Below are 57,671 nucleotides of genomic sequence, written 5' to 3'. Positions count from 1 at the left end.
GCTTTTTGCCCCAGGCTTGCAAAAATGCGTTTTCCAAGGGATTGGGCAAGGTAGGGGCTATCCACAACAAAGGCTCGCTGGCCTGAGCGGCAATTTGCAGCAACTGGGCATAGCGTTTTACTTGCGGATCATTGCCATCGAGCTGGCTTTGCCAGACTGACCATACCAGCTGCGTTTCTTCTGACAATAAGGCTTGTGCAGGCGCGGGCAGTTGCGCCAGCGCCGCTTGCCAGTCTTTTTCCAGCTTGCCCTTATCCTTGCCTACGGTGGGCAATAAGACCGCAGTCAGCTCATCGGACAGCGTCAATAGCGTTTGCGCCAGTGGCAATAAATCAGTATTGCGACGCGCACCGAATAATTTCTTTAACCAGGGATGCTGGCGTAATTCAGCATACAGGCCCATCAATCTTTCACTGGCATCGCCTCCCGTATTACCTTGCAGTGCAGCATCCGGTGCCTGCATTTCCAGCAAGGCAAACAGGGTTTGTATGCGCGGCGGGATGAAATTGCCTTGCAAGACTGTGCCCATAGCCCTTAACAAGAGATGGGCATGCTGATAAGTAGGTACGATAACTCGCACCGCAGAAAAATCCCGTTCTTGCTGACGTCCCCAGCCCTGCTCCCTGGCTGCACGCAAAAAAGTCTGTGCAGCCTGTTGCCAGAAGAGTGGGCCAGGGGGTATCAATAGGGGAACAGGGGGATTATGTAGCATGGAGAAAGTGGTGGTTTTACCTGAAGTGCAAGTATACTATGCGACTGCCCAGGCATTTTGGCGGCAAGCATGACACTTTTCTAAAAAATAGGTTATTATCTACCGCATAGCTAACCACGCCTGACTCATTTTGCTTTAGTCACGGTGCAGCACTATTCAACACCATTGAATTCGTGACTATCACCCCCAGATTCAAATCAGAATGCGGCGCTGTCCAAAATACCGACATTCAGTGGCGCTGTTACCCCTTAATTTTTCCCTCTCGTTGAGGATTCCATGAGCGAAAACATCAAATATGTAAGCGATGCTTCATTCGAAGCAGACGTATTGAAATCTGACGTACCAGTATTGGTCGATTTTTGGGCTGAATGGTGTGGCCCTTGCAAAATGATTGCCCCCATACTGGAAGAAGTTGCTAAAGAATACAATGGCAAGATCCTCGTCGCCAAAATGGACGTCGATGCCAACCAGGCAATTCCAGCCAAATTTGGTATCCGCGGCATTCCTACCTTGATCCTGTTCAAAAATGGTAATGTAGCCGCACAAAAAGTAGGTGCATTGGCAAAAGGCCAATTAACCTCTTTCATTGACAGTAATATTTAAGGTATTATTGCGGTCTGAAGCTTTAAAGCTGCAAACAACAACATTGTTTGCAGCTTTAAATCAAGAGACAGGCTGCCTGAAGTGACGGTATATTGATCCCGTCAAGCAAGGCAGGCATTCAGACCAGTATTGAATAATATTAATTAAAACGAAAACCAAGACAGAAATTCTTTCTATCCTGTTTAATCCGTAGTTCCTCTGCTCACTCCCCCACCCCATAATCCCATCCCGGGACACCCACCATGCATCTATCTGAACTAAAGGCCTTACACGTATCCGCATTATTGGAAATGGCCATAGGACTCGATATCGATAACGCTGCGCGTATGCGCAAGCAGGAATTGATGTTCGCGATCCTCAAAAAACGTGCAAAATCAGGCGAACAAATTTTTGGCGATGGCGCCCTTGAAGTCTTGCCTGACGGCTTTGGCTTCCTGCGCTCGCCAGATGCCAGTTACATGGCCTCGACTGATGATATCTATATTTCTCCTTCGCAAATCCGCCGTTTCAATCTGCATACTGGCGATTCCATCGAAGGCGAAGTGCGCACACCAAAAGACGGTGAGCGCTATTTTGCATTGGTGAAGGTGGACAAGGTCAATGGCGAATCGCCAGAAGCCTCCAAGCACCGCATCCTGTTTGAAAATCTGACGCCGCTGCACCCGAACAAGGTATTGACCCTGGAACGTGAGATGCGCGGCGAAGAAAATACCACGGGCCGCATCATCGACATGATCGCGCCTATCGGTCGTGGCCAGCGTGGTTTGCTGGTAGCATCCCCAAAATCCGGTAAATCCGTCATGCTGCAACATGTGGCACACGCGATTACGACCAATCACCCTGACGTGACCCTCATCGTTTTGCTGATCGACGAACGTCCGGAAGAAGTGACCGAGATGCAGCGCTCGGTACGCGGTGAAGTGGTGGCATCGACTTTCGATGAACCAGCTACCCGTCACGTACAAGTTGCTGAAATGGTGCTGGAAAAAGCCAAGCGCCTGGTCGAAATGAAAAAAGACGTGGTCATCCTGCTGGATTCCATCACCCGTCTGGCACGCGCTTACAATACCGTCATCCCTGCTTCTGGCAAGGTCTTGACTGGTGGTGTGGATGCAAATGCCCTGCAACGTCCAAAACGCTTCTTCGGTGCAGCACGTAATGTAGAAGAAGGCGGTTCCCTGACCATCATCGCGACAGCCCTGATCGAAACCGGCAGCCGCATGGATGATGTGATCTATGAAGAATTCAAAGGCACAGGCAATATGGAAGTTCATCTCGAACGCCGCCTTGCTGAAAAACGCGTCTACCCAGCCATCAATCTCAACAAATCCGGCACCCGTCGTGAAGAATTGCTGATCAAGCCGGATCAGTTGCAGAAGATCTGGATCTTGCGCAAATTGCTGTATAGTATGGACGAAATCGAAGCGATGGAGTTCATCCTCGACAAGATGAAAGCCACGAAAAACAACGCAGAGTTCTTTGAAATGATGCGCAGAGGCGGATAAGTTTTCCGACCTGTTTTCAGGCTTGAGAGCCGTCACTTTTGTGGCGGCTTTTTTATTGCCTCAGGCCTCGGCAGGGACAAGAAAAAACTGGCCTTCCTAAGAAGACCAGCTGTTTTACACTGCCCGTTTTACAAATTACCCGCGCACTTGATCATCCGTTTTTTCTTTGTGGATTTTCTTGGACTGATGGTTTTCTGCATGCTGGATATTGTGCTGCTCAGCTGCGCCTATATGGCCATTTTTGGCAGCATTCGCTTCTTTATGATCGACTTTTGCCTGACCTTTTTCCAGCTTTGCCACTTCATGATTGGTCAGCTCACCTGACTTGACACCATTTTCTATACGCTGTTGCTGGTTCACGTTTCTTTGTACGTCGGCCTGCATGCGCTTATTGGACACTGAATTGGGATTGCCTAATTGCGCATCATGCTTTTCAGCATAGATATCCGCACTGGCTTTATTCTGCATACTATTGATTTTGTTTTTTTCTTGCTGGTTCAGCTTACCATCTTTCAAGGCCTTGTGTTCTTCATGCGCTATGGCCGCTTGCTCACGCTCCAGTTTGCCTGCTTCCTTAGTCGTCAACTGCCCTGATTTCAAACCATTTTCTATACGTGTCTGCTGATTGACGTCACGCTGTACATCGCTGCTGACACTTTGTGCAAATACGGAACCTGTCAGCAAACCTGCCAATAACAAAGGGATAAATTTCGTTTTCATGATGATGTCCTTATAAAGTGTTGAGGTAATTTTCATGTCAGTCACGAGCCTATAACGAAGCAATGAAAACGTAGGATGACAGGAAAGCTGTAAGTGAGCGTAACAAGCGTAAGTAGCAAAATGTAACGCCTTGAAAAATCGCAAATAAAAAAAGCAGCGGGCCAGTCTTGCGACTGGCCCGCTGCTTTACTTCTTTTACGTTACTGCATCATGCCTTACTTGTTGGCCAAAACCTCAGGCTTGTTCCAGCCACCGCCTACGGCCTTGTAGATACTGACCACGGCAGACAATTGCGCGCGCTTGCTGTCTATCAGGCTGGCTTGTGCCTGGAACAGGTCACGTTGTGCATTCAAGACTTCCAGATAGCTGCTGTAGCCATTCTTGTAGCGCAAATCTGCCAGACGCAAGGAGTCTTTCAAGGCAGTTACCCTGCGCTCGGAAGCTGCATTGACTTGCTCATTGGCAGCCGTATTGTTCAAGGCATCATGCACATCGCGGAAAGCGCCCTGCACTGCCTGCACATATTGCGCCAAAGCCTGGTTCTTGCGCGCTTCAGCACCTTGTACTACGGCCGCAATTGCACCGGCGCGGAATACTGGTTGCGCCAGGCTGCTGCCCAGGCTCCACAATAAGGAAGCCGGATTCAGCAAATCCTGGAATACACGGGATTCATAACCAGCCGTCGTCGTCAATTTAACACTGGGAAAATATTGCGACTTGGCCTGGCCAATATCAGCATTGGCAGCGACCAGTGCCTGCTCGGCCGACAAGATATCCGGGCGGCGATTCAGCAAATCAGACGGCAAATCTGCTGGCATGCTCAGTTGCTGATGCAGGCTGTCTATCTCATTGCCACGCGCAATTACAGGTTGCGCAATGGCACTTGCTGAACGGCCCAGCAAGACTGCCAGTGTCGATTCTATATTCGACAAAGCCTGTTTGGCCTGGGCATAGCTGATTTCAGAAGCTGCAGCTTCAGATTCAGCCACGTGGAAATCAAGCTCGCTGGTTGCACCTGCGGTAAACCGGCGCTTTTGCAGGCGCAGGTTTTCCTGGCGGGTTTTCAGTGTCGAATCTGCCAGAGCCAATTGGGCATCGGCAGCACGCATGGCGAAATAAGTTTGTGCAACATTCGCATACAGGCTGCTTTGCACCAGACCACGGCTGGCTTCCTGCGCCAGCAGACGGGCGCGGGCTGCTTCATCCGCACGCGCCAGCTTGCCCCAGAAATCAACTTCATAGGAAGCTGTCAGGCTCAGTTGAAAGTCTTTGCCATAAGGACTGGCCCCAGTCCCCAGCTTGCCAGCATTTTCGCTGGTGCGGGTGCGGGTTGCTCCCAGGTTAGCGTCGACACTGGGGAAGCGATTTGAATTGGCACCAACTGCAACAGCACGTGCTTCTTCTATACGGGCAGCAGCCAGGACCAGGTCCTGATTATTTTTTGCTGCTTCATCCAGCAAACCATCCAGCACCGGGTCTTGAAAGCTTTTCCACCAGGCAGCATAGTCAACCGCGACCTGCTTGTTTTGTGTGGCGATAATACCCAGGCTGACCGGCGTTTCCAGCGCAGGGCGCTGGTAATCAGGCCCCACCGAAGCGCAGCCTGCCAGCACCATGCTGGCGACCAGCGTTGTTAATATAAATTTTGTTCCAGACATTATTTTTCCTTCACATCTGTATGGGCTGCATTGTTCAAGACGTGGACAGGGTGCTCAAAATCTTGCTCTGTGGTTTTCAAGCGTTTGTCATTGATCAGCTTGAAGAACAAAGGCACGAAGAAGATCGCCAGGAAAGTCGCTGCCAGCATACCGCCCAATACACCCGTACCCAGGGATTGACGTGCCGCAGCACCTGCACCGTGCGAGAAAGCCAGTGGTACCACACCGAGGATAAAGGCCAGCGATGTCATCAGAATAGGACGGAAACGCAAGCGTGCTGCTTCCAGCGCCGCAGCCACTGGAGCATAACCTTCATGCACTTTCATGACCGCGAATTCCACAATCAAAATCGCATTTTTCGCCGACAGCCCCAACAAGGTCACCAGACCGATCTGGAAGTAGACGTCATTATTGAAATGACGCAAATAAACCGCCAGCAAGGCACCAAAGATACCGAAAGGCATGGCCAGCAAGACCGAGAATGGCAGAGACCATTTTTCATACTGGGCAGCCAGGATCAGGAAAATCATCAAGACACCAGCACCCAGGGCCAGACCAGCCGCGTTGCTGCTACGTTTTTCCTGGAAGGATGCACCACCCCAGTCATAGACTACATCAGCAGGCAAGACTTTTTTCGCGGCTCTTTCCATCGCTGCAATTGCCTGACCAGAACTGAAGCCTGGCTTGGCATCACCCAGCAATTTGATCGAAGGCAAGGCATTGAAACGTTGTACAGAATCAGGACCAGTAATGAACTTGATGGTCGTGAAAGCACGCACAGGTATCATCTGACCCGTGGCAGAACGCACATACATGCTGCCTATGTCATCTGGCTTGGCGCGGTACTGGCCTTCTGCCTGCAACTGCACGGTATAGATACGGCCATTCTTGTTGAAGTCATTGACGTAGTAACTACCCATGGTCGCAGCCAGAGTGTTATACACGTCAGACAAGGCCACACCCATGGAGCGTGCTTTTTCATTGTCCACATCGACATACAATTGTGGTGAATTGGCTTGCCACAAGGTTTTAACACCTGCCAGTTCAGGCTGTTTGTTGGCTTCAGCAATCAGCAATGGCAACAGTTGCGCCAGACGCTTGACGCCGCCTTCACCCGCATTTTGCAAATAGAACTCAAAACCACCTGTCTGACCCAGACCCTGAATTGCAGGCGGGGCAAAGAACAAAGGCAGACCTTCCTTGATACGGCCGGTTTTCATATAGCTTTCGCCCACCATCTGCTGAGCAGACTGGGTGCGTTCTTCCCAAGGTTTCAAAGGGAAGAACATGGTTGCGGCAGAAGATTTCAAACCGCCACCACCGAGAAAATCCAGACCAACCAAGGCAAAGGTAGTATCGATATTCTTGTTGGTTTTCATGATGGATTCAACTTCACGCACCATCGCATCAGTACGGTCCAGTGAAGCACCATCCGGCATGATCGCCGCACCAATGAAATAACCCTGATCTTCATCCGGCACCAAACCACCAGGCACGTTTTTCCACAACAAGCCAGTCAGGGCAACCATACCCAGCACCAGTGCAATACCCAGTACCGCACGCTTCATGAAGAAGGTCACGCCATTGGTGTAACGCTTGGTCAAACGCAGGAAAGCTGCATTAAACCAGGTGAAAAAACGGTTATGATTTTCTGAACCCGGCTTGAGCAGGATGGCGCACAAAGCTGGTGTCAAAGTCAGAGCAACGATACCGGACAAGACCACAGCGATAGAAATCGTGACTGAGAACTGACGATACAATTCACCCGCCAGACCACCGAGGAAAGCGATAGGGCCAAAGGCAGCAACCAATACCAGCACAATCGCGATAACCGGGCCAGTCACTTCATGCATGGCTTCAATCGCCGCATCTTTTGGTGTCATGCCTTCTTCGTTGATCAGACGCTCAACGTTTTCCAGCACCACGATCGCATCATCCACCACGATACCAATCGCCAGCACCATACCGAACAAGGTCAGCGTGTTGATGCTGTAACCCAGCAAATGCAGACCAGCCATGGTACCAATCAGAGATACCGGTACAGCCAGTGTAGGGATGATAGTCGCGCGCCAGCTTTGCAGGAACAGATACACCACGATGAACACCAGCACCATCGCTTCGCCCAGGGTTTTCAACACTTCGGCAATCGACTCGGTGACGAAAGGTGTCGTGTCATACGGCGTGGCGTATTCCATACCTTCAGGGAACTTGGCTTTCAAGTCCTTCAGGGTTTGTTCTACTGCCTTACGGGTTTCCAGCGCATTTGCACCAGTCTGCAAGAACACACCGATGTTGGCAGATGGGTGACCATTGACGCGACCATACAGGTTGTAATCCTTGGAACCCAGCTCTACCCTTGCCACATCACTGATACGAACGGCAGAACCACCCTTGGCAGACTTGATGATGATATTGGCAAACTCAGACGGTTCCAGCAAGCGGCCCTTGGCCGTGACTGTCATCGTCAACTCTTCGGTGTTGTTTGGCGGCGCACCCACTTTACCTGCTGCGTACTGCGCATTCTGTTCAGTAATCGCGGTCGAGATATCGGCAACCGTCACACCCAGTTGTGCCATGCGGTCAGGACGCATCCAGATACGCATTGCATAATCCTTGGCACCGAAAATCTGGATATTGGTGGTACCTGGTACGCGCTTCAATGCATCCAGCACATTCTGGGTTGCATAGTTGGACAAATACAGCGCGTCATAGCGATTGTCAGGCGAAAACAGCGCAGCAACGACCAGGAAGTTGGACGAGCTTTTTGAAACTGTCACACCCTGACGGCGTACTTCCTGAGGCAACTTGGCATCTGCCTGACGCACACGGTTATTGACGTTCACCGCCGCGATATCAAGATTGGTACCAACCTCAAAAGTGACGTTGATCGATACACGACCGTCAGCAGAAGAAACAGAATCCATATACAGCATGTGTTCCACGCCATTGATCTGTTCTTCGATAGGGCCGGCAACTGTACGCTCAACCACCTCGGCAGACGCACCTGGGTAGACCGCAGTCACATTCACTACCGGCGGAGAAATCTCCGGGTAGCGCGAAATCGGCAGGACGCGCAATGCGGCCAGACCGGCCAGCACGATGATCAGCGACAAGACAGTCGCGAAGATCGGCCGGTTAATAAAGAATTTTGAGAACATGAATTATTCCTTGTAGCCTTTAGCTTTGTTATGCAGCAAATTTTCAGCTTGATACTTTGGCTTAAATATAGGGCTTAGTGTTTTGCTTCGGCGCTGGCTGAACTGGCAGCACTTGCTGCTGGTGCTGCATGCGGTGCAGATGCAGACGCACTGGATGCTGCTGGTTTGCCTTCTGCGCCATGACCGCCGCCCGGTGCGCCTGCTGGCGCTGGCACGGCAGCGGCCTTGGCGGTAATCGCCACTGGAGTGACCGTCATGCCTGGGTCATGCGCCTTGATGAAACCATCCACCAATACACGGTCACCACCTTGCAAACCCTTGGTCACTATCCATTCGCCATGGGACCAGCCATCGAGCTCAATCGGCTTGGGTACCAGCTTGTTATCAGGCGACACCGTGAACACGATCTTGCCCATGGGGCTGTCTATCACAGCACGTTGCGGCACTGCAATGGCGGCACTGCGAGTAGCACCACTGAGTATCACACGCACGAACTGGCCAGGGCGCAAAGTACCGTCAGGATTAGGCACCTGGGCACGAGCATCAAAACCACCGGTGTTAGGGTTGATTTTTTCGCTGACAAAATTCATCTTGCCTGTGAGTGGAGACGTGCTGCCATCAGCCAGTTTCAACTGCACATCAAAAGCCAGGCTACCGTTATTGGTTTTCTTGCCAGGCAAGGCAATCTTGCCTGCGCCTACATCCTTGCTCAGTTTCAGGTAATCCGCTTCTGGTACGCTGAAGTTGACATATACAGGATCAGTCTGCACGATAGTCGTCAGCAGGCTATCAGCCGCTGTCACCAGGCTGCCGTTGGATTTGGCAGCAACACCAGTCACACCATCGATAGGCGCTACTACGCGGGTGTAGCCAAGATTCAACTTGGCTTCATTGACCTGGGCCTGCACTTGCTTGTAACTGGCTTCTGCAGTTTCCAGCCCGGATTTGGCATCGTCAAATTCTTTCTGGCTGATGGCTTTTTCTGCGACCAGCGGTGTCAGGCGGGCAAATTCGCGCTTGGCCTGGTTCAGCTTGGCTTCAGCCACGCCAGCAGCAGCTTCGGCAGATGCCAGTTGCGTGCGGTAGGCACCCTGGTCAATCTGGAACAAAACCGTGCCAGCCTTGACGCGGGAACCCTCTTCATACAGACGGTTTTCCAGAATACCGGCAACGCGCGCTCGTACTTCGGTTTCGCGTGAGCCTGCAGTTTGCGCCGCATATTCAAAATCCATACCCAGGTTGCGTGGCTGTACGGTGACGACATTCACTTCTGGTGGCGGCATCTTGCCCGGGCCACCGGCGTTTGCGGCACCTTTATCGCCACAGGCGGCCAGCACCAGCAAAGGCAGGCTGATGGCAGCAATGCGCAAGGCAGGCAAAGCCTGCGTCATCTGCGCGGTAATTGAAGATAGCTTAAATACATTTGTTATTGGTTTTGCAGGGGAGCGCATAGGAGATTCTTTCTTCTAAAAGGAAAGGCGGTATGCTATTATATACATTCACGAATGTTTGTAAATAAGGTTTTTATACAGCCCTACCGTATTACAGGGATTTTTGGTGATATCCAGATACTTGCCAGCCAATGAAAAACCGCCGTCATATGAATAGAACAGGGCTGATATTTTCACAAAGCTTATTGATAAGACTTTTTACAAAACTCTTCGTGAGTTGCTTATTAATTAATAGAAGGGCCGCTGGAAATGCTTAACTTCTGGCCACACATGGCCATGTATCACTTGCGCGGCATGTAAATACTTTATAAAGCAGCCTAATGAAAGCTTCATGACATCCCAATTTCGTGGATGGATAAGGACTAGCAAGACAGGCAAGTAAACAAGTATAAAGCAGACAAGAAATTCCTGCTGCGCGGCAACAAATTTGATCTACAACAGCTCGTTTTTTAAAATATATAGCAGTATCAATGCGTAACAATGCAGGTTTTAAAAACATAAAAACGGTATAAACCGAAATACATGTCTTGCTTATGCAGGGTGACTAGTAGTAAGCCTCGGGCTTTCAGGCACCTCCCCCTGCAACGTTCACTTACAATACGAAGAGACAGCAAAAATTTTGTACGCAGCAATCACTTGCTACGTGCACGAAGGAAACAAAATGGTCAGAAAGACGAAAGAAGAAGCGCAGGAAACCTATAATACCCTGCTCGACGCGGCTGAAAAAGTATTCGCCGCAAAAGGTGTCACCAGTACCACACTCAATGAAGTTGCCACGGCGGCTGGCATGACGCGTGGCGCAATTTACTGGCACTTCAAAGACAAGAATGCCCTCTTTCAAGCCATGTGTGACCGCGCCTTCCTGCCTATGGAAGCCTTGCTCAATGAAATTGTTTCCACACCGCATATAGATCCACTGGCGGGCATCAAACAATTAAACGTGCACTTCCTCAAACTCGTGACTGGCAATGACAGGCAGCGCAATGTTTTCGACATCATCTTTCACCGTTGTGAAAAATCCAACGAGCTGATCTTTTTCCGCGCTGAAAGCGAGAAGCGCAATGAATGCCTGGCCAAAGTCCAGGCACTGATACAGCAGGCAGTTGACCAGGGCAGCCTGCATGCCAATACCGACACCTGGATAGCCATGCAAGCCATCCATGCCTATGTCATCGGCATAGTCCATGAATGGCTGGAAGACACCTCAGCCTATTGCCTGATCCAGCATGCTGAAGACATGGTGGACATGTTCATTGCTGGCATGGTGGCCCGCCCGCCGCTCAAAAAATCAAAGCCACCACAACAAGAGTGCCGCATGCATCTGGCAGAACAGCATGACTAAACCGGCAGCTTCCAGTCAAAGCGCACCGCCATCATGCGTAAAACAAAGCATATGCCCACGCCAAAACCGAGTGCCGCCACTTCGCTGACCTGCAACCAGTTCAGGATCAGGTAAATCCAGCAACCGACGAAGGCGCAAGTCGCATATAAGTGACTGCGCCTGAATACCAGCGGTATTTCATTACAGATAATATCTCGCAAGACTCCGCCAAAGATGCCGGTGATGACCCCCATCATGGCGCAGACAAACATGGGCATCTCAGCCTCTTGCGCCAGTGAAGCCCCGGTCACGCTGAACAGGCCCAGCCCCAGGGCATCAGCCAGGACAATCGCATTTTCTGTCCAGGCATTGCGTAAATGCCGCAAAAACGGAATGGCGATGATGGACATGGCGAAAATAATAATAGGGTATTCCTGATTCTCTACCCAGAACAGTGGCCTGCGGTCCAGCAACAAATCACGCAGGGTGCCGCCACCAAAGGCCGTGATAAAGGCCACAGTAAACACCCCCACCACATCCATACGCTTGCGCCGCGCCTCAATAAACCCTGAACTGGCAAATGCCAGTATCCCGGCGACTTCAATGGTATGCAACATCGAACTCATACCCAGATAGCTCGTCGTCATGTTTCTCCTTCAGGATTTGATTTTTTACAAGCTGGGATTTTAGCAAGTCAGGCATGGTTTTGGGTTTGATGTTTGTGCGTGTGAAAATCAAGACCTCTCACCACAGAGACACGGAGACACAGAGAAACCACAGAGAAAATCAAGAAAAACCACCAAAGGCCAAGAAGTATATGCAAAGAAAAAACACACTCAAATTCGTCGCTCCTGCGCAGGCAGGAGCCCAGCGGCGTTCGTAGCAAACTAAGGTAGGCCGCAAGAAATATGCTTTAAACACAACAATTCTTGGCGCCGCAACCAAACCTACCCCTAAATCGCGGCATTTAAACAGCGTTACCCTATCACCGCGACAACACTCCATCGCAAAAACCCCAATTTTCATTGTATAATCATCGGCTTGGCATTTTGGGCGTCCAAAATCCAGACAACTATTTAACCTTTGGCAAGTGATAATGCAATCGGGTCAAGAAGCAGGACGACCGACGAAGTGCTTATTGGCTACCTACACTATTTTCGAGGCAAACATGAGAGATGGCATCCACCCAAATTATCGCGAAGTTCTGTTCCACGACGTTTCTTGCGATTTCAAATTCATCACACGTTCAACGATCAACACCAAAGACAAAGGTGAGTTTGAAGGTAAAGAATACCCACTGGTAAAGATCGAGGTTTCTGCAGAATCTCATCCTTTCTACACTGGCAAACACAAAATCGTGGATACAGCCGGTCGCGTTGAAAAATTCCGCCAAAAATTCGGCAAAGTCGGTTCCAAGACTTCTGTCGCTAACTAATAGGCCAGGGAAACACAGACCCGTCTCAAGTAGCACAGTCTCATGCGTTAGCAAGCTCATCCTTGCTAATACAAAATTGCAGAGTACGCAAGACCGTCTGTGGTTCCCAAGAGTTTTTAGCAAAAAAGGCAGCTCAGGCTGCCTTTTTTGCTAAAGCTTTATCCTACAATAAGCATCCTTTCCCTCCACCATCCAGATATGAAGCCAGTCCGACTTCCTGCTGCCGCAACAGTTGCGCTACCGCGCTGGGGAATCATCGCCCTCTGTCTCCTGTATATCCTGCCTGGCCTTATAGGTCGAGATCCATGGAAAGGCGACGACGCCGCCGGTTTTGGCATCATGTGGACCATGGCGCATGGCAACCTGGCTGACTGGCTATGGCCGCACATCGTTGGCCTGCCCATGCCAGAAGAAGGCCCGCTGGCATTCTGGTTCGGTGCCATCTGCATTAAATTATTTGGCTGGTTAGTTGGCGAACCCATGGCCGCCCGCCTGAGCACTGGCTTTTGCTTCTTGCTAGGCTCACTCTCAGTCTGGTATGCCACTTACCTGCTCGGTCGCAGACCAGAAGCACAACCATTGAAACTTGCCTTTGGTGGCCAGCCCGAAGCGCGCGACTTTGGCCGCACCCTGGCCGACGGTGCCCTGTTGATTTACCTTGGCTGCCTGGGCCTCTTATTGCGCAGCCATGAAACCAGCGCCGAAGCCCTGCAAATATCCCTGATCGCCAGCACCCTGTATTTATGCGTGCGCCTGCTGGATGAATCCAGCAAACTGACCGCCGCTAAAATAGGTGGCGTACTTGGCTTGCTGGTGCTGACACGCGGCTGGGTACTGCCCATCGCCCTGGGTGTCAGCCTGCTGGCAGTATGCGCGTATCGCCAGCAACGCCCGCAACTTAAAGCCTTGCTCAGCATCACCCTGCCTGTTGCCGTTATCGTTGCAGGCCTGTGGCTGCTCGCCATCAGCCTCGCACACCCGTATGACAGCTCACCCTATCAGGGCTGGATGCTGTGGAATTACCGCCAATTCAACTTCCCCAATGTAGATAGCATCAGCTACCTGTTCCGCTATGGCATCTGGTTTAGCTGGCCCGCCTGGCCATTTGCTGCCTGGGCCATCTTTGCCTGGCGCAAGCAAGAAAAAGCCATGCATATTTCCTTGCCAGTCAGCTTCCTGATCTGTTTTGGTGTGCTGGCCCTGGTCAACCACCAGTCAGAAGAAGCACTGCTCCTGCCTATACTGCCACCATTGGCCATACTCGCCGCCTTTGGCTTGCCCACCATGAAACGCAGCGCCATCAATGCAGTGGACTGGTTCTCTGTGATCGTCTTCACTGCCGTGGCCGCCTTTATCTGGCTCTACTGGCTGGCAGACCAGACAGGTTGGCCACCCGGCCTGGCAAAAAAACCTGGCAACCTGGTGCCAGGCTACCAATCCAGCTTCAATATCTTCGTCTTTATCATTGCCCTGGCGGCGACGGTAGCCTGGTTCCGCCTCGTCTACTGGCGCATCTCCCGGCAGCCTGCCGTCTTGTGGCGCGCTGTGGTGCTGTCCAGTGGTGGCGTTATTTTATGCTGGCTATTGGTGCAAAGCCTGGGCTTGCCGTGGATAGACCAAAAAGTCAGCTATGCACCGCTGTCCAAAGAACTCGCGCAAAAAGTGCCGCCCAATATGGGCTGCATACAAGCCCACATAGGCCCATCACAACGCGCGTCATTTGCTTATTTTGGCAAGCTGCAGTTTGCTGGCTTCTCTGATCATGACTGTCGGCTTTTACTGGTACAAGACAGTAAAACATCCCAGCATGAAAGTGCCCTGCCGGCAGAATACAAACAAGAACAATGGACCGCCATCTGGTCTGGCCATCGCGCCGCCGATCATGATGAATTGTTTACCTTGTACCAGCGCAAGCAGCGATGAAGACTGAACACCCCAGCACGCTGCGCGGCAACATCAAACGCATCGCCTCACTCTCATGGCCCATGATGGTGGGCCAGATGGCAGTGGTGGGCAATGGGGTGATAGATACCGCCATGACGTCGCGCTTCTCGGCGACTGACCTGGCGGCACTCTCCATCGGTATCTCGATTTACGTCAGTATCTTCGTCGGCCTCAATGGTATTTTGCAAGCAATCTCCCCCGTCGTCGGCCAATTATTTGGCGCACGCAAATTCAAAAAGATAGGGGCAGAAATCAAACAAGGCGTATGGCTGGGCGGCTTCCTGGCCTGCATAGGTTGCTTGATTTTATTGTTTCCAAATAGCTTGCTCTCCATCGCCCAGGCCTCGCCGACCTTGAATGACAAGGCTGCGCAATATCTGCAAATACTGGCCATCGCCCTGCCCGCCACCCTGGGCTTCAGGATCTATGGCGCACTCAATAACGCGGTTGGCCGCCCCAAGATGGTCATGGCCATACAACTGGCTGCGCTGTCGCTTAAAATCCCGCTCAATACCCTGTTCATATTTGGTGGACTGGGCATACCCGCCATGGGCGGCCCCGGCTGCGCTGCGGCCACCGCCGTCAATGCCTGGCTCATGCTCATCACTGGCTGGCTCATGCTCAAGCATGTCAAATATTATGAATTGTTTGCACTATTTGGCACAGGCTTCGTCAAACCCAACTGGAAAGCCCTGCGCAGCCTGCTGCACCTCGGCATACCCATGGGCCTGAGCTATCTTATTGAAGTCACCGCATTCGCCTTCATGGCCCTGTTCATCGCTCGCCTGGGTGAAGTGGCCGTATCCGGCCATCAGCTCACCGCCAACTTTGGCACCATCCTGTACATGCTGCCGCTGTCGATTGCCAGCGCCACCGGCACCCTGGTCGCGCAAGCCATAGGTGCCAAACAAATGCAGGCCGCCCGCGTCACCGGCAATGCAGGCATCATCCTGGCCGCCATGCTGGCTGTGCCCATAGGCATCACCATCTGGTTCGCCCGCGACCTGATCTTGCATGCCTACACATCCAATCCCATCATCATCGCCGCGGCCTTCCCACTGTTCACCTTTATTTCGGTGTACCAGATTTTTGATGCGATACAAGTCACCACCGCCTTCATCCTGCGCGCCTATAAAATCGCCATCGTCCCCACCATCCTCTACGCCTTCGCCCTATGGGGCTGCGGCCTGGGCGGCGGCGTCATGCTGGGCCTGGACCCGTACAACATCAGCCCCGCCTTCCTGCACGGCGCAGCAGGCTTCTGGATGGCCAACAGCACCAGCCTCGCCATCGTCGCCTTCAGCCTGTGGTACTACCTGCGCATCGTCCAGAAACGCTTCCCTACCCCCGCCATGTGGCGCAGGAACGTGAATTTTGACCAGCCAGGCAGAAACCTATGATGAATAACAAAAATAACAAAACCAGCAAACACAGCAAAAGTGGCAAGCCACTTGCAAAATCCTGACGGCTCTGTCATAATTTTGTTCTGCGTTGCCGAGATGGCGGAATAGGTAGACGCACGGGACTCAAAATCCCGCGCCGCAAGGCGTGCCGGTTCGATTCCGGCTCTCGGCACCAAATACTGATTAAGCTCTTGATTATTCAAGGGCTTTTTTGGTTTTTGGCGAACAAATTCCATTCTCTACTTTTCCCTCTTTCATAGCTTTTTTTGAGCTACGCCAAGTGCATTCCCATAGGCAGCCAGTTGCCAGTCGGGTAAGATACAAATCAAACAAATGCAAGCAACGCTCCAACTGCTTCTGCTCACAGATTTTGAAGAACAAAGAATCATCCATGACACAAACATCAAATAACCTCGCCACTGAATCCTGGGCAATTGCCGATCTGCTCCGTGGAGATTTCAAGCAGAGTCAGTATGGTCGCATCATCTTGCCGTTTTGCTTATTGCGTCGCTTGGAGTGTGTATTGGAAGCCAGCAAAGAAGCCGTACTGACAGAGCAGCAAAAAATAGAAAGTATGAAGCTGCCTGAAGAGGCTCAAGAAAAATTGCTGCTGCGTGCGACTGGCGGCTTAAGTTTTTTCAACACCTCCAAAATGGATTTGTCCAAATTGGGTGAAAACGGCATCAAGGCCAATCTGGAAAGTTATATTCAAAGTTTTTCCAAAGATGCGCGTGAGATTTTTGAATACTTCAATTTTGCTGAGTTTATCGGTCAACTCAACGACGCCAATTTGCTCTATAAGGTCGTGCAAAAAGTACGTACCATTGATCTTAGCACCAGCGCCGTATCCAACCATGATATGGGCCTGGTGTTTGAAGAACTAATACGTCGCTTTGCCGAAGGTTCAAATGAAACAGCGGGTGAACACTTCACCCCACGCGATATCGTACGCCTGACCACCTCGCTGGTATTTACAGAAGACGATAAAGCATTGACCACCCCTGGCACGATTCGCACCATCTATGACCCGACCGCAGGTACGGGCGGATTCTTGTCATCTGGCATGGAATATGTGCATGAGTTGAATCGTGAAGCCAGAATGGTCGCCTTTGGACAAGAGCTTAACCCCGAAAGCTATGCAATCTGTAAAGCAGACATGCTGATCAAAGGGCAAGAGGTCAAAAACATAAAGCTTGGCAATACCCTATCGAACGATCAACTGTATGGCGAGCGTTTTAATTACATGCTATCCAATCCCCCCTTTGGTGTTGATTGGAAGAAGATAGAAGAAGACATCGTCAAAGAACACAATGAAAAAGGCTATGATGGTCGCTTCGGCGCAGGCCTGCCCCGTGTATCAGATGGTTCTTTGCTGTTCCTGCTACACCTCATCAGCAAGCTTCGCGACGTTAAGGATGGCGGTGGCCGTATAGGCATTATCCTCAATGGCTCACCCCTGTTCACAGGCGGCGCAGGTTCTGGCGAATCTGAAATCCGCCGCTATATTCTGGAAGCGGATTTACTGGAAGCCATCGTCGCCCTGCCGACTGATATGTTCTATAACACAGGCATCGCCACTTATGTATGGATACTGTCCAACAAAAAGCCGGACGAGAAAAAGGGTCTGGTACAACTGATCAACGGCAGCAACCTCTACAGCAAAATGCGCAAGTCATTAGGCAGCAAGCGCAATGAAATGAGTGCCGAAGACATCGCCACCATCATTCGCTGCTTCGGTGATTTTGAAGCGATTGATGCGCGTGAACTCGACAAGCCCGCCGAACAAAAAAGTAATCGCGGCAGACAATCGGCAAACCCAAAGACTGAAGCAGCCAAAACCTTTGCCGCCAAGATTTTCAAGACCCATGAATTTGGCTACCGTCGCATTACGATTGAGCGCCCGCTAAGACAGTCTTACCAATTCTCTGATGAACGCGTCGCCACGCTGCGCTTTGAATCAGGTGCATTGAACAGCATCATGCAATGGGCATACGCAGAGTTCGCCACTCTGCAAGGCGCTATCTGGAGCGATGTGCCAGATTGCCTGCACTATGGCGAGCTTGGCCAGCATGAAGATACGATACGCCGTTATATCAAAACCCATTTTACCGACCTCAAAGAAAAGCAAATCAAAGACCTGCTCAATCGTGATACCTGGTTAAGCGCCAAAGCCAGCATGCTCAAAGCCCAGGCCCTGCAAGCGCAGATAGGCAAGTCACAGTTTGATGACATGAACGACTACGACGACGCCATTGCCAAAGCAGCCAAGCTGGCCAACATCAGCCTGGACGCCAAAGACAAAAAAGCCATCGAAGCCGCAGTGAGCTGGAAAAACCCAGCCGCCCTGCCCGTCATCAAAAAAATCCACAAAACCAAGGCCGACGCTATCTACGGCCTGTTTAACGTGGATGGCAAAACCATAGAATACAAAGCCGATGGCGACCTGCGTGATTTTGAAAACGTCGCCCTAGCTCCATCCAAAACAGTCAACGAGATCAACGAAGCCTACTTCAAAAAAGAAGTACAACCGCACGTGCCAGACGCCTGGATAGATGCCAGCAAAAAAGATGATAAAGACCAACAAATCGGCATCGTCGGCTATGAAATTCCGTTCAACCGCCATTTCTACCAATATCAGCCACCGCGTGATCTGACTGAGATTGATGCGGATCTGGATGCAGTCAGTGCAGAGATCATGAAGCTGTTGCAAGAGGTACATTCATGAGCAAAATAATAAAGAGTCAAGAAAGCGATAAGGATTTCGCCGAGGTGGTACGTCTGATTGGCGAGGCACGACAAAAAGCTGATCGCACCGTCAATGCCCAATTGGTCGATCTGTATTGGGCAGTCGGTGAATACGTCAGCAAAAAAATAGAGGCGAACACTTGGGGCAAAGCAACAGTGAGTTCCTTAGCAGACTATATTCAGCTAAGACAACCGGGTCAACGTGGATTTTCAGCGCAAAACATCTGGCGCATGCGCCAGTTTTATGACACTTATTGCAACACGCCAAAACTCTCAACACTGTTGAGAGAATTGTCATGGTCTTCTCATTTGCATATTCTCAGCGGCAGTAAATTGCCGGAAGAGCGCGAATTTTACCTGCGCATGGCGAAAAAAGAGGGGTGGTCAGTTCGAGAAGTTTCTCGCCAAATAGATACGCAATTGTTTGCTCGTGTAGTAACGCAAGCACCAAAACTCTCAACGGTGTTGAGAGAATCGCAGCCGCAGGCAGAGCAAGCGTTTAAAGACAGTTACTTTCTTGAATTTCTGGGTTTACCGAAACAGCATTCCGAGGGAGATTTGCATAACAGCTTGCTCAACAACTTAGGACGTTTTTTAACTGAACTTGGAAGTGACTTCTGTTTCGTTGGTTCCAAATTCCCTGTGCAGGTAGGTGGGCGAGATTTTGAACTTGATCTTTTGTTTTATCACCGCGGGCTTAATTCGCTGGTGGCGGTCGAATTGAAGATTACCGAATTTGAGCCAGAACACTTGGGCAAACTCAATTTCTACCTGGAAGCCCTGGACCGCGACCACAAAAAGCCACACGAAAACCCCGCCATCGGCGTACTGCTGTGCGCGAGCAAAGATGATGAAGTCGTTGAATATGCACTGAGCCGTAGCCTTTCCCCCGCCATGATTGCTGAATACCAGACACAACTGCCCGATAAAAAACTGCTGCAAGCGAAGCTGCATGAGTTTTATCTGATGAATCTGGCGCAGGAGGATGGGGTATGAGTCGGTATAAGGCATATCCTGAGTATAAGGACGCAAAGAGTAAATGGTTGGATATTCTTCCCAAGGATTGGAAGCGTGCGCCATTGAAATATCTAGTTGCTATTAGAATTACTGATGGGCCACACGAAACTCCGGAATTTGTTGATGAAGGAGTGCCATTTCTCTCCGCAGAGGCGATAAAGAATAATAAGTTAGACTTCACGAAAAAGCGTGGCTGTATTACGAGAGCATTGCACGAAGTCTATAGTAAAAAATGTCTACCGCAACTTGACGATGTTTTTATGATCAAGTCAGGAAACACAACTGGGAACATAGCTATCGTTGAGACGACTGAAGAATTCAATATTTGGTCGCCACTAGCGTTGATACGTTCTGATAAATATAAAGTTTTACCTCGTTTTATTTTCTATTCGATGTGTGCGGATTACTTTAAGACGAGTGTTGAATTATCTTGGAGTCAAGGTACTCAACCAAATATCGGAATGGGAGTAATCGAAAATCTTCATATTCCCGTCGGCTCGATAAAAGAGCAGAAAACCATCGCCAACTTCCTCGACCACGAAACCGCCAAGATCGATACCCTGATCGCGAAGCAGCAAGAGTTGATCAAACTACTGAAAGAAAAACGGCAGGCGGTGATTAGTCATGCCGTCACCAAAGGCCTCAACCCCAACGCCCCCATGCGCGACTCTGACGTGGAGTGGTTGGGCGAAGTGCCGTCGCATTGGAAAGTTGCATCGTTGAAGTATTTAGTATCCGCACCAATTATTGATGGACCACATCTAACCCCCACCAGAAGGGAAGAAGGCATTCCGTTTATTTCGGCAGAAGCCGTCTCACAGGGATATATAAATTTTGAGAAAAAATGGGGGTATATTTCGGAAGAAGATCATCAACTATTTTCCAAGCGCTATTGCCCTCAACGCGGGGATATTTTAGTTGTTAAACTAGGTGCAACCACTGGCACTGTTGCAATTGTTGAGACGGACGAGGCGTTTAACGTTTGGGTGCCACTGGCTACAATCAGAACAAAAAATGATGTCCCATCAAAATTCGTTTTTTACTTACTTCAGTCAGTGCATGTTCGCGATGCCTTTAAGTTGTCTTGGACATTTGGAACGCAGCAAACATTGGGACTAGGCACCTTAGCTAATTTATCTTTTCCAATTCCAGTTAAGGATGAAGCACTCAAAATAGTCGAATTTATTGAGTCAAAGATTCCCACTTTTGATAGATTAATCAATGAATGCGAAGTCTCATATATGCTATTACAAGAACGCCGCACAGCCCTAATCTCCGCAGCCGTAACAGGAAAAATCGACGTGCGCGACTGGCAAGCACACAGCGACACAGCCTTAGCCGCCTGATAGCCTTTGATTAAACCAAGACTCCACCAGAGAACCTCTTTATGAGCAAAGCCAACGAACTGACCTTTCAAAACGACATGATCCGCCAGCTCGTGGCCAATGGCTGGCTGCTCGGCAAGGCGGAGCATTACAATCGTGAACTAGCTTTGTATCCTGAAGATGTGCTAGGTTTTGTCAGAGACACGCAAGACGAGCAATGGCAAAAGTTTTGTGCCTTGTATCCGGTGCAGCCTGAGCAAAAATTTCTGGAGCGGCTGGCGCAGCAGCTCAACAAGTCTGACCCGAATGCGGCGAATAAAGAGATGCGTACCTTTGGCACTCTGGGTGTCTTAAGACATGAACTGAAAGACCGGGGTACGCGCTTTTCGCTTTGCCAGTTTGCGCCTGAACATGATTTAAACCCGGATACCTTGGCGCGTTATAAGCAGAACCGTTTGCGTGTAGTGCCGGAATTGGTTTACAGTCCCTGGGTGAAGGAGACGGATGCTACGCCGCTGGATTCCCGCCTGCGCGGGAATGACGACGCTACGGGTACGGATGAGGCAAGCAATGCAAAAGCAAAAGCCTGGCGCATTGATCTGGTCTTGTTCGTCAATGGCATACCAGTTGCGACTTTGGAATTGAAGTCTGAATTTAAACAGGCAGTGCACAATGCCATGCGCCAATACCGCACTACGCGTTTGCCTGTTGACCCCATCACCAAAAAACCAGAACCACTGCTGACTTTCAAACGTGGTGCACTGGTGCATTTTGCGGTGAGCCAGTATGAAGTCTATATGACGACCCGGCTAGAAGGTGAAGATACTTTCTTCTTGCCCTTTAACAAGGGTACGCATGATGGTGGCGCTGGCAATGATGTGCCTGAAGATGTCACGCAATATGCCACTGACTATTTGTGGAATGAAGTCTTATTGCCCGACAATTTGCTAAAGATTTTGGGCCGCTATGTGCATTTGCAGATAGAAGAAAAAGAAGACTGGGAAGGCCGCAAGTATAAAAAAGAAAGCCTGATTTTCCCGCGTTATCACCAGTGGGATGTGGTGAATAAATTATTGGATGCAGCTCGTACCGAAGGGCCGGGGCATAAATACCTGATACAGCACAGCGCGGGTTCAGGCAAATCAAATTCGATTGCGTGGGTCGCGCACCAGTTATCGTCTTTGTATGATGAACGGGGCAACAAGCAATTTCATTCTGTGATTGTAGTGACAGACCGTACTGTGCTGGATGCGCAATTGCAAGACACGATTGCCCAGTTTGAACATACCGATGGCGTGGTTGGCCGCATCAATAACCAGGAAGGTGATGGTTCCAAATCAGAAAAATTGGCCAAGGCTTTGGAAAGTTCACAGCCGATTATTATCGTGACGATACAGACCTTCCCTTTTGTTTTGCAGGCGATAGAAAACAGTGTGAGTCTGAAAGAGCGTAATTATGTAGTCATTGCAGATGAGGCGCATTCTTCACAAACCGGCTCAACAGCGCGCAAGTTAAAAGAAGTCTTGATGGTGGATGGCAGTGTCAGTGATGAAGACGAAATCACCTCTGACGATATCATCGATGCGGCGGTTGCCTCACGCCGTGCTTCCAAAAACCTGAGCTATCTGGCATTTACTGCGACGCCAAAAACCAAGACGCTGGAATTATTTGGCCGCCGCCCTCGCCCTGACGAACAGGCTTCAAAAACCAATAAGCCTGCTGCCTTCCATGTTTACAGCATGCGCCAGGCGATAGAAGAAGGTTTTATCCTGGATGTATTGCAGAACTACACCAATTACAAAGTGGCATACAACCTCGCCATGCGTATCAACGATGCTGATCAACAGGTAGAAAGCAAAAAAGCCACGGTCAAACTCAACCAGTGGGTGCGCCTGCACGATCACAACATCAGCCAAAAGGTCATGATCATCGTCGAGCATTTTAAAACGCATGTGATGGGCTTATTGGGTGGGCAAGCCAAGGCCATGGTCGTGACCAGTTCACGCAAAGAAGCTGTGCGCTATAAAAAGTCTTTTGACACTTATATTGCCAAGAAAAGTGAAAGCGAGCCTGACTATCAAAAGATACGGGCAATGGTCGCGTTCTCAGGCGAGGTAGAGTTTAACGACAAGGACCCGAATATCGAAGCGCTGCTGGATCAAAAATTCACAGAATCGAATATGAACCCGGCCTTAAAAGGCCGCGACATGCGCAAGGCTTTTGATACGGATGACTATCAGCTCATGATCGTCGCCAACAAGTTTCAAACAGGCTTTGACCAGCCCAAGTTATGCGCCATGTATGTGGATAAAAAACTGGGTGGTGTGGAATGTGTGCAAACCTTATCACGTCTGAACCGCACTTACCCAGGCAAAAAAGAAACTGGCACTTTTGTTCTGGATTTTTTTAATGACCCTGAAGATATCCTTTCCTCCTTCCGGCCTTACTTTCAAACGGCAGAACTGGCAGATGTATCCAACCCCAATCTGATTTTTGATCTATTTGATAAATTGCGTACTGCGGACATTTTCACCTGGACAGAAGTTGAACAATTCTGCAAAGCCTTCTTTGTACAAAGCAAGAGTAATGCCGCCATAGCCAATATCTGCAAACCAGCGGTAGAGCGCTGGCAAAAACGATATAAGCATGCGGTAGAGGCTTATAAGCAAGCCAAGGAAATGTTTGAACGCACAAAGAAGTTCAATGACGCGGTTCTGATTGCCAATGCTGAAAACAGTCTTAAAGACTGCAAGAAAGCCAGGGACGCACTGGAGATTTTCAAAAAAGACCTGGGCACTTTCGTGCGTTTTTATGAGTTCATGTCGCAAATCGTTGATTACGACGACAAGGATTTGGAAAAACTCAGCCTGTACGCCCGCAACCTGCGCCCCATGCTGCGAGAAACCATCACCGATGAAGATGATATCGATTTATCGACTATCTCTCTGAGCCACTATCGCGTATCCAAAATCCGCCAGCAGCATTTGCTGCTGAAAGAAGACCAGGAAGAATACCAGTTAGTGCCGGGCGAAGGCGCAGGCACAGCCAAGGCTAAGGACAAGAAAACTGAGTTCTTGTCGCAGATAGTCCATAGACTCAATGAGCTGTTCATCACCGACCAGTTAAGTGACCAGGACATGGTCAATTACGCCTATACCATCAGCGACAAGGTCAGGGAGAATTCTATCGTCATGCAACAGATAGCCAACAACAGCGCAGAACAAGCCATGTTGGGTGATTTTTCCAAAGCTGTAGATGATGCAATTTTGGATAGCAGTGAAGTGCATCAAATTCAGATGATGCAGTTATTGTCTGACCCTAAACGCAATGCCGGTTTTGCGAAGGTGATTTTTGATTTATTGACGCGACCAGCGCCGTGATGAAAATCACCATCAATAACAGATAGAAAAATACTAGCCAAATAAATAGGACAAGAATGAGTATACGGACTGCATTATGGAAAGTAGGTAAGCAACCACAACAGTTGGTCGAATCTGTATTGGAGAGCGAACAATTATTGGAAGAAATGATAGTCTCTTCACCCAAATTGTTGTCAGATGAATGGCTATTGATCGGGCGGCAAGAGTCGACTGGCTTTGGTGGTCGCATTGATTTGCTGGCCATCGCACCTGATGGTGCCTTAGTACTCATAGAGATTAAACGAAACCGCACACCACGTGAAGTTGTTGCTCAGGCACTCGATTATGCAGCCTGGGTACAGACTCTGACTTCAGATGACATTGCTGGCATTTACAACCGCTTCGCCCCTGGTAAAAGTTTGGCAAATGAATTTAAAAACTATTTTGGCCATGAACTGGAAGAAGACACTATCAACGACAATCACCAGATTGTGATTGTTGCAGGTTCACTGGATGAGAGTAGCGAGCGTATTATCAATTATCTCAGTGACAGAGATATTGCAATTAACGTTTTGTGTTTCCAGGTATTCTCAATCGATGGCGAGCAGTTAATCAGTCGTGCATGGTTGCGTGACCCATTGTTAGCGCAAGTGACCGTTACGCCGATTGGTGAGGCAGAACCATGGAATGGTGAGTACTATCATTCCTTTGGTGACAGTGCTACCCGATCATGGAGCGATGCAGTCAAGTACGGCTTCATCTGCGGTGGCGGTGGTGCCTGGTATAGCAGAACAATAAAGCAACTTAATCCCGGGGATAGAATCTGGGCCAATGTCCCGGGCTCTGGATACGTCGGCGTAGGCATCGTGACAGGTCACATGCAGGCGGCAAGTGATTTCAAAGTGAATACGCCAGAAGGCGAGAGAAATATCCTTGAAGTTGCAAAAAATGGTAATTATCACGCAGCCTATACAAATGATCCTGAAAGAAGCGAATATTTTGTACCGGTCAATTGGATAAAGACATTTCCTCTGAATCAGGCTGTGCAAGAAATTGGCTTGTTTGGCAATCAAAATACTGTATGTAAGCCAACCACGCCGAAATGGCGCACTACAATAGATCGGCTGAAAGAACGCTTTCAAGTATCAAATAAATAATTCTTAATGCGCCTTTTCATCAGGCGCATTTTTTATTTTACTTATCGCTTGCCAATATCAATACCTATGCTCATCCACCAAATGCTTGTTAAAACTGTACTTGCTACCACCTTGCAGCACATCGGTCAGGCGTTTGGGGTTGGCGGATGAGATGAAGATGTCGGCGATGCCGTCCTTGACGCGGAACTTGGTGGCGGGGCTGAGGATATTGTTGGCTTTGATCATCAGGTGGCGGATGATTTTGGCTTTTTCGCTGCAGATGAGGAAGTGGTTTTCTTTTCTGAAGTTGGTCAGGGGGATGTTGAGCCACCAGCCTTCGTCGTTGCCATAGCGGACGACTTGGGAGAATTGGGTGTTGCCTTCGTTGAGGACGTTGGCTTGCAGGGAATCGTTGGCGATTTGGATGGCTTCGGCTTTGTTCATTTTTTTGTCTTCTTTGGCGTTTGGGTGGGGGGGTAGTAGTTAAATTGCTACTGGGTCTGCGATAGAAACCCATCCCTATCCCTGCCTTTCCCTTGATGGGAAAGGAGTATGTGGCGGTATTTTAACCGTTGCAGCTTCAATACTGACGGAATTGCTCGCAGTTCTCGTTTACCCTTCCTGCCACATTGCGTTAAACTGTATGCATATACAGTCATTTAAACGCTCCCCCTGCCCCATGCTTGCCAATCTGGAACATCCCTTTTACTACCTTGAAAACTTCCAGGCTGTGCTGGACTGGGTGGGTGGTCGTTATGCAGATTTGCTGACTGATGATGAAGAGGCGTTTATTGCGCAGTTTGGCAGCCTACCTCAGGCGTCGCGGGCTTTGTTTGTGCGTATGGTGATGCGCAAGGGTTGTGTGTTCAGGGCCAGCAAGCTGCTGTATGGCGAGATTGGTAAGACCTGTTCGGCCATGCAGGTGCTGGTGGATGTGGGCTGGGTGCAGGCTGATCCTGTGCTTGATATTGCGGGCTTGTTTGATTTGCTGCAAAAGCCTGAGCTGGCGCTGGTGTTGGCGATGACGCCCGCTGAAAAGAAATTGGCAAAGGCTGAGCAACTGGGATTGTTTGGTTTGCGGCATACGAGTAGCCAGGCGTTTTCTGCATGGTGTTCTGATTCTGTGGATGATGCGGCTTACCAGGTGCTGAACAAGGATTTGTGTGACCGTTTGCGTTTGCTATTTTTTGGCAATCTGTATCAAGACTGGTCTGAGTTTGTGTTGTCTGACCTGGGTATTTTCCAGTATGAGAAGGTGGAGTTTTCTGCAGCCTCACGTGGTTTTGGCTGTCGCGCGGATATTGAGGCTTATCTGGCTTTGCATGCCTGTCGTGAGGCTTTTCATGCGGAGCAGCCTGTGCCTGAGGTGCTAGCGCAATTGACTGCGACTGGCTTGCATGCCATGGACAATGCCTGGATTGCCAGCCGCCGTAACCGTTTGCTGTACCAGATTGGTGAGTATCTGGAAAAGCAAAAGGACTGGGTGCTGGCGCAGCAGGTGTATGGGGGTTGTACTTACCCGGGTGCGCGCTTGCGGGTCATACGTGTGCTGGAGAAAAGCGAACAGACGCAGGCTGCCTATGATTTGCTGACGCTGGCGCAACAAGCGCCTGAGAGTGAGGCAGAACATCAGCAGATCAGGCGTATTGCGCCGCGACTTGCCCGCAAGCTGGGGTTAGCCAAAGCCGCCAGAGTGACTAGTACGCCACCGATAGAACTGGGCTTGCGCCTGCCCTTCCCGCAAGAAGATTATGTGGTCGAATATGTGGTGCGGGATCATTTGCACACAGATGATGCGCCGGTGTTTTATGTGGAGAATGCGCTCATCAATTCGCTGTTTGGCTTGTTGTGCTGGCCTGTGATTTTCAAGGCGATACCGGGGGCGTTTTTTCACCCCTTCCAGCGTGGGCCTGCAGATTTATTGAGTGCCGATTTTCAGGCGCGGCGGGCGCATGATTTTGCTGCCTGTTTTGCGCAGCTGGACTCGGGTGCTTATCACCAGACCATACGGCAAACTTATGCGGCCAAGTCTGGTTTGCAATCGCCCTTTGTGTTTTGGAGTGCGCTGTCTGAAGATTTGCTGGAGATGGCGCTGGCCTGCATACCTGCTCAACATTTGAAGCATAGTTTCGAGCGCATCTTGCTCGATATACGTGCCAACCGCAATGGTTTTCCTGACTTGATACAGTTTTGGCCGCAAGAGCAGCGTTACCAGATGATAGAAGTCAAAGGGCCAGGAGATAAGCTGCAGGATAACCAGAAACGCTGGCTGGACTTTTGTGCCACGCATGATATGCCTGTGGCGGTCTGTTACCTGGAATGGCAAGAGGCTGAGCAGTGAACGCTGAAGGCACAGCCAGCTATACCGTCGCCGTGCGTGCCTTGTGCGAATTCACGGCCAAGCAAGGTGATCTGGATTTGCGTTTTACACCCTCACCCACAGCCGAGCAAGGCATGGCCGGGCATGCGACAGTGGCCCTGCGCAGAAACAGCAGTTATCAGCGTGAAGTGAAGCTGGAAGGCCAGCATGGCGGCTTGCATGTGCGTGGCCGCGCCGACGGTTATGACCCTGACTTGCAGCAGATAGAAGAAATCAAAACCTACCTGGGTGATTTGCATGCCATGCCAGATAATCACAGGCATCTGCATTGGGCACAGGCCAAGGTGTATGGGCATTTGCTATGTCAGAAACTGGGCTTGCAAAAGATCAGTGTGGCGCTGGTGTATTTCAATATACAAAGCCAGAAAGAAACGGTGCTGCAGCAAGAGTTGCTGGCTGCTGAATTGTCAGATTTTTTTGCTTTGCTGTGTGGCCGCTTTATTGCCTGGGCAGAGCAGGAAGTGGTACATCGTGCTGCGCGGGATCTAGCCTTGATGGGCATGGTGTTTCCGCATGCGACGTTCAGACCCGGTCAAAGGCAACTGGCTGAAGCGATGTACAAGGCCAGCAAGCGCAGCTGTTGCCTGCTGGCGCAAGCACCGACGGGTATAGGCAAAACCATAGGCTCTTTGTTCCCCTTGTTAAAGGCTGCGGCAGAGCACAAGCTGGACAAGATTTTTTATCTTGCAGCAAAAACGTCGGGGCGACAACTGGCTTTGCATGCGCTCGGCAATATCCAAAACAGTACACCCAGCCTCGGCTTGCGCAGGCTGGAGCTTGTGGCAAAAACCAAGGCATGTGAATATCCTGAAGCCGCTTGTCATGGCGATGCCTGCCCACTCGCCAAAGGCTTTTATGATCGTCTGCCTGCTGCGCGTGCTGCAGCTGCTGAACAGCAATTGCTGGATAAAGAGGGCTTGCGCAGCGTCGCCCTGACACACCAGGTTTGTCCTTATTACCTGGGCATAGAAATGGCACGCTGGGCGGATGTCATCATAGGTGACTATAACTATTATTTTGATCTGTATGCTTTGTTGCATGGCTTAACGATAGTGAATAACTGGCGTGTCGCTGTGCTGGTGGACGAGGCGCACAATATGGTGACGCGGGCGCGCCAGATGTATAGCGCTGAGTTGCAGCGTGACAGCCTGAAGCGTTTAAGAAAAGCGCCGCCGCCAGCGCTCAAAAAGCCTTTGGATAGCTTGCATCGCACATGGCTGCAACTGGAAAAAGAGCAGGAAGCTGATTATCAGCCTCATGCCGAGATATCAGAAAAACTCCTGACTGCGTTGACGCGGCTATGCACAGAAATTGGTCTTTACTTTGCTGACAACCCCAGCCAGTTAGCGCCATATTTACAGCAGTTTTATCTGGATGCCTTGCTGTTCAACCGTCTGGCAGAAAGCTTTGCTGATCATTCAATATTTGATATCAGCAAAGCGCATGGTACATCGACGCTCTGCATACGCAATATCGTGCCTGCTGCTTTCCTGACACCGCGTTTTGCGACCGGCCATACAACAGCGCTGTTCTCGGCCACGCTCAGTCCCTGGAATTATTATTGCGATACTCTTGGTCTGCCAGAAGGCACGGCCTGGGTGGATGTGGAGTCGCCCTTCTCTGCGGATCAGTTGCAGGTGCATGTGGTGGATAGTGTCTCAACCCGTTATGCCGATCGTGCGCGCTCTGTTGCGCCTATCGTCGCCTTAATGGCGCGACAATATCATGCGCAGCCGGGTAATTATCTGGCCTTCTTTAGCAGCTTTGATTACCTTGAGCAGGTCAGCAGCAGCTTCATCAATGCGCATCCTGATATACCTGTGCGTTTGCAAACCCGGCGTATGCATGAAACTGATCGCGAAGATTTCCTGGCGCAATTTACTGAGGATAGCCAGGGGATAGCCTTTGCCGTGCTGGGCGGCTCATTTGGTGAAGGTATAGATTTGCCTGGCGCTCGCCTGATTGGGGCTTTTATCGCGACGCTGGGCTTGCCGCAACTCAATCCCATCAATGAACAGATCAAACTGCGCATGGATAAAATATTTGGGGCGGGGTATGACTATGCTTATCTTTACCCTGGTTTGCAAAAGGTGGTGCAGGCTGCGGGGCGGGTGATACGGCAGACTGATGACAAGGGTGTGCTCTATTTGATTGATGACCGCTTTGCGCGTGGGGATGTGCGGGCTTTGTTGCCGGGGTGGTGGGCGGTGAGGTAGCGGTATAGTGCCTTGTAGTTTGGGCTTTTCGTAGGTTGGGCTTTTCGTAGGTTGGGCTTTTCGTAGGTTGGGCTACGCTTCATCAGCCCAACACTGGGCCTCAGCAAACGTATACGTCATTTAAACGCCCAGTGTTGGGCTGATACCCCGTAGCCCAACCTACGCGCTGCAAACGTATACGCTATTTAAACGCTGAGTGTTGAGCTGATACCCCGTAGCCCAACGTACACATCCTCTACGCTCCACCCTCTCAATCAACACAAACCCGCCATTAAACAAGTAAACCTTGTTATTTAACGAAACCATGTATATATTAATGGAACTCAATCACCATTTTTATAGAAGTTGGTCTCGATTATGAAAACTTCCAAGTCCCAGCAAGAGCAAACCCGGCGCACACTGATACGTACTGCCGTTGATCTGATTACTGAAAAAGGTTATGACGCCGCGACCATGAAGCAGATTGCCCGTGAGGCGGGTATAGGTGATGCGACGATCTACAAGTATTTCCCCAGCAAGGAGAAAATCCTGCTGGCTTATTATGAGTTGAGCATAGAAATCACGCTGGAAGTCGCGCAAGAAACGCCGGGGTGGGACGAGTTCACCCTGCAAGAAAAACTGCAAAGGCTGGTTGATGCCTTGTTGGAACTTTTGCTCGGTGACCGTGAATTTGTAGAAATCACACGCGATATTTTTGGCAAATCGCCGCTCTTGATGATGCGTGACAATATGCCTGGCCAGCAAAGCCTGAAGCTGGAAATTCTTAACTTGCTGGAAGAGGCAGAACAGCGTGGCGATATCGCGCCTTGTGACTTCAAGAATCTGATCAGCGGTTTGTTTGGCGATTATCTGTTTGCTGTTATCGCTTACTGGCTCAAGGATGAATCAGACGAATTCTCGAATAGCACGCAATTGGTGGATATGACGCTGGCGATACTGGTGATGGCTTTGAAGAGTGGCATCGTCAATAAAATATCTGAGCTGGCCAGCTTCATGCTGCGTAACCAATTGTCGCGCATCATGCAAAATGGCTCTGGTTTGCTGGAGATGGTCAAGCTGGTGCAGAATGGATTGGGACGTGGCCTGGGGGATGTGCGATGAACAAGGCACCACCTGCCAGCAAGCTGGGTAGAAGCACTATCACTGGCCTGGCCCTGGCGCATGCCGGAGCCAGCAAGCTGAGGCACAAGGCGCGCCAGATGTTGCGTAGCGATGATGACAAGCAGGCTGCGCAAGAAAGGCATGAAACCGAGCTGGGCCGCATACTTTTCAAGGCCCTTAATCAGTTAAAAGGCAGTGCTCTCAAGGTATCGCAATTGCTGAGTATGGAAGCTGACTTTTTACCAGAAGGCATACGTCGCGAACTGGCCAAGGGCTGCCACCAGGTCACACCGCTGAACCGAGCCCTGATACATAAAGTCTTTCAGCGTGAATTTGGCATGGCACCAGAACATTTGTATGCGCAATTTGATGCACATGCTTTTGCCGCAGCCAGCCTGGGCCAGGTCCATCATGCGCAGCTGGCTAATGGCCAGCAACTGGCTGTCAAGGTGCAATACCCTGGCATAGCCGCTGCCATAGGCAGTGATTTGCGCATGTTGCGTGGCATTTTTCAGACCCTGGCCATGGGCAATACCATCTTGCCGCGCAAAGAAGTGATAGACCGCTTCATGAGTGAGCTGGAAGTCAAGATGGGGGAAGAACTCGATTATGAGCATGAGGCCATGCAACTCAACTGGTTTCATGCCAATGTGAATTTGCCTGGCATCGTCATCCCCAAATGCCTGGATGAGCTGTCAAGCGCGCGGGTCTTGACGATGGAAAAAATCGAAGGCCTGCACCTGGATGCCTGGCTGGCAACAGCACCTGACCATGCCCAGCGCAATCACTTTGGGCAATTGCTGTTTGACTGGTTCTGGTACAGCGTTTGTGAACTGGGCCGCGTGCATGCAGACCCGCATCCTGGCAATTTTTTGTTCATGTCAGATGGGCGTTTGGCGGTGCTGGACTTTGGTTGTACCAATAAAATGTCTTACCGTTTTTGTGATGCCATGGCACGTAGCTGGCGCGCCCTGTTGATGAAGGACGAAATAGAGCGCAATCGCCTCTTGCGCCTGGCTTATATCGATCTGGGCCTGTTTTCTGATGCGGTCACGCAAGATGAATTTGACCATAGTGTCATGACCGCACTTGCTGATTTGCATGCCTGGAAGATGGAAGCATTTCAAAGCAAGCAGTTTGACTTCAGAGATAAATCACCCTACCCCAAGAGCATCAATGCAGAACATAGCAAGCTGCTGTCAGGCATTCTGGCGGGCTGGCATGAAGATGTGCCTTATTTTGATCGCGCCTACCTGGGGTTGATGAATATGCTCAAGAAAATGGGGGCTGTCGTTAATACTGAAATAGCGTGGACTGAAATAGCGTGGACTGAAATAGCCTGGACTACAGAAGGAGAAAAGCATGGCAATACCAACTAAGACCCGGAAAATCTGGATAGGTCATTATCTGATCGCTGTCGCTGCGCTGCATACCATCGCTGCCATACTATTCTTTGGTCCCGTCTTTATGGGCATGCTGGAGCGTGGGGTATTTAATACCGTCAATCGTGACCCTTTACGGTCGGCAGCGACCTGGTTCTTGTTGTTTGGCATTCCGTTTTTGTTATTGGGCATGACTATCAACAGCCTGGAGCGCAAGCCTGATTTTACCGAAGCCTATATGCTGGGTTGGGGTATCCTGCTCTGCTGCATCTTTGCGGTCATACTGATACCCATATCAGGTTTTTGGCTGGCCATGCCTGCAGCAATTGCATTGATGAACATACGTGTAAACCAAGGACAGGTAGCATGAAAAACAAGATCACGGAAACAGCAATTCCAGCATCCAGCAAAATCGCTGAAGATGTACCTGGCGCCTACTTTTACGATTGCTATCAGATGCCATTCAATCACGCAGATTTGAGTGCCATGCAAATCTATATGGATACTTTTGCCAAAACGCCAGACTGGGTGAATGCCTTGATGGGCATACGTAATCGCGTGGTGACATTATTTGGCTTAAAAAATGTGGGCGGGATGAAGACGCTGAACAAGAGCAAACCTGCAGCAGCCTACCAGGTCGGTGATAAGGCGGGGATATTTTCTCTGGTGTACAAGTCAGAAGAAGAAGTCATACTCTGCGATTCTGACAAGCATCTGGATGTCAAGGTATCGGTATCCAAACAAAGCAGGGATGGTCAGGCTTTCATTGCACTCAGCACCGTCGTGCATGTACACAATAATTTGGGGCGAGCGTATATGTTTTTCGTCGGGCCAGCACACAAAGTCATAGCGCCCGCGGTTCTAGCCAAGGCATAAAAGAGAATTTTCTATTAAGTCGGAGATAAACCATATACGTATTTCCCCTCATCATTTTTGTCATGCATTTGTCATAAATCCCCTCTAAGATGAAATCACTAAAACAAAAGAGAAAAGGGGATTAAAGACGATGTTAAGTAAATTAAAACAAAAATACCAAATGATGCGGGCGAGGAATATTACTAAATTTTCCGACTACAGGCGTCAGTTAGTTGATATACCAAATGCAGTATTCTTGCATTGGCAGGCAACAGCAAAAGATGAATTTCCCGGCATCCCTAGTGATGCCGTTTTTTTTACCCGAGCGGCAGAAGGCTTGATGATGTTTTTCAGTTGCATCAGCCGCAGTAAGCTGGCTTGTGCCCTGCCTTCAAAGGCAGCAGACTCTGTCTGGCATGCCTGGAACAGTTGGTCATCCATCAATCTGGATAATTTCTGCGGCAAACACTTTGGTAGCACCATACCCCATGTAGAAGCAGAAAATATGGCTAGCGGTATCGACGTCGCCTTGGCCAATTGTCTGGTCACCGCGCAAAGAGCGGAAGGTATATGGCCAGGCAGGCCGTCTGTCCCTCGCCTGTTTGCCCTGGATCGCCAATTGCGCATGCCCCACGGTTACGCCTATTTTGGCAACACCGTCAGCATAGGTTTCCAGGATATGAATGCACGCGGCTTAGCTAAAGGAAAACCTCACTACCCTGCAAGCTTTGAAGCCAGCCAGTTATTGGCCGCTGGCTTGATCACTGCTCTGGTTTATGAAGAAATGCTGAGTAGGCAAGCCCAGGCAGCCAAATCCGGTTCTTCATGTGGCGGCAGCAGTTGTGGCGGCAGCAGCGCCGACAGCAGTGGCGGCGATGGGGGTGGATCTGGCTGCGGCAGCAGTTGCGGTGGTGGCTGTGGCGGTGGTTGCGGGGGTTAATATTCGCCAGCCAGTGACGAAACCTTGTTGCTGACCATGCAGCGCGGTATTACCCATGCTTGTCACACCTGGATATAAAATTCTTTTGCGAATTAGAAAAAGAGAGCTGGAGCAGTAAACCTTGGAATGCTACCATTGCCAACAGAAAAACCAAGACCAATTACTAACGAAATATAGCGCCTGGTGATGAAGAATAAAGAAATGCATCTATCGAATATAAAAGTAATGAATATAAAAATAATGTTAACAGCCTTGCTGGCGATGACTGTCAGCGCCTGCGCGGTTGGTAACCGGTATTATCTTGGCGTAGCCGAAACTGACTCGCCACAAAAAATGGCGAATATCAAGTTCTCTCATGCGCTCAAAGTGACGGAGATTGATAACAAGGCATTCTTGCAAAATTCAGGTGCAGCTAATTCAACCTTGCATCAGGTGTTTTTGCCTGAGGGTATACACAAATTTGCGTTCAGGTATAACAGTGGAGTTTCTTATAGCTATGCAGACGCAGTGTTGACACGTCACCTGGAAGCGGGGAAAAGCTATGCCATCATGATGTCAGCACCGATAGAAAACAAAACCGTAGCGGGCTCTGACCGCAAGATTGCATTCAAGATTGAAGAAGTGGACAAGCCCTGACCTATATTTAAGGTGGTGAAGTTGCGCACCAAAGCCGGGAAATTGTAGCAAATCGATACAAAGCCCATTCCACCTGTATCACGCCAACAGGGTACACTGGCATTTTTATCTAGCCTGCGCTGCTATTTATGCCGAATTCCCCCTACTCCTCAGCCATAAAGTCATCCACTCCAGCTAAAAGCCTGATTGCCAGCCTTGTGTTACTGGCAGTCAGCCTGCCCTTGAGCTTGCCAGCCCTGGCAGAGATACGTCTGAACGACCCCATCCCCATCAACCCTGACTTGAAAATGGGCAAGCTGGAAAATGGCCTGACTTACTATATTCAGAAGAATGATACGCCGCGCAAGAAAGTGGAATTGCGCCTGGTGGTGAAAGCAGGCTCAGTGCTGGAAGATGATGATCAGCAAGGCCTGGCGCATTTCACCGAGCACATGGCTTTCAATGGTTCCAAGCATTTCAAAAAGCATCAACTGATTTCTTACCTGCAATCCATAGGTGTGAAATTTGGCGCAGACTTGAATGCTTATACCAGTTTTGATGAAACCATCTATATCTTGCCCATCCCTACCGACAAACCTGCCTATCTGAAGACAGGCTTGCAAGTCCTGGCTGACTGGGCACAAGGCGTGGAGATGAAGGCGGTTGATATCGACAAGGAGCGCGGGATTATCCTGGAAGAAGCGCGTCTGGGCAAGGGTGCCAGTGACCGCATGACGCGCCAGTTACTGCCTGAGGTATTCAATGGCTCCAAATATGCCGAGCGCCTGCCCATAGGCAAGGAAGACACCATCAAACAATTCAAGCATGACGCGCTGCGCCGTTTTTACAAAGACTGGTACAGGCCAGACCTGATGGCAGTCGTGGTCATTGGCGACGTGCAACCAGCAGAAGCAGAGAAAATGGTACGCAAGTATTTCTCAGGCCTGCAAAATCCCCAGCCTGAGCGCGCCAGGCCAGAAATCAATATCCCCAAGAATACCGCTTCCAAGGCGATGGTGATTACCGACAAGGAAGCCAGCAATAATTTGCTGATGCTGCGCTATCCTCTGGAAAAACAGCCCGCGCATGATGTCATTGCCGACTACCGCCAGGATATTATCCGCGGCTTCTACAAATCCATGCTGAACCGCCGCCTGGGTGCCTTGACTGAGCAAGCCAAGCCACCTTTCCTCGGTGCGTCTGCCGGCAATGAACAGGTAGTGGCGGGTTACGACTCTTTTATTTCGACTGCCATGTTGTCGCAGGCAGGCATACAGCCAGCCCTGGATGCGCTGATGCAAGAGAAAAACAGCATACGTCAATTTGGTTTTACGGCCACCGAGTTTGAGCGTGCAAAGAAAATCGAGGCGCGTGAATATGAGAGCATGTTCAATGAGCGCAGCAAATCCAACTCGGCCACTTTTGCGGCAGAATATATACGCAATTTCCTGACCAATGAACCTATACCTGGAATCAAGAATGAATACCTGTATTTCAAGGAATTCGCCGATGGTATTTCGCTGGAAGAAATGAATCGCTTCGCCAGACAGGCGACGCCGGATGACAGCGTCAAACTGATGTTTTATGTGGGCTCAAACAAAGCTGGCGAAACCGTCCCCAGCACAGAAGATTTGCTGGCCATGGCCGCCAAGGCCGAGCAACAAGCAGTACAGGCAAGGGTGGAAAAAGCAGCCAGTGCCAGCCTGATGACGGCATTGCCAAAAGCTGGCCAGATCGTCACTGAAAAAGAAAATAAACAACTGGGCCTGGTGGAATTGACTCTATCCAACGGCGTCAAAGTCACCCTGAAAAAAACTGACTTCAAGAATGATCAAGTCTTGATGAGCGCCCGCCGCGCCGGTGGCTTGTCGATGTTCGCTGATACGGATTATTTCAATAGCTATTACAGCAATCCGGTAGTCTGGGGCATGGGCATGGCTAATTTTAGCCAAAAGGATTTGCAAGAAACCCTGGCAGGCAAATCTGCCAATGTCAGAACCAGTATGGATAATTATTCCGAGAGCATAGCTGGTGCCTCGAGCAGCAGCGATATAGAAACCATGCTGCAATTGCTGTATCTGCGCCTGACTGCACCACGCAGGGATGAGGTGATGTTCCAGACCTTGATCAACTCTCAAAAAGAAATGGCCAGGAATAACTGGGCCCGCCCTGAAGCAGTCTTCTCTGAAGCGATTACGACGACGATCTATAAAGATAATCCACGTGTGCCACATCAGGCCAGGGTCGAGGATTTTGATAAAATCTCGCTGGACCGCAGCATGGAAATTTATCAGTCACGCTATGGCAGCGCCAAGGATATGCATTTCATCTTTGTCGGTAGTTTTGAGGTGGATAAAATCAAACCGCTGATCGCCACTTATCTGGCCAGCTTGCCTAACACGGATATCAAAACCACGTATCAGGATTTACATATCGATCCGGTACAAGGGGTGGTCAAGAAAGAAGTACACGCTGGTAATGAAGAGAAGAGCACGGTAGTACTGAGTTTCAACGGACCTTCGACTTATACACGCGAAGAGAATGGCCGCTTCCATGCCATGGTAGATATTTTGAATTTGAAAATCATCGACGTGTTGCGCGAAAAGCAGGGCTTGATATATAGCGGTGGCATGAGTGGTTCTTTTGAACGCATACCCAAGGATAGATATAGCATAGATGCAGAATTACCTTGCAGCCCTGAGAATGTCGACAAAGTCATCGCCGCCCTGTTTGCCGAGATCAAAAAACTGCAACAATCTGGCCCGCAAGCAGAAGACTTGAACAAGGTAAAGCAGTCTTGGTTGAAAGAACACCAGCAAGAATTGCTCAGCAATGAGAACTGGTTGAATCACTTACAAAATGCCATCTATTACAAGACTGAAGCTGAGTCGATATTGACGGTAGAAAAACGCATCAAGGCAATTACACCAGCACAAATTAAGGAAGCTGCCCAGCGTTATTTCAACTTCCAGAATTATGCGCAGATCGTGATGTATCCTGAGCAAAAGCAAGAAGCCAAATAAGGCCAGTCATCACCATCAAGGGGAGCTCATCTGTAGCAAGATGAGCTCCCCTTGATCTTTTCAGGCTGCTATTAATGTGGACCTAATTAAAAGAGAAAGTGTAATTCACATCCACCGCTGACTCAGTGCCAGTGCGGCCTATGATGCTGATACGGCGTGTCAGTTGCCAGCTGAGTTTGATACCACCACTGGCATCTGACAAACCGCGCTCTACCGACAATACCAAGCCAGGCATGAGGCGCTTGCCTACACTGACGACCTGGTCTGTGGTGGCATTGCTGGTGCCTGTGGAACCGGCGATGGTTTGCCCGGGTAAACGGCTGGAGGAACCATTCGATGACGAGCCTATCGAGAATTCATCAAAGCCCAGGCCTTGTACGATGTCACGTGGCACATTACGGCTGCCATCGCCCCCAAAGATGGCAGTAGCCGCAGACATCAGCAGCGAGGCATCGCCACTGGCCAGTTGATCCGAACCGCGGCCCAATACCAGCCACGAGAGTTTTTCTGCATCTGGCACGGCTGGTTCTGATACCAGCCTGACTTGTGGTGCACTGACTGTCCCTGCCACTTCTACCCCGGCCTCGACTGGCAAACCCTTGCGTAGTGCGCGTATGTTCAAACCAGGGTTGGATGGCGGCCCCTGGAAATTCAAAATACCGCGCTCTATCTCCAATTGCTGGCCATAGCCTTCATAAGCGCCCTTCACTGTGCGTATCGAGCCATTTGCCTGCAAGGGGCTGCCATCGCTGGAGCGCAGGCGCAGGCTACCTTCCAGTCCGGTATCCAGGCCACGGCCAACAAAGACAAAGTGCGGACCCATATCAAAACTGACATCGACGCGGGTTTTCAAGCCTTTATGATTACTGTCTGCTTCTGCCGCTTTCACCACGGCCTTATCTGTTTTGCGTATCACCACGACATCGCTGGATAGGCTGGGCGGTGGCAATTTGGGTAACCTGAAGTAGGCGCCATCGGCCAATACCTTGCCTGTCAGGCTCCAGATATTATTGGCTTCAACGATATTTGCCTGGCCAGACACCACCAGCCATCTATCCTTGCGTTGCAAGAGTGGGAACTGGTTCCATTGCGCTTGTATGCTGCCGGTTTCCTTGCCCATGTCGATATCGCCACTGGCTTTGAATTCGCCTTTTTTGCCTATCCAGTTTTCATCGCGGAATTGTGCATGGCGCGGCATATTGGTGACGGTGTTGGAAAATTGCAGATTCGTCACTTTCAGGTGCTTGTCTTCTATCTGCGCATCGAGGCTGCCGTTTGGCAATAATAAACCTTCGGAAGCAAAAGCGATTTCCATTTCGCGCCCGGCCAGATTGACCAGGTAAGCTGGTTTGCCTATATTGCCAGACAGGCGCGCATCGGCATTCAACTTGCCTTTTAATACCAGGCCAGGATTGATGAAGGGCCCCAGCCATTGCAAGTCAGGCACGGCTGCCGTGATTTGTCCGCTTAAAGGGGCGCTTGCCAGTATGGTCCAGGCATCATTTTGTTTGCTGAGCTGGGTATTGGCCTTGACTTGCCACTGCCCCAGGCGACTACCATCAGCCACCAGATCCAGGCTCAGATTGTCACCTGCACTACCGGCGACCACGCCACCCAGCTTCATTTGCAATTGCGCAGCACGTATGCCCAGGGCCACTGAAGTACCAGTACCTTCCGGGTCATTGAAGTGCAAATCACCACTTTGGCGCTGCAACTTGATCTCGCCCTGGGCACTGTCTTTTAATTGCAATTTCCATTGTGCGTTCAAGCGCAGATTGCCGCTGACTGCATGCTGAGGGTAAACCAGATTAGCGATTTCCAGCACATGGACATCACTGAGCTGGCCGCTGGTTTTAAGCGCGGCAGGTGTCCATTCCAGCTCATCCAGTTGCAACTTGCCCAATGCACTTTGCAATGACAGGCTACCCAGGCGCACCGATTGTGCCGATACTTGCAAGGGCGCTGAACTTTGCAAGCGAAAATCAGGCTGGCCATTTAAATTCAAAGCTTGCAACTGACCATTCCATGACCAGGCAGTGTCGTTTTTGGCATCGGTCTGCATGCTGCCATTGGCGACCAGGCTCAATGCCTGTTTGTTAGGGAAGATGGTTTCCAGGCTCAGTTTATGCGCGTCACGCCTGCCCTGTAATTTAAGACTCAGTTGTTCGAGCTTATCTGGATTATTGGCGTTGTTGCTGGCTGTGCTGCTGAGTGCAGGTAAATCACCACCGATATGCTGTGCCACGATCTCGCCATCAAATTGTCCTTTGGCACCGTTGGCCAGATTCAGGCTGGACTTCAAGCGCGCTATGCTGAATTGCTGGCTACCACGCTTAATACTGACTTGTTGTGCCAGGGCTTCCAGGCTACCTGCAGGTTCATTGAAGCGGCCACGCAAAATAACATCCGCTTTCAAATTGCCACCCAGGGCCAATTGCCAATTGCTGAGCAAGGGGTTGAGGTGACTCAGGTCCTGGGCATCCAGATTGAGTTTCAAGACATCATCTGCGCTACCCCAATTGCCTTGCCCTGTCAGGGTATTTTTACCCAGGCGCATGTCGAGTTGTTTGACCTGTATTTGCTGGTCTTGCAGCCAGCGCATATCCATACCCGCTTGCACAGGCTGCCCGGCATACTGCCCCTGCAATTGCTGCAAGTTGACTTGTACATCAAGACGTGGCGAGAGTTGGCCATGGGCGCTGAATTCTGCCTGGATACGACCAGCAGGCGTCGCTACCCAGCGTGCCGGATCAAAGTCCTTGAGGCTGGCCTTGAGCTTGAATGCCTGCTTGCCTGCAAAGCTGATATCACCCGCGCCTTGCAGATGTGCATCTTCAGCCTGCAAATCAAACTTGTGCAAATCCAGCAGCAGTTTCTCATGATGGTAACTGGCTTCTGCTTTCAGGCTGGCACGGGTATCTTGCAATTGTGCTTGCAGATTGATGCTGCTATCCCTGGCTGTCTGGGCAAAAAACTTACCCTGTATATTGCTGGCATGCAGGCGTTGATCAATTTGATGCAAATCTATATTCGCCAGAGCCAGTTTTAAATCCGCCTGCACTTGCGCTGCTTGCCAGTTGATGTCGGCATCACCTTGCAACTTACCCTTGCCTGCCAGTTGTACGGCCAGGTCTTTCAAACTCAGGTGCTGGCCTTGCCAGAATAAACTGGTGGTAAGCGACTGCACCGGCAAACCATGTTTGTCTATGCTGGTGGCCTGGGCATTTTGTATCTGGATGGGACCAGTCAAACCAAATGCCACCGTCTTTTTTTTATCATCACTGACGGGTTTTAATTGCGTCAAGATGCGCAAGTTTGCTTGCGGTGCTCCCGCCTGCCAGGCGGATGGGTCGAAATTCTGGACATCGATATCCAGCTCTTTTATATAAGGCGCAGTAAATGCGCTGATACCAGCCTTGGCATGGCCTTGCAGGTTTTTATTTTGCAGACTTTTATCGGCAGCATGATCGAGAGCAGCCTCTACTGCCACTTGCATATCATGCAAGCTGCCAGAGACTTTGCCTTGCAAGATGACAGGCGGTATCCCCTCCTGGACCTGGCCTTGCAGACTCAGTTGGCTATTCAGTTTGAAGGGGCTAAGACTGCCCATGTCGGCCACAGCCTTCAAATTTCCCCAGGGGCTGCTTGCTGCAGCCTGTGCTTTGAATTGCTGGTTTTGATAGGCAAAACTGCCTGTCAGCGCGCTGAGTTTTAAGTTTTCTATTTGCTTATCGTGTTCAACCAGTGTTGCTATGTGCAAGCGTCCCAATGCCAGCCTGGGTGCATTCACGCTTACAGGCAGGCTCAAGTTTGTGGGCACGCTGGCAGCCTGTTTGCCTGGACGGCTGGCAATGTTCAGGGCGCTTATCTCCAGCGCAGTAATATCGACCTGTTTGTGCCATAAGGCAGACGGATGCCATTGCAAAGAAAGCGCACTGGCATCTATATGTAAATCAGGGGAGATGAAACTGAATTGCTCAAGCTTGAGTTCATCCCCTATCGTGCCCTGCACGCCATCAAACTTGAGGCTGCCTGCACTCAACTTTTCTACCAGGGATAGCAAGCTGCGTGTTCCGGTTTCGGTCTTGCAAGCCCATATCAGCAAGATGCTGCTCAGGACGATTATCAGCAATGCGAGTTTGACTAATAAAAAAAACAGACGTGACAAAGGATGTCGCTTTTTTTTAGCAGGCAGTTTTTGCTCGGGCTGTTTTTCTTCTGTACTCATCTTAGAACGCAATTGCGATGGAGAAATCCAGGCGCACTTTCTTGGTTTGACGGCCATAGGCCAGGTCTAGCGCAATCGGCCCTGCTGGAGTCTTATATCTGGCACCTACGCCCATGCCTTGCTTCAAGCTCAATGCACGCCAGTTGTCTGCTGCATTGCCCACGTCCACAAACGTGGCTGCGCCCCAGGTCTGGTCCAGCCAGTGTACATATTCTGCACTGGCCGTTGCCATGACGCGCCCGCCGCGGGTGCTGCCTATATGCTGTATGCCCAGGGTCTGGTAGCCATAACCACGCACTGTCGTACTACCGCCTGTGCGGAACAGATAGTCTTCAGGGATACCCTCCTCGTCCTTGGAAAAAACAGCACCAAGTTCTGCGCGCAAGATAACACTATCGGTTTTGCGCACTGGTATCCAGCGTTGATATTTCGCATAGCTGCGTATGAAGCGCTGGTCAGACAATAAAGCCTTTTCTGAAGCAGCAAGATCGAATTGCAAAATCTCGCCCTTGCGTGGATCAAAGGGTTGATCGACATCGCGCCAGGTCCAGCCTATGCTGGCAACCAAGGCTTTGTTGACTTCTTCCGCCTCACCTTCTGAAGCAATTTTTTCCCTGACCATATTCAAGCCCAGGCGTTGCTCCAGATGGCCGCGAGTACTGGTACGTTTGACGCCAAGCGCATTGCGACTGGAACGCACACCAGCAATATTCTCGCGCTCCACCAGCACACCAAAAGAATCAAGGAAATTACTCTCCCTGGGCGGCAAGTAAATATCGGCATAACCCAGCTGTCGGCGTTGCTCCAGCCTGAGGGCACTACGCAAATCCCAGGCCTGATCGAGTATATTGCGGTCGCGATAAGCGATTTCGCTGCGGTAACCGGTATTGGTGCTATAACCCAGGCCAAAGCTCAAGTCACGGGCCTGGCGCTCTACCACGGTCACATCAACTGGCACGGCATCAGCTTTAGCTGGATCAGGATCAATACCAACTCCCACAGTCGCAAAATAAGCCGAGTTTTGCAAGCTGCGCTGAAAATCCAGCAAGCGCGAACGTGAATACACCTCTCCTTTTTTAGGAGGCTGGTAACGATCTATCAACCAGGATGGATAACGCTGCAAACCTGTTACACGCAATTCACCCAAAGTAAATACCGGGCCACTATCGACTTCGACTTGCAAGATGCCACTGTGCTGGTCAGCATCTATTTTCGCTTCACTGGCGATCATGCTGGCGGCGGCATAGGTATCCGCCCGTAAGCCTTCCAGCATTTGCGTCTTGGAATCTGACCAGTCAGCCTCGCGGAATGGCTGGCCTACTGCCAGGCCCCAGTCTTCCTGCATGGAACGTCGCCTTTTGATGAGGGCTTTATCCCCGGCATTAATTGCATCTGCCATGGGACCTTGCACTTTCAGCGAGACGTTCTCTATCACTGTGCGTGGGCCTGCCTCTACTGTGACATGGATGAGTTTATTTCCTGTCGCCGCTAACTGGTCGGGATTATCAAACTGGATTTGTGGCGAAAAATAACCTTCGGTCGCCATGATATTGCTGATATCCAGGCGTAATCTCCTGATCAAGGCTGGCGTGATGTTTTGTGCCTCGGCATTGCTGGCAAATTCGAGGATATGCTCTTTGAGTAAATCTGCCCAAGGCGATTTGGCAGCCTGTAATTGCAAGCGCCCGCTGCTGGTCTTGGTGGTATTGTCTTCGCTCTCTGCTGCAGATGCTGGCAGTTCTGTGCTGGCAGGTGTTTCAGTCTGCGCCCTCACCGCCCCTGCACTGCAAAGACCAGCACAGATCAACATCAATAAAGGGCGCAGTCTTATCTGCATCTGAATAAACTCACTTTGTCGCCAGACCAACGCGACTGATACCAAGTTTTTTTGCTTCTGAAATCACTTGTATGACCTCATCATAAATCATGCCCTTGTCAGCAGAAACCAGCACGGATAACTCAGGCTTGGCATCATGATACTCACGCAGTTTTTGCATCAACTGCTTGCGGTCCTTAGCCTCTTCCTTGCTTTCCTGGCGGTTATTGCCATTGTTACCGGCTTTGCTATTGATACTGATGGTCGACGCTGCATCAGGCCGCAAGGTGATTTCTATATAGTCAGTGGGTGGCTGGGTAGATTGCCCGGCTGTTGGCAAGTTGATGACGCTGGGATTGGTCATCGGTGCGCACACCATGAAAATCACCAGCAACACCAGCATCACGTCGATATACGGAACGACGTTGATTTCTGCCTTGAATTTGCGTTTACGTTCGCCACGCAGGGTACTCATGCTCACTCCCTCGCCCTAGCGTGACTGACGCTGGAGAATATTGGAGAATTCTTCGATAAAGGTTTCAAAGCGTATCGCCAGCCTGTCTATATCATGGGAATAACGGTTATAGGCCAGCACTGCAGGGATAGCCGCGAACAGGCCTATCGCGGTAGCGATAAGGGCCTCGGCAATACCGGGTGCCACCGCAGCCAGGGTAGCTTGCTGCACATTGGCCAGACCGCGGAAAGAATTCATGATGCCCCAGACTGTACCAAACAAGCCTATATATGGTGAGACAGAACCAACAGAAGCCAGGAAGGACAGGTGCGATTCCAGCAAATCCATTTCACGCTGGTAAGAGGCACGCATGGCGCGACGCGCGCCATCGAGCATGGCACCGGCATCCAGCGTCGCCTTATTGGCGGTCTTGACCTTGTGGTATTCACTCATGCCCGCTTCGAAGATACGCTCCAGTGCACCGCTGGTGTCGCGGCCAGTACGACGACTATTGGTCGCTGCCGCATACAAATCAACCAGATTGCCACCAGACCAAAAATTGCGTTCAAATTCCTCAGTTTGCCCTCGGGCTTTTTTGATGGCGAACATTTTGCTGAAGATATAAGTCCAGCTCGTCAATGAAACACCTAATAACAGGGCCATGACCAGTTGCACCAGCACAGAGGCATTTGTGATCAGGCTTAAAAATGAGAGGTCTTGGGTAACATTCATATTGAATCAATTCAAAAACAAAACACCGGGCAGATTATTGCAGCCCGAAAAATAAAAATAAACTCAGCCTATTTTTGCCAGCACCTCAGCAGGAATGGCTGCTGGCCTGACTTCTGCCTTGCTGACACAGCCCACCTTTATCTTGCCGCTGGCAAGCAAACGCTGGCCACACCAGGCTTCTTGCACAAATTGCACAGAGGCACGACCTAGTTTTTCGACCACGACAGTCAGCCTTAGTTCATCATCAAGCCTGGCGGGAGCATGATACTCGACTGCAGTGGCTTTGACGACAAACATCAAACCATGTTCATCCGCCATTTGCTGCTGATTGACACCCGCTGCCCGCAACCATTCAGTGCGGGCACGCTCGAAGAACTTCAGGTAATTCGCATAAAAAACGATGCCACCAGCATCAGTATCTTCATAGTAGACCCTGACTGGCCATACAAATTCTGTTTTCATAGTATAAACTTTACCAGCTATTCCAGCCATTAAGGGAATACATTTACTCTTTGTCACTCAAGTCCGGCAGGATATTGGACAGGCAGGACTTGCCATCCCCCGGTCTTGGGCAAGCCATCACTTAATTTGCGCGTATCTCGTGCTTTGCCATTGAACTTGCGCACGATAATGTATTTACCCGCTTCATATCCGCCATTGGGGATTACCAATCGCATTTGCTCGGGCTTGAGATATAGCAAGCAGGCACGTTCGCGCTCGGCAAACTCCAGGCGTTCCCATTTCTTTCTGGCCGGCTGATAACGAAATAGCAGGCCCTGCATGTAATTGGATGTAAATTCGCCGGAAATCAGCAGTAGCCGCTCTTTACTGCCCAGACATTGAACGGAAACCAAGCTCCCCCGTGAATTATCCTCTTCACCAGGATAGACACCTGTCGTTTCCCCATGCTGGCGCAGCACATAGACATGCGTATCCTGAATCTGATGATGACGCAAGACTGTGATTTTTCCGCCTGTGTCTGAGTCACATTGTATGACTTCTTTCAAATCAGGCGACAGACGCAGTTTGCCCGCTGACGCAGTTGCTGGCAGCTGGCAAACTAAAACCAGATAAACCAGAACCTGTCTGAAAATCACGCGGTAGTGCGCTTGATGACCAAGGGGCCATAGCCCTGGCAAGTCGGCATCATCTCTATGTGATTGATATTCACATGCGCTGGCAGCGTCGCTATCCAGTAAGCCGTTGCCGCGATATCCACCGCTGTCAATGGCACTGTACCCTCATACACCTTGGCTGCCGCTTCATCATTGCCACGGAAGCGCACATTGGAAAACTCTGTACCACCACACAGGCCTGGGGCAATATTGGTGGCACGTACCCCGGTACCTACCAGATCTGCACGCAAGTTGCGGGTAAATTGCTCGACAAAAGCCTTGGTCGCACCATAGACATTGCCACCGGGATAAGGAGTTTCACCAGCGACAGAACCGATATTGATGACCAGGCCTGTGCCACGCGCCACCATATCCGGCAAAATGGCTCTGGTGACTGTGACCAGGCCTTTGGTATTAGTGTCTATCATGGTGTCCCATTCATCCTGGGATGCCAGATGGGCAGGTTCTGTGCCCATAGCGAGGCCAGCATTATTGACGAGCACATCGATGTTTTTCCAGTCAGCAGACAAGCCAGCCAAAGCCTGGCGGATAGAATCCTTGCTGGTGACATCCAGGGTGACTGGCAGCAGGGCGGCTCCCAGCTCAGCTTTTAGCGCATCCAGTCTCTCGGTGCGGCGGGCAGCAGCAATCACCTTATGCCCTTCGCGAACAAATTTGCGGGCCATTTCTTCACCAAAACCTGAGCTTGCCCCTGTAATCAATACGATCATGCTGAATTCCTTCAATTTTTGTAGGTAATATGCCTAGCTGATGTTAACAGCCTATTGCATACTATTTTAAGTGCTTTTGCCGTTCGATACCTAAGTGCTAAAAATTTCATAATATTTACTTGTGCGAAAATTAATTTTTTTATAGCGATGCTGCTACTTGCCGATTCAAACGCCATCACGTAAAATCCTAGCACCATTTCATCTCACGTGACTGGCGAAGTGGCCATATCTGCCCTGTTAGACGGGCAAGCATCCTGGCCCAAGATGGAGATCCATCGGGAAGCGTGAGATTTCGGAGTCAAACTGACTCCAGCCGTGCGCCTGGGTAGCCTGATGGTAAAAGCAATGAGGCTGCCCCTATCCGTTTCAGACACCTCATTAACAACAATCATTGTTTATTAACAGGAATAATCAGGAACCGCCATGTTTGCAAAAAATCATACTCTCGCCAACGTAGATCCAGAATTGTTTGCTACGATACAAAATGAAAACGTCCGTCAACAAGAGCATATCGAGTTGATCGCGTCTGAAAACTATTGCTCCCCTGCCGTTATGGAAGCCCAGGGCTCCCAGTTGACCAATAAATATGCCGAAGGCTATCCAGGCAAGCGCTACTACGGTGGCTGCGAACACGTGGACGTGGTCGAGCAACTGGCCATTGACCGCCTGAAGCAATTGTTCAATGCCAATTTCGCCAATGTGCAGCCAAACTCAGGTTCGCAAGCCAACCAGGGCGTATTCTTCGCCTTGTTGAATCCGGGCGACACCATCATGGGCATGAGCCTGGCTGAAGGTGGCCACCTGACCCACGGCATGCCTTTGAATATGTCTGGCAAATGGTTCAATGTCGTGTCTTATGGCCTCAATGAGCAAGAAGATATTGACTACGATGCCATGGAAAAACTGGCACGTGAAACCAAGCCCAAGCTGATCATCGCTGGCGCTTCTGCATTCGCCTTGCGCATAGACTTTGAGCGTTTCTCCAAAATTGCCAAGGAAATCGGCGCGTACTTCATGGTGGACATGGCCCACTATGCCGGCCTGATCGCTGCGGGTGCTTACCCTAACCCTGTGCCTTTCGCCGACGTCGTCACATCGACTACCCATAAGAGCCTGCGCGGCCCACGTGGTGGCATCATCCTGACAAATGATGAAGCAATCGCGAAGAAGATTAATTCAGCGATTTTCCCAGGCCTGCAAGGCGGCCCGCTGATGCATGTTATTGCAGGTAAAGCAGTTGCCTTCAAAGAAGCGCTGACACCAGAATTCAAGGCTTACCAGGAACAAGTCGTCAAGAATGCTGCAGCTCTGGCGAACACCCTGACTGAACGTGGCCTGCGCATCGTTTCTGGTCGTACTGAATCTCACGTCATGCTGGTAGACCTGCGTCCTAAAGGTTTGACAGGCAAGGAAGCCGAAGCCATACTGGGTTCTGCCCACATGACTTGCAACAAGAACGGCATTCCTAATGACCCGCAAAAACCGATGGTGACTTCCGGTATCCGCCTCGGCAGCCCGGCTTTCACTACCCGTGGTTTCAAGGAAGAACAAGCAGTTAAAGTGGGTAATCTGATTGCTGACGTACTCGACAATCCGCATGACGCAGCGACGATAGAACGCGTGAAAGCTGAAGTCAAACAATTGACAGATGCCTTTCCAGTGTACCAAGCTTAAGAGATTCAACTGAAGCAAGGCTTAAGTATCAGGCAACACAATAAAAAGCCACTCGCTTGAGTGGCTTTTTTATATCAGGCAATTATAAAATCAATTATAAAAATCCATGGAGCACATTAAGACATGAAATGCCCTTTTTGCCACAATGATGACACCCAGGTCATCGACACCCGCGTTTCAGAAGAAGGTAATGTCATACGCCGTCGTCGTCGCTGTGCCGACTGCGACAAGCGCTTTACTACCTATGAGCGTATAGAACTGGTGATGCCCGTCATCGTCAAGAAAAATGGCAGTCGCACAGAATATGAAACCGCCAAACTGCGCGCCAGCCTGATGTTAGCGCTGCGCAAACGCCCGGTATCTGCGGAAGCAGTCGAGACAGCCATACAGAGAATAGAAGAAAAATTATTGTCCAGCGGAGAGCGCGAAGTTATGTCCGGTCATCTGGGTGAACTAGTCATGCGCGAATTGAAACGCCTCGACAAAATCGCCTACATCCGCTTCGCTTCTGTCTACAAAAGCTTTGAAGATGTATCCGAGTTTGCCGAGGCGATACAAGAAGTCAGGAAGAACTAAACTTACTTGGTCCAACAATCATTGACACTCAGAGAAGGACCACCAGTTAAGCCCCTGGCACCAACACTATTGATTGTGTAGGTAGCACAGGCATCACCAAACATCCTGCCCCCGGACTTAGGGACAGCCTGAATTGCATATGTTGTCGCAGTTGGCACACCTACAAAACTGATGTCGTAATCGACTGCCGTACCTGATGAGCCAATTGGGCTCACCAGGTAGGGCAAGACCGGCGCAACACCGGCGGCTGTCTCTTTATAGTTATTATTTTCGGTCAGAAAGCGCTCCATAAATTGCACATCCTGCATCAGCAATGACCTGACATCGGCACGTCGCCCTTTTCTTATATGTTCAGTATAAGAGGGGGCAGCAATGGCGGTCAGTATCGCTAAAATGGCTACAGCAATCAGTAACTCAATCAGGGTAAAGCCGCCTTGAGATTTTTTATTTAACACTTAACACCTCTGTACAAGTTGAACTTCAATTATTCCAGCGGTTTCAACAACTGCTTCCAGATACGGCGGGTTGGACTACCTTCGACAGGACGATCATCTCCTTTGCAAGCATCTGGATTGAGGTCGCAATTTTGAACTTTTGATGCCGGTTGATAAATAACAGCTCCGCCACCTTTTTTCAGTATCGTCGTACCAAATGTCAAACCACCTTGGCGACCACCAACAATAGCGTCTGTCGCATCTATCACCTTATCTCCATTGGTATCAAATGCGCGATACGATAAAGTATTTCCAGTCCAGGGATCCAGATAAAACGTCGTGGATTTACCATCCGAGGAGCAAGTATCAGCTGCACTTGCTGGGATAATCGTGGTAAATATCACTTCATCAAAAAATATCTGCGGATCTATAGTCAGACGTTCGCCTATCGACAAGTTTAAATCCATATACCATCCGCGCTTGGTGTTCCAGTCGACTTTTTGATTGTCAACTGCATAGAACGAAGTTCCAGACCAGCTCAATGTTTGTTTCTGCAAAGCGGACTGACTAGTGGTAATTGCCGACGATGTCACACTCTGTACACCTGTATTATCCCATACACCATACAAAGATTGAACTTTGGTATTCAAAGGGTCATCTGTTTCATAGATTTTACCCGTACCAAACAATACCATCATTCCACCCTTATCATGGGGTATCAAGTCAGGTTGCACAGTGATAGGCTGCACGACATTAGACAATTTTGCCTGGAACAATGGCTTACCAGAATAAGCAACCGTAGTGCCACTGCTAGCCACATCAAACTTCCACAGATTGCCCTGCAAATCACCAGCATAGATAGCTTTGATGGTTGTATCATTGCCCATCAAAATCCTTGGCGCAGACAAACCATTTGGCGTTGTAAGATCACCAACACCAGTATCGACTTTAGTGATGGCACCATCTTTCAAGCGTATGATGAACAATTTTGCGCGGCCAGACGTACTTTCATAACCGTTACCCATTACCGCAACCCAGTCACCATTCGGCATACGGCCGATTTCTGCATTGCCAAAGGTATAGCCCAAATCCGTATCATTGCTGGAGTTGATTTCCCACATAACTTTTGTTTCACCAAAAGAATCGGGATTAGTCACATCCAAGGCAAATACAGCACGACCACCAGCAGCCATCGTACCTACCAAAGCCGTTTTCCAAGCACCATCATAAAAGTCACCAACTGTTGGAGTACCATCAACAAAAAATCTATGCCCATAGGTAGTTCTGGACAGGGTTGGCAAATTACTCATGGCAGCCTTGGGAACATAGGCAAATGCTTCAACACCAGTCGCCGCATTGAATGCATGCAACATACCGTCATTGCCACCTATATATACCATTGCGGTACGAGTATTTTTTGTGATCAGGAAACTATTATATAAATCTTTACCTGCGGCGCTAGCGGGCATGAAACTGTAACCACCGTCATCCCCTTCTTTCACATACAGTGGTGCAGAATTTACAAAGTCACCAAAAGTCTGGGTCCTTGGACGCAAATAACCCAGATCAGGCCCACCTTTTATATAGTCAACGATATTGTCAGCCGTGACCTTAGTTGGTGGGTAAGTCGCTGCCTCATTTGTGAAAACCAGCTTATCTGTAGCAGCTAAGTTAGTGAAAGTAAATTCTTTACCCTTAGTCGCCAGATCTACATAAGTATATATTTTTCTACCAGGAAAAGCTGGTGCCGTGCCAGTCCAGCCTGTACCCGTAATCTTGCCCTGGAGATCCAATGGTTTTTGAATCAATTGACCGGACCAGTCAGAAGTACGGTAAGTCGAGGTGTACAAAGCACTGCCTGCACGTACTGTATTACTGGAAGTACCTACCGCAGCAGCGTCACCAACCCGCTCGGAAATAGTATTCAAAGAGTCTTCCAAAGCAGCAGCAAACTGTATAGGGTTGGATGCACTAAAAAACTTGCCTCTGGTATTAAACGCGGCGTGCCACAAATCATCAATCTGGTAAACAGAACCATCAGGCCAGGTTTTAGTGCCCGCAATCAAGGCTGGAATATCCACGGCGGGGTCCAAACTTCCACTCACTCCCAAGCCCACAGTGAATTGTGTCAAATGCTGCCAGAATGCCGGATCAGCAGTCGTTGTAGGCACATTCTTTTTAAGGCCAGTAAAGTCAGGCCGCAAATCATTTGCCCAGTAATAGGTGGCGACGTCCGCCAAAGTGCCGCTAAAACTATCGGAATACGGAGCAACCGCCTTATACTTACCTTTGCTGCCATCTGGAGCAGTATATTCAGGACCATCCGCACCATCAACATTGCCATTACGAGGTGAATTTGCGCCTGTGCCATTCCAGTAGCCGTCTGTCATCAGGATATTATAGTTCTGACGGCAACTCAGCTGTGTTGTAGTATCGCCCACACCATACTTGGTAGCCCAGGGGCCTTTATTGGTTGTGTCTCTAAAATACTGCCCTACTTCATCAAGCGCCTTGCGCAAAGGTGTGCCAGCTTGTGGCATTCTTTGTTGATACAAAGTATTAAGAAAAGCTGTTTTATTTGCGTCGCTGAAATCATCGGAGACGTGATTAATAACGGTACCGGTCGTATTAATAGTGCCATATCCTACGCGTATGGTTGAATTTTGTTTAGCAAAAGCCTGACCACTACCTCCTCGTGCAGAAAGTATGCGTGAACGGTAGTATTGAAACCAGTTGGCAAAGTTTTTTTGCTCTTCCACTACAGAGCAAGTGCTACCAAGGCAATCTGTCCGGGATGGGTCCTTGGGGTTTGGTATGGTATTCGTTGCTTTGAGTTCTACCCTGGTGAAGCAATCAAACTTGCTTGTAGTGCAATCTAACCTACCGGAAATATTATAAATATAATATAAACTCGGAAAAAAAGTTCTGCCATTTTTATCGTAACCAGTCGCATCATCTTTAAGGAAGTAATAGCTGGTCCCACTAAAGGTCTGGTTTTTAGTCAAATCTATGGTATTGGTATTACTACCGCCATTAGGAGCAACAGGATTGAATAAAGCAGCGGCAGGATTGGCTGCATCCATAGATCCTCCGCCTGCAGCAACCCAGGGTTTATACAAAATCTTTGGATTGTAATAAGCTTTATTTACGTCGGAAGAGCGCCATCTCGCAACCGTAAGATTGTCGCCAAATCCAACAATGACTTGATTCTCTTTGGAGTAGTCACCTGATCCACCCACATTATAAGTATCAACAGGCTTAGGGAAGGTTTGAGTTACCCAGCAAGAAGTATCCGCGCCAGGTGCAGTATCACCATTGCAATAATTATCAAATGTGGTGCCGGTAGCCTGATAACTACTGCCGTTCCAATACCTGTCCAGCGTAGGATTACCCGTCTTGGCTATATTGTCAGGCAACATATCAAACATCATGGAACCAGAATCGTCCAGAGTATAAAAAATATTCGGTGGTACATTTGGTTTTACCAAGGGCGGCACCTGAGATATGGTTGCATACGCATATCCTGACATGCCCATTTGGGCGATAAGGGCGCAAATCAACGTGCAACTCACAGATTTTTGCATACTCTTAATCATGATTTATTCCTTCATTTTTACTCTTAGCGATCATCATGAAATGGTTTCATGATTCTCGATCAATGGCGCTCACAAATTTCAAGACTTGTACAGCACCTCATAATGCATATTTATTTAGTGGTTCCGGCGCCAAGGTAAATAATCACTTGCAACCATATTTCAGAAGCGACGGAAATACCTGTTCCTCTGGCAGTAATGACATAGGCTTTCTGGTTTCCTGCAGAGTTAGAACCTGCATTTCTATTCGTGGTCAATCCGCTTCCAGTACTATCATCCTTGGGGCGATACCATTCTTCTATCATGCATTGTGGTGGTGATGCTGTATTCGTCACCAGAGTGCTTGATAAAACTTTGCCCTTTGTGGCCCAGTTTGAAATAGTCTTCCACAGTACAGGCGGCAAATATTGCCCAGGAGTAACTTGAACAGCAAGATTGACAGGAACACCATTGACGGTTGCTACTGTTCCCGGTAATAGCGCATCACCTCTATTCGTAATTTCAAATTCCTTTTGGCAGTAGCGTAATGCCGTTTCTGCAGCTTGAAATGCCACATTTTGCGCTCGTATACTATTCGTAAAACGTTCATCCTGAGTAGCACGTCTCACTGCCGTCATTGCCAGCATGGTAAGTACTATCATAAAGATCAATGCGGTCAACAAAACAAAGCCACGCTGGGAACTATATTGGTTTTTCATGATGTTTTTCCTTGTACCCTGCCACGCAAAGCGACAACGGTTGAGAAAGCCGAATACAACTTATTATCGGTTGCTGTGACTGTATTACCCTGGCAATCAATATAAGTTTGCTTGGCAGTGGTGACATTCGTATTGGTTGAAGTGACAACTACACAAATTTTCGCCGATATAACGGCATCCCAAGGTGAGGGTTGACCAGGAGTTCCTATTGCGTAAACCGGCAGTGTGGTCGGTGCAGCTAAACTCTCCAGGGAAGCTGCAGTATAAAATCCGTCCACAGATTGATTTCCATCACTGTCATAGCCATAAGTGACAGACATAGAAACCACATTGTCTGCTATCGGTTGCCCGGCCATAAAATCTGCCCCTGGCGCAACGCCACCATTACCAACACAATACAATTCATTACGACCAGTCGAAGCATTGGTCGCAATATAAAATCTGTTTTCCACATTGGCAGGAGAGCTCAGCACTGGACGCCCCATACAATCTGCCGGACCGGACACGCCTGCAGAAGAACCTGTATTAGAATTGACCGACTCAACAACATAACCGACTGAAAATGCATCTGGCGTGGCCCCACCAGTACAGCTAACTTGGCTCGCTGTTGGCGACGTAAAACCGCCAGTGCAACCTTTAATACCTATACCACTAAAATTGGTAGACCCGCCTTTCCCACCCTTTGTACTCGTTGACGCACTTTGCAGTTCACCATAACCTATCATGCGCACATGAAAGGCCATCAAATTCAATGCCAGACGTCCCTCTTCCTCAAGCAAGGCTTTGCTGTCAGTGACTCTGTAGGTCTGTGTATTCGTCACATAAAGTGAGCCAACAGCCAACAGGATAATGAAGCCAATCACCATCGCGACCATCAGCTCTATCAATGAACGGCCGTGAGCATATTTAATATTGAGGTTTTTCACATGTATCTCGCTTAAGGCGTGAATCTAATGGCAAAACAACGTACACCTACACCTGGTGCCGGAGGTGAACCTGTAGGGCAAGCAGGATCAACTGTGGTCAAATTCAATTCTTTCCACATCACAATCAAATCATAACCACTGGTAACTCCGCCTACAATAACTGGATTAACGTAGCCAGCACCACCATATAAACGCTTGGCTAAACCTCTCTGCCACTCGGCAAGATCCGTTTGCGCCACCAGTAAAGGTGTACAGGTAGCACCTTTACATGCCGTAGGCACGGTAGGCAAGGTCGCAATGGTGGTAGCATAATCAGTCGTATAGACATAGAACTGACTCGTCACACCAGCGCCATTTGCCCGCATGCGATCTCCAAGGTCATAGGCTGCCTGGGTGGCATCAGCACGCAAGTTAGCAATTTTTAAAAATTTTGTTGTGTTGGCTTGCAGGCTTGCAACGCCCAAAAGCCCCACGGCAACAATAACGATAGTCACTATGATCTCTATCATTGAAGCGCCGGCTTGTTTACGAAAATTAATCACTGTAGTCACTCCTTAACAGGGTAGTGTTTTTGAAACACGAGCCCGGCCGCCCAAGGCGACACATAAATACCGGTCATGGCTAGCGTCACTATCACTAGGTGGCCGTTTGATATTAAAATTGGCTGGTGCCGTGAATGTTTGACCAGTCGCACCAAAGCTAATGAAGTTTGTCGATATATCCGGAGACGGTATGATGGCACCCTCACTAAAGCTACGCATAAGAGGGGGCTGGACACGAATAATAGTGTCACCAGTGTCAATCACACCATTTTGATTGAGATCTATAAAAAGTACCCAGCCACTGCCCCAACCTGCATTTGTAGTTGCTACGTTATTGTCGGTTGCACAGACAGGCGCTACAGCCTCAGGATTATCACTCCGGCACAAAGTTACTCCGCCACCTAGCTTCAATGCCTCGCTCCGAGCAAGAAGCAGTGCCCCTTGCAGCGCATTAGCACTCGTCGAAATACGACTAGTAGTAATGAAAGCACTGTATGAAGGCAGAGCAATTGAAGCCAAAAGGGCAACAATCACCACCACAATCATCAACTCTAGCAATGTAAAGCCTTGCTGGTATCGGATCTTTTGGATCTTTTTTAATTTAAGTATATTCATGTTAACCCACCTTATGTGAATGCATCATATCTGTGACTGCTACCCAAGATCAAAGGCTACGCGACTAACGGTTAGCTTTTACTGATGAAAGGAGGCAACTGTTTTCAAATTGGCATTCCTGAAATATTCGCAGACTCATTTCTTTAGCGACGCAGCATGCTTTTTTCAGAATGATTGCTGCCTTCATAGAGAACCAGCTACCTGGAAGTAATAAATAGTTAATGGTAAATAATTTTAACTTGCCACTTATTGCTGAGTACAAACTTGGTTAAAAATAGCACTAAAATTCTCTTAATTCATCACTTTAAAGACTCAAAACCAGTCACCGCAAAAGCCTGAGATAAATAACTAAGATCTGGCTTAACGTTTTACAGGATCGTAGTATTCCAGGTTTTAGAAGTTTGAAGTCGAAACAAATAAAACACATTAGCTCCTTTTCATTGCCTGTCGCTTCGTAAAATCTTTTCAAGTTCAAGCGAATTTAGTGATCGTTCGGTCCCCCTACTCCATCCTCCATCAACAGCGTTATATCTTCGGGTGGCTTGTTTTCTCGCGCATGGTGTATGCCTGTATTTCCTGTTAAGCCATGCTAGTATAAAAAAAACAAATATCTCTGTTCATCAGCGAACGCCCGCTGGGCTCCTGCGTGCGCAGGAGCCACGATTGAGAGGTTTTGCGTTGAAATGCACGCATCCGGATGCAAAGATTTGAACGCAGCATCACTGATTGTGGTGTCAATGCTGGCAGCCAGCCATCCAGGTCATAAGAGAGTTGGCCTCACAACCAAAGAAACATATATCTCTGCTAACCAACGGACGCCACTGGAGCGCCAGCCCGGTGGCCTCCTGCCTGCGCAGGAGCGACGATGCGAAGGTTTTGCGTTGAAATACGCGCGTATACGGACGCAAAGATTTGAACGCAGCATCACCGATCGTACTGTCAATGCTCACAGCCAGCCGCCCAGGTCATAAGAGAGTTAGCCCCCCAACCGTCGCTCCAGCGCAGGCTGGAGCCTAGCGTCGTTGCTTGATGCGCCGTACAGTGAGCAAGGTCGCGATTGACCGATAAGAAAGTGGTGCGCACAGCGCACCCTACTGCGGTAATGAGGTGATGTTGCCTGGAAATCAGATAAAGAATGAAACGAAACGCCAAAGCCGCAGAGTCAAAGCAGAGATGTCTCATGTTTTTGCTGCTCTTTTGTTTTTCTTGTCTTTCTCAGTGCGACTCTGTGTCTCTGTGCCTCCGTGTTGAGAGGCCTTGATCTTGATCTTGATCTTGATCTTGATCTTGATCTTGATCTTGATCTTGATCTTGATCTTGATCTTGATCTTGATCTTGATCTTGATCTTGATTTTGATTTTGATTTTGATTTTGATCTTGTTTTTAGTTTGTATTTTCCGTTCGCGCAAAAGCAAAACCCCCACTCAATTAAATGAGCGGGGGTCTGCAGAATAAAAGCCTGACGATAACCTACTTTCACACTGGTTGCAGCACTATCATTGGCGCGTAATCGTTTCACGGTCCTGTTCGGGA

Annotated in this window: 43 protein-coding genes, 1 tRNA gene and 1 riboswitch (1 of these 45 running past the window's edge); of the genes, 23 read left to right on the top strand and 21 right to left on the bottom strand. The window is 49.6% G+C overall.

Translation table 11 applies throughout. The features are described 5' to 3' along the window. A protein-coding gene (locus tag ACO0LF_RS00220; RefSeq protein WP_423010821.1) for a PD-(D/E)XK nuclease family protein crosses the window boundary here: on the bottom strand, window positions 1–712 show its beginning. It extends 2,048 nt beyond the left edge of the window; the window shows 712 of its 2,760 coding nt (coding positions 1–712); the start codon lies at window positions 710–712; the stop codon falls past the left edge of the window. Between the two features lie 276 nt (window positions 713–988). Here ACO0LF_RS00220 and trxA point away from each other — a divergent pair, with 276 nt between their 5' ends. Both trxA and rho read left to right on the top strand, forming a co-directional pair. Next, entirely contained in the window at window positions 989–1,315 is a 327-nt protein-coding gene (gene trxA / locus ACO0LF_RS00215; RefSeq protein ID WP_423010819.1) for a thioredoxin TrxA, read from the top strand. A gap of 242 nt (window positions 1,316–1,557) precedes the next feature. Beyond that, window positions 1,558–2,820: a transcription termination factor Rho gene (rho, locus tag ACO0LF_RS00210; RefSeq protein ID WP_110257254.1), complete on the top strand. Its 1,263-nt coding sequence runs from the start codon at window positions 1,558–1,560 to the stop codon at window positions 2,818–2,820. A gap of 135 nt (window positions 2,821–2,955) precedes the next feature. Here the strand turns inward: rho and ACO0LF_RS00205 are convergent, their stop codons facing one another. The 4 genes from ACO0LF_RS00205 to ACO0LF_RS00190 form a co-directional block, all read right to left on the bottom strand. Next, window positions 2,956–3,540 (bottom strand): hypothetical protein, encoded by a 585-nt coding sequence (locus tag ACO0LF_RS00205; RefSeq protein WP_423010817.1) that lies wholly within the window; start codon window positions 3,538–3,540, stop codon window positions 2,956–2,958. Window positions 3,541–3,755: 215 nt separating this feature from the next. After that, complete coding sequence (locus tag ACO0LF_RS00200) at window positions 3,756–5,198, bottom strand: efflux transporter outer membrane subunit (RefSeq protein ID WP_423010815.1); 1,443 nt, start codon at window positions 5,196–5,198, stop codon at window positions 3,756–3,758. After that, on the bottom strand, window positions 5,198–8,356 hold the full coding sequence (locus ACO0LF_RS00195; protein WP_423010813.1) for an efflux RND transporter permease subunit: 3,159 nt from the start codon (window positions 8,354–8,356) through the stop codon (window positions 5,198–5,200). The genes ACO0LF_RS00200 and ACO0LF_RS00195 overlap by 1 nt, the downstream gene beginning before the upstream one ends. Window positions 8,357–8,430: 74 nt before the next feature. Next, complete coding sequence (locus ACO0LF_RS00190; protein ID WP_423010811.1) at window positions 8,431–9,747, bottom strand: efflux RND transporter periplasmic adaptor subunit; 1,317 nt, start codon at window positions 9,745–9,747, stop codon at window positions 8,431–8,433. A gap of 721 nt (window positions 9,748–10,468) precedes the next feature. Here ACO0LF_RS00190 and ACO0LF_RS00185 point away from each other — a divergent pair. Continuing rightward, on the top strand, window positions 10,469–11,149 hold the full coding sequence (locus ACO0LF_RS00185) for a TetR family transcriptional regulator (RefSeq protein WP_423010810.1): 681 nt from the start codon (window positions 10,469–10,471) through the stop codon (window positions 11,147–11,149). On the opposite strand, the gene ACO0LF_RS00180 is transcribed toward ACO0LF_RS00185, so the two are convergent. Next, window positions 11,146–11,775: a trimeric intracellular cation channel family protein gene (locus ACO0LF_RS00180; protein ID WP_423008763.1), complete on the bottom strand. Its 630-nt coding sequence runs from the start codon at window positions 11,773–11,775 to the stop codon at window positions 11,146–11,148. The genes ACO0LF_RS00185 and ACO0LF_RS00180 overlap by 4 nt on opposite strands. A 521-nt stretch (window positions 11,776–12,296) precedes the next feature. Here ACO0LF_RS00180 and ACO0LF_RS00175 point away from each other — a divergent pair. The 9 genes from ACO0LF_RS00175 (at window position 12,297) to ACO0LF_RS00135 (ending at window position 25,513) form a co-directional block, all read left to right on the top strand. Continuing rightward, a complete protein-coding gene (locus tag ACO0LF_RS00175; protein WP_186955279.1) occupies window positions 12,297–12,563 on the top strand; it encodes a type B 50S ribosomal protein L31 in 267 nt (88 codons plus the stop codon). A gap of 198 nt (window positions 12,564–12,761) precedes the next feature. Further along, window positions 12,762–14,486 carry an ArnT family glycosyltransferase gene (locus ACO0LF_RS00170; RefSeq protein ID WP_423010808.1) on the top strand — a complete coding sequence of 575 codons (1,725 nt, stop codon included), beginning with the start codon at window positions 12,762–12,764 and terminating at the stop codon, window positions 14,484–14,486. Beyond that, window positions 14,483–15,907, top strand: coding sequence for an MATE family efflux transporter (locus tag ACO0LF_RS00165; RefSeq protein WP_423010805.1), 1,425 nt, complete (start codon window positions 14,483–14,485; stop codon window positions 15,905–15,907). Before ACO0LF_RS00170 ends, ACO0LF_RS00165 begins: the two co-directional genes overlap by 4 nt. Window positions 15,908–16,000: 93 nt before the next feature. Continuing rightward, window positions 16,001–16,085, top strand: a tRNA-Leu gene (locus tag ACO0LF_RS00160). Window positions 16,086–16,301: 216 nt separating this feature from the next. Next, window positions 16,302–18,635: a type I restriction-modification system subunit M gene (locus ACO0LF_RS00155; RefSeq protein WP_423010803.1), complete on the top strand. Its 2,334-nt coding sequence runs from the start codon at window positions 16,302–16,304 to the stop codon at window positions 18,633–18,635. Continuing rightward, window positions 18,632–19,651, top strand: coding sequence for a PDDEXK nuclease domain-containing protein (locus ACO0LF_RS00150; RefSeq protein WP_423010801.1), 1,020 nt, complete (start codon window positions 18,632–18,634; stop codon window positions 19,649–19,651). Before ACO0LF_RS00155 ends, ACO0LF_RS00150 begins: the two co-directional genes overlap by 4 nt. Beyond that, the gene (locus ACO0LF_RS00145; protein WP_423010799.1) at window positions 19,648–21,018 is read left to right on the top strand and encodes a restriction endonuclease subunit S; all 1,371 of its coding nucleotides are present in this window, start codon (window positions 19,648–19,650) and stop codon (window positions 21,016–21,018) included. The genes ACO0LF_RS00150 and ACO0LF_RS00145 overlap by 4 nt, the downstream gene beginning before the upstream one ends. 41 nt (window positions 21,019–21,059) lie before the next feature. Beyond that, window positions 21,060–24,377, top strand: a complete 3,318-nt coding sequence (locus tag ACO0LF_RS00140) for a type I restriction endonuclease subunit R (protein WP_423010797.1) — start codon at window positions 21,060–21,062, stop codon at window positions 24,375–24,377. A gap of 56 nt (window positions 24,378–24,433) precedes the next feature. Beyond that, window positions 24,434–25,513 carry an endonuclease NucS domain-containing protein gene (locus ACO0LF_RS00135; protein ID WP_423010795.1) on the top strand — a complete coding sequence of 360 codons (1,080 nt, stop codon included), beginning with the start codon at window positions 24,434–24,436 and terminating at the stop codon, window positions 25,511–25,513. Between the two features lie 57 nt (window positions 25,514–25,570). On the opposite strand, the gene ACO0LF_RS00130 is transcribed toward ACO0LF_RS00135, so the two are convergent. After that, window positions 25,571–25,936: a hypothetical protein gene (locus ACO0LF_RS00130; RefSeq protein ID WP_110257271.1), complete on the bottom strand. Its 366-nt coding sequence runs from the start codon at window positions 25,934–25,936 to the stop codon at window positions 25,571–25,573. Between the two features lie 199 nt (window positions 25,937–26,135). On the opposite strand from ACO0LF_RS00130, the gene ACO0LF_RS00125 reads away from it, so the two are divergent. From ACO0LF_RS00125 to ACO0LF_RS00085, 9 genes are all read left to right on the top strand, one after another. Then, the gene (locus ACO0LF_RS00125; RefSeq protein ID WP_423010793.1) at window positions 26,136–27,833 is read left to right on the top strand and encodes a VRR-NUC domain-containing protein; all 1,698 of its coding nucleotides are present in this window, start codon (window positions 26,136–26,138) and stop codon (window positions 27,831–27,833) included. Continuing rightward, window positions 27,830–30,088, top strand: coding sequence for a helicase C-terminal domain-containing protein (locus ACO0LF_RS00120; RefSeq protein ID WP_423010791.1), 2,259 nt, complete (start codon window positions 27,830–27,832; stop codon window positions 30,086–30,088). Before ACO0LF_RS00125 ends, ACO0LF_RS00120 begins: the two co-directional genes overlap by 4 nt. A 357-nt stretch (window positions 30,089–30,445) precedes the next feature. Then, window positions 30,446–31,189, top strand: a complete 744-nt coding sequence (locus ACO0LF_RS00115) for a TetR/AcrR family transcriptional regulator (protein ID WP_423010789.1) — start codon at window positions 30,446–30,448, stop codon at window positions 31,187–31,189. After that, entirely contained in the window at window positions 31,186–32,568 is a 1,383-nt protein-coding gene (locus ACO0LF_RS00110; protein ID WP_423010787.1) for an ABC1 kinase family protein, read from the top strand. The genes ACO0LF_RS00115 and ACO0LF_RS00110 overlap by 4 nt, the downstream gene beginning before the upstream one ends. Next, complete coding sequence (locus ACO0LF_RS00105) at window positions 32,552–32,941, top strand: DUF6463 family protein (protein ID WP_423010785.1); 390 nt, start codon at window positions 32,552–32,554, stop codon at window positions 32,939–32,941. The genes ACO0LF_RS00110 and ACO0LF_RS00105 overlap by 17 nt, the downstream gene beginning before the upstream one ends. Beyond that, window positions 32,938–33,447, top strand: a complete 510-nt coding sequence (locus ACO0LF_RS00100; protein ID WP_423010783.1) for a DUF2867 domain-containing protein — start codon at window positions 32,938–32,940, stop codon at window positions 33,445–33,447. Before ACO0LF_RS00105 ends, ACO0LF_RS00100 begins: the two co-directional genes overlap by 4 nt. Before the next feature lie 130 nt (window positions 33,448–33,577). Next, a complete protein-coding gene (locus ACO0LF_RS00095; RefSeq protein ID WP_423010781.1) occupies window positions 33,578–34,366 on the top strand; it encodes a hypothetical protein in 789 nt (262 codons plus the stop codon). A gap of 225 nt (window positions 34,367–34,591) precedes the next feature. After that, a complete protein-coding gene (locus tag ACO0LF_RS00090) occupies window positions 34,592–35,002 on the top strand; it encodes a hypothetical protein (protein ID WP_423010779.1) in 411 nt (136 codons plus the stop codon). 128 nt (window positions 35,003–35,130) lie between these two features. Then, complete coding sequence (locus tag ACO0LF_RS00085; protein ID WP_423010777.1) at window positions 35,131–38,004, top strand: M16 family metallopeptidase; 2,874 nt, start codon at window positions 35,131–35,133, stop codon at window positions 38,002–38,004. 82 nt (window positions 38,005–38,086) lie between these two features. Here ACO0LF_RS00085 and ACO0LF_RS00080 read toward each other — a convergent pair whose 3' ends face one another. The 7 genes from ACO0LF_RS00080 to ACO0LF_RS00050 all read right to left on the bottom strand — a co-directional run bounded on the left by ACO0LF_RS00080 (window position 38,087) and on the right by ACO0LF_RS00050 (window position 47,080). Then, window positions 38,087–42,232, bottom strand: coding sequence for a translocation/assembly module TamB domain-containing protein (locus ACO0LF_RS00080; protein ID WP_423010775.1), 4,146 nt, complete (start codon window positions 42,230–42,232; stop codon window positions 38,087–38,089). 1 nt (window position 42,233) lies between these two features. Then, window positions 42,234–44,069 (bottom strand): autotransporter assembly complex protein TamA, encoded by a 1,836-nt coding sequence (locus ACO0LF_RS00075; RefSeq protein WP_423010773.1) that lies wholly within the window; start codon window positions 44,067–44,069, stop codon window positions 42,234–42,236. A gap of 10 nt (window positions 44,070–44,079) precedes the next feature. Continuing rightward, window positions 44,080–44,529: an ExbD/TolR family protein gene (locus ACO0LF_RS00070; RefSeq protein WP_423010771.1), complete on the bottom strand. Its 450-nt coding sequence runs from the start codon at window positions 44,527–44,529 to the stop codon at window positions 44,080–44,082. A 9-nt stretch (window positions 44,530–44,538) separates the two neighbouring features. Then, on the bottom strand, window positions 44,539–45,234 hold the full coding sequence (gene tolQ, locus ACO0LF_RS00065; protein ID WP_423008802.1) for a protein TolQ: 696 nt from the start codon (window positions 45,232–45,234) through the stop codon (window positions 44,539–44,541). A 63-nt stretch (window positions 45,235–45,297) separates the two neighbouring features. Continuing rightward, entirely contained in the window at window positions 45,298–45,696 is a 399-nt protein-coding gene (gene ybgC, locus ACO0LF_RS00060; protein WP_186957072.1) for a tol-pal system-associated acyl-CoA thioesterase, read from the bottom strand. A 53-nt stretch (window positions 45,697–45,749) separates the two neighbouring features. Beyond that, the gene (locus ACO0LF_RS00055; RefSeq protein WP_423010769.1) at window positions 45,750–46,331 is read right to left on the bottom strand and encodes a hypothetical protein; all 582 of its coding nucleotides are present in this window, start codon (window positions 46,329–46,331) and stop codon (window positions 45,750–45,752) included. Then, a complete protein-coding gene (locus ACO0LF_RS00050; RefSeq protein WP_423010767.1) occupies window positions 46,328–47,080 on the bottom strand; it encodes an SDR family NAD(P)-dependent oxidoreductase in 753 nt (250 codons plus the stop codon). Before ACO0LF_RS00050 ends, ACO0LF_RS00055 begins: the two co-directional genes overlap by 4 nt. 197 nt (window positions 47,081–47,277) lie before the next feature. Beyond that, a riboswitch (ZMP/ZTP riboswitch) is annotated at window positions 47,278–47,414 on the top strand. A gap of 89 nt (window positions 47,415–47,503) precedes the next feature. On the opposite strand from ACO0LF_RS00050, the gene glyA reads away from it, so the two are divergent. Both glyA and nrdR read left to right on the top strand, forming a co-directional pair. Beyond that, window positions 47,504–48,754, top strand: coding sequence for a serine hydroxymethyltransferase (gene glyA, locus ACO0LF_RS00045; protein ID WP_423010765.1), 1,251 nt, complete (start codon window positions 47,504–47,506; stop codon window positions 48,752–48,754). Between the two features lie 123 nt (window positions 48,755–48,877). Next, entirely contained in the window at window positions 48,878–49,330 is a 453-nt protein-coding gene (gene nrdR / locus ACO0LF_RS00040; RefSeq protein ID WP_423008812.1) for a transcriptional regulator NrdR, read from the top strand. Window positions 49,331–49,332: 2 nt separating this feature from the next. Here the strand turns inward: nrdR and ACO0LF_RS00035 are convergent, their stop codons facing one another. The 7 genes from ACO0LF_RS00035 to ACO0LF_RS00005 all read right to left on the bottom strand — a co-directional run bounded on the left by ACO0LF_RS00035 (window position 49,333) and on the right by ACO0LF_RS00005 (window position 57,547). Next, a complete protein-coding gene (locus ACO0LF_RS00035) occupies window positions 49,333–49,785 on the bottom strand; it encodes a type IV pilin protein (RefSeq protein WP_423010763.1) in 453 nt (150 codons plus the stop codon). Window positions 49,786–49,814: 29 nt separating this feature from the next. Next, window positions 49,815–53,360 (bottom strand): pilus assembly protein, encoded by a 3,546-nt coding sequence (locus ACO0LF_RS00030; RefSeq protein ID WP_423010761.1) that lies wholly within the window; start codon window positions 53,358–53,360, stop codon window positions 49,815–49,817. Window positions 53,361–53,470: 110 nt separating this feature from the next. Then, window positions 53,471–54,055 (bottom strand): pilus assembly PilX family protein, encoded by a 585-nt coding sequence (locus tag ACO0LF_RS00025; protein WP_423010759.1) that lies wholly within the window; start codon window positions 54,053–54,055, stop codon window positions 53,471–53,473. Further along, complete coding sequence (locus ACO0LF_RS00020) at window positions 54,052–54,981, bottom strand: PilW family protein (protein ID WP_423010757.1); 930 nt, start codon at window positions 54,979–54,981, stop codon at window positions 54,052–54,054. The genes ACO0LF_RS00025 and ACO0LF_RS00020 overlap by 4 nt, the downstream gene beginning before the upstream one ends. A gap of 11 nt (window positions 54,982–54,992) precedes the next feature. Next, window positions 54,993–55,523: a type IV pilus modification protein PilV gene (gene pilV / locus ACO0LF_RS00015; RefSeq protein ID WP_423010755.1), complete on the bottom strand. Its 531-nt coding sequence runs from the start codon at window positions 55,521–55,523 to the stop codon at window positions 54,993–54,995. A gap of 12 nt (window positions 55,524–55,535) precedes the next feature. Next, complete coding sequence (locus ACO0LF_RS00010) at window positions 55,536–56,138, bottom strand: GspH/FimT family pseudopilin (protein ID WP_423010753.1); 603 nt, start codon at window positions 56,136–56,138, stop codon at window positions 55,536–55,538. Window positions 56,139–57,316: 1,178 nt separating this feature from the next. Further along, window positions 57,317–57,547 carry a hypothetical protein gene (locus ACO0LF_RS00005; RefSeq protein ID WP_423010751.1) on the bottom strand — a complete coding sequence of 77 codons (231 nt, stop codon included), beginning with the start codon at window positions 57,545–57,547 and terminating at the stop codon, window positions 57,317–57,319. Between the last annotated feature and the right edge of the window lie 124 nt (window positions 57,548–57,671).

This window comes from Undibacterium sp. Di27W, assembly GCF_049340345.1.
In the GTDB taxonomy this organism is placed as follows: domain Bacteria; phylum Pseudomonadota; class Gammaproteobacteria; order Burkholderiales; family Burkholderiaceae_D; genus Undibacterium.
The sequence above is the reverse complement of the archived record's forward strand: the minus strand, read 5'-3'. Positions and strand labels throughout refer to the sequence as shown.

Coding starts and splice junctions, on each gene's coding strand:
- ACO0LF_RS00130 (WP_110257271.1), bottom strand. CDS start 25,936: ATGAACAAAGCCGAAGCCATCCAAATCGCCAACGATTCCCTGCAAGCC.
- ACO0LF_RS00010 (WP_423010753.1), bottom strand. CDS start 56,138: ATGAATATACTTAAATTAAAAAAGATCCAAAAGATCCGATACCAGCAA.
- ACO0LF_RS00085 (WP_423010777.1), top strand. CDS start 35,131: ATGCCGAATTCCCCCTACTCCTCAGCCATAAAGTCATCCACTCCAGCT.
- ACO0LF_RS00125 (WP_423010793.1), top strand. CDS start 26,136: ATGCATATACAGTCATTTAAACGCTCCCCCTGCCCCATGCTTGCCAAT.
- trxA (WP_423010819.1), top strand. CDS start 989: ATGAGCGAAAACATCAAATATGTAAGCGATGCTTCATTCGAAGCAGAC.
- ACO0LF_RS00075 (WP_423010773.1), bottom strand. CDS start 44,069: ATGCAGATAAGACTGCGCCCTTTATTGATGTTGATCTGTGCTGGTCTT.
- ACO0LF_RS00205 (WP_423010817.1), bottom strand. CDS start 3,540: ATGAAAACGAAATTTATCCCTTTGTTATTGGCAGGTTTGCTGACAGGT.
- ACO0LF_RS00080 (WP_423010775.1), bottom strand. CDS start 42,232: ATGAGTACAGAAGAAAAACAGCCCGAGCAAAAACTGCCTGCTAAAAAA.
- ACO0LF_RS00180 (WP_423008763.1), bottom strand. CDS start 11,775: ATGACGACGAGCTATCTGGGTATGAGTTCGATGTTGCATACCATTGAA.
- ACO0LF_RS00195 (WP_423010813.1), bottom strand. CDS start 8,356: ATGTTCTCAAAATTCTTTATTAACCGGCCGATCTTCGCGACTGTCTTG.
- ACO0LF_RS00155 (WP_423010803.1), top strand. CDS start 16,302: ATGACACAAACATCAAATAACCTCGCCACTGAATCCTGGGCAATTGCC.
- ACO0LF_RS00165 (WP_423010805.1), top strand. CDS start 14,483: ATGAAGACTGAACACCCCAGCACGCTGCGCGGCAACATCAAACGCATC.
- ACO0LF_RS00175 (WP_186955279.1), top strand. CDS start 12,297: ATGAGAGATGGCATCCACCCAAATTATCGCGAAGTTCTGTTCCACGAC.
- ACO0LF_RS00145 (WP_423010799.1), top strand. CDS start 19,648: ATGAGTCGGTATAAGGCATATCCTGAGTATAAGGACGCAAAGAGTAAA.
- ACO0LF_RS00170 (WP_423010808.1), top strand. CDS start 12,762: ATGAAGCCAGTCCGACTTCCTGCTGCCGCAACAGTTGCGCTACCGCGC.
- tolQ (WP_423008802.1), bottom strand. CDS start 45,234: ATGAATGTTACCCAAGACCTCTCATTTTTAAGCCTGATCACAAATGCC.
- ACO0LF_RS00115 (WP_423010789.1), top strand. CDS start 30,446: ATGAAAACTTCCAAGTCCCAGCAAGAGCAAACCCGGCGCACACTGATA.
- ACO0LF_RS00190 (WP_423010811.1), bottom strand. CDS start 9,747: ATGACGCAGGCTTTGCCTGCCTTGCGCATTGCTGCCATCAGCCTGCCT.
- nrdR (WP_423008812.1), top strand. CDS start 48,878: ATGAAATGCCCTTTTTGCCACAATGATGACACCCAGGTCATCGACACC.
- ybgC (WP_186957072.1), bottom strand. CDS start 45,696: ATGAAAACAGAATTTGTATGGCCAGTCAGGGTCTACTATGAAGATACT.
- ACO0LF_RS00110 (WP_423010787.1), top strand. CDS start 31,186: ATGAACAAGGCACCACCTGCCAGCAAGCTGGGTAGAAGCACTATCACT.
- ACO0LF_RS00200 (WP_423010815.1), bottom strand. CDS start 5,198: ATGTCTGGAACAAAATTTATATTAACAACGCTGGTCGCCAGCATGGTG.
- ACO0LF_RS00100 (WP_423010783.1), top strand. CDS start 32,938: ATGAAAAACAAGATCACGGAAACAGCAATTCCAGCATCCAGCAAAATC.
- ACO0LF_RS00025 (WP_423010759.1), bottom strand. CDS start 54,055: ATGAAAAACCAATATAGTTCCCAGCGTGGCTTTGTTTTGTTGACCGCA.
- ACO0LF_RS00185 (WP_423010810.1), top strand. CDS start 10,469: ATGGTCAGAAAGACGAAAGAAGAAGCGCAGGAAACCTATAATACCCTG.
- ACO0LF_RS00140 (WP_423010797.1), top strand. CDS start 21,060: ATGAGCAAAGCCAACGAACTGACCTTTCAAAACGACATGATCCGCCAG.
- ACO0LF_RS00030 (WP_423010761.1), bottom strand. CDS start 53,360: ATGATTAAGAGTATGCAAAAATCTGTGAGTTGCACGTTGATTTGCGCC.
- ACO0LF_RS00135 (WP_423010795.1), top strand. CDS start 24,434: ATGAGTATACGGACTGCATTATGGAAAGTAGGTAAGCAACCACAACAG.
- ACO0LF_RS00095 (WP_423010781.1), top strand. CDS start 33,578: ATGTTAAGTAAATTAAAACAAAAATACCAAATGATGCGGGCGAGGAAT.
- glyA (WP_423010765.1), top strand. CDS start 47,504: ATGTTTGCAAAAAATCATACTCTCGCCAACGTAGATCCAGAATTGTTT.
- ACO0LF_RS00050 (WP_423010767.1), bottom strand. CDS start 47,080: ATGATCGTATTGATTACAGGGGCAAGCTCAGGTTTTGGTGAAGAAATG.
- ACO0LF_RS00090 (WP_423010779.1), top strand. CDS start 34,592: ATGAATATAAAAATAATGTTAACAGCCTTGCTGGCGATGACTGTCAGC.
- rho (WP_110257254.1), top strand. CDS start 1,558: ATGCATCTATCTGAACTAAAGGCCTTACACGTATCCGCATTATTGGAA.
- ACO0LF_RS00105 (WP_423010785.1), top strand. CDS start 32,552: ATGGCAATACCAACTAAGACCCGGAAAATCTGGATAGGTCATTATCTG.
- ACO0LF_RS00150 (WP_423010801.1), top strand. CDS start 18,632: ATGAGCAAAATAATAAAGAGTCAAGAAAGCGATAAGGATTTCGCCGAG.